42 protein-coding genes and 2 tRNA genes (1 of these 44 cut by a window edge) are annotated in these 50,828 nt (G+C 61.1%); 15 read left to right on the plus strand and 29 right to left on the minus strand.

Annotated features, from left to right (window positions below):
- The 10 genes from CRO59_RS24010 to rnr form a co-directional block, all read right to left on the minus strand.
- Nucleotides 1-784, minus strand: partial view of a circularly permuted type 2 ATP-grasp protein gene (locus CRO59_RS24010; RefSeq protein ID WP_097089875.1) — the start only. It extends 1,703 nt beyond the left edge of the window; 784 of the gene's 2,487 nt are visible here — the first part of the coding sequence; the start codon lies at nucleotides 782-784; its stop codon lies beyond the left edge, outside the window.
- A gap of 88 nt (nucleotides 785-872) precedes the next feature.
- Nucleotides 873-4,148 (minus strand): DUF2126 domain-containing protein, encoded by a 3,276-nt coding sequence (locus CRO59_RS24015; RefSeq protein WP_097089874.1) that lies wholly within the window; start codon nucleotides 4,146-4,148, stop codon nucleotides 873-875.
- Between the two features lie 363 nt (nucleotides 4,149-4,511).
- Complete coding sequence (locus CRO59_RS24020; RefSeq protein ID WP_007967456.1) at nucleotides 4,512-6,815, minus strand: YgiQ family radical SAM protein; 2,304 nt, start codon at nucleotides 6,813-6,815, stop codon at nucleotides 4,512-4,514.
- Between the two features lie 192 nt (nucleotides 6,816-7,007).
- Nucleotides 7,008-8,405, minus strand: coding sequence for a replicative DNA helicase (gene dnaB, locus CRO59_RS24025; RefSeq protein WP_003221138.1), 1,398 nt, complete (start codon nucleotides 8,403-8,405; stop codon nucleotides 7,008-7,010).
- A 120-nt stretch (nucleotides 8,406-8,525) separates the two neighbouring features.
- On the minus strand, nucleotides 8,526-8,972 hold the full coding sequence (rplI, locus tag CRO59_RS24030) for a 50S ribosomal protein L9 (RefSeq protein ID WP_003221136.1): 447 nt from the start codon (nucleotides 8,970-8,972) through the stop codon (nucleotides 8,526-8,528).
- A gap of 19 nt (nucleotides 8,973-8,991) precedes the next feature.
- Nucleotides 8,992-9,885, minus strand: a complete 894-nt coding sequence (locus CRO59_RS24035; RefSeq protein WP_097089873.1) for a hypothetical protein — start codon at nucleotides 9,883-9,885, stop codon at nucleotides 8,992-8,994.
- 36 nt (nucleotides 9,886-9,921) lie between these two features.
- Nucleotides 9,922-10,152 (minus strand): 30S ribosomal protein S18, encoded by a 231-nt coding sequence (rpsR, locus tag CRO59_RS24040; RefSeq protein ID WP_002551829.1) that lies wholly within the window; start codon nucleotides 10,150-10,152, stop codon nucleotides 9,922-9,924.
- 28 nt (nucleotides 10,153-10,180) lie between these two features.
- Nucleotides 10,181-10,603: a 30S ribosomal protein S6 gene (gene rpsF, locus CRO59_RS24045; protein WP_003221133.1), complete on the minus strand. Its 423-nt coding sequence runs from the start codon at nucleotides 10,601-10,603 to the stop codon at nucleotides 10,181-10,183.
- 313 nt (nucleotides 10,604-10,916) lie between these two features.
- Nucleotides 10,917-11,681 (minus strand): 23S rRNA (guanosine(2251)-2'-O)-methyltransferase RlmB, encoded by a 765-nt coding sequence (gene rlmB, locus CRO59_RS24050; protein WP_097089872.1) that lies wholly within the window; start codon nucleotides 11,679-11,681, stop codon nucleotides 10,917-10,919.
- Nucleotides 11,678-14,308: a ribonuclease R gene (gene rnr / locus CRO59_RS24055; RefSeq protein WP_097089871.1), complete on the minus strand. Its 2,631-nt coding sequence runs from the start codon at nucleotides 14,306-14,308 to the stop codon at nucleotides 11,678-11,680. The genes rlmB and rnr overlap by 4 nt, the downstream gene beginning before the upstream one ends.
- 225 nt (nucleotides 14,309-14,533) lie before the next feature.
- On the opposite strand from rnr, the gene CRO59_RS24060 reads away from it, so the two are divergent.
- The 4 genes from CRO59_RS24060 (at nucleotide 14,534) to CRO59_RS24075 (ending at nucleotide 17,666) form a co-directional block, all read left to right on the plus strand.
- Nucleotides 14,534-14,620 (plus strand) — tRNA-Leu (locus CRO59_RS24060).
- A 180-nt stretch (nucleotides 14,621-14,800) separates the two neighbouring features.
- Nucleotides 14,801-14,887: transfer RNA gene (locus tag CRO59_RS24065), tRNA-Leu, on the plus strand.
- A 203-nt stretch (nucleotides 14,888-15,090) separates the two neighbouring features.
- Nucleotides 15,091-16,101, plus strand: a complete 1,011-nt coding sequence (locus CRO59_RS24070) for an iron ABC transporter substrate-binding protein (RefSeq protein WP_003221127.1) — start codon at nucleotides 15,091-15,093, stop codon at nucleotides 16,099-16,101.
- On the plus strand, nucleotides 16,101-17,666 hold the full coding sequence (locus tag CRO59_RS24075) for an iron ABC transporter permease (protein WP_097089870.1): 1,566 nt from the start codon (nucleotides 16,101-16,103) through the stop codon (nucleotides 17,664-17,666). Before CRO59_RS24070 ends, CRO59_RS24075 begins: the two co-directional genes overlap by 1 nt.
- A 100-nt stretch (nucleotides 17,667-17,766) precedes the next feature.
- Here the strand turns inward: CRO59_RS24075 and CRO59_RS24080 are convergent, their stop codons facing one another.
- The 12 genes from CRO59_RS24080 to CRO59_RS24135 all read right to left on the minus strand — a co-directional run bounded on the left by CRO59_RS24080 (nucleotide 17,767) and on the right by CRO59_RS24135 (nucleotide 32,759).
- On the minus strand, nucleotides 17,767-19,701 hold the full coding sequence (locus CRO59_RS24080) for a methyl-accepting chemotaxis protein (protein ID WP_097089869.1): 1,935 nt from the start codon (nucleotides 19,699-19,701) through the stop codon (nucleotides 17,767-17,769).
- Nucleotides 19,702-19,840: 139 nt separating this feature from the next.
- The gene (locus tag CRO59_RS24085) at nucleotides 19,841-21,130 is read right to left on the minus strand and encodes an adenylosuccinate synthase (RefSeq protein WP_003221122.1); all 1,290 of its coding nucleotides are present in this window, start codon (nucleotides 21,128-21,130) and stop codon (nucleotides 19,841-19,843) included.
- A 54-nt stretch (nucleotides 21,131-21,184) separates the two neighbouring features.
- Entirely contained in the window at nucleotides 21,185-22,372 is a 1,188-nt protein-coding gene (locus CRO59_RS24090; protein WP_047600701.1) for an ATP phosphoribosyltransferase regulatory subunit, read from the minus strand.
- A 313-nt stretch (nucleotides 22,373-22,685) separates the two neighbouring features.
- Nucleotides 22,686-23,555 (minus strand): protease modulator HflC, encoded by an 870-nt coding sequence (gene hflC, locus CRO59_RS24095; protein WP_027611416.1) that lies wholly within the window; start codon nucleotides 23,553-23,555, stop codon nucleotides 22,686-22,688.
- Nucleotides 23,555-24,730, minus strand: coding sequence for an FtsH protease activity modulator HflK (hflK, locus tag CRO59_RS24100; RefSeq protein ID WP_007967435.1), 1,176 nt, complete (start codon nucleotides 24,728-24,730; stop codon nucleotides 23,555-23,557). Before hflK ends, hflC begins: the two co-directional genes overlap by 1 nt.
- A 96-nt stretch (nucleotides 24,731-24,826) precedes the next feature.
- Entirely contained in the window at nucleotides 24,827-26,128 is a 1,302-nt protein-coding gene (gene hflX, locus CRO59_RS24105; protein WP_097089868.1) for a ribosome rescue GTPase HflX, read from the minus strand.
- Between the two features lie 12 nt (nucleotides 26,129-26,140).
- Nucleotides 26,141-26,401 carry an RNA chaperone Hfq gene (gene hfq / locus CRO59_RS24110; RefSeq protein ID WP_003221112.1) on the minus strand — a complete coding sequence of 87 codons (261 nt, stop codon included), beginning with the start codon at nucleotides 26,399-26,401 and terminating at the stop codon, nucleotides 26,141-26,143.
- Between the two features lie 94 nt (nucleotides 26,402-26,495).
- The gene (gene miaA, locus CRO59_RS24115) at nucleotides 26,496-27,467 is read right to left on the minus strand and encodes a tRNA (adenosine(37)-N6)-dimethylallyltransferase MiaA (RefSeq protein WP_097089867.1); all 972 of its coding nucleotides are present in this window, start codon (nucleotides 27,465-27,467) and stop codon (nucleotides 26,496-26,498) included.
- Nucleotides 27,467-29,365 carry a DNA mismatch repair endonuclease MutL gene (gene mutL, locus CRO59_RS24120; RefSeq protein WP_177409047.1) on the minus strand — a complete coding sequence of 633 codons (1,899 nt, stop codon included), beginning with the start codon at nucleotides 29,363-29,365 and terminating at the stop codon, nucleotides 27,467-27,469. Before mutL ends, miaA begins: the two co-directional genes overlap by 1 nt.
- 5 nt (nucleotides 29,366-29,370) lie before the next feature.
- Nucleotides 29,371-30,750, minus strand: coding sequence for an N-acetylmuramoyl-L-alanine amidase (locus tag CRO59_RS24125; RefSeq protein WP_371917841.1), 1,380 nt, complete (start codon nucleotides 30,748-30,750; stop codon nucleotides 29,371-29,373).
- A gap of 51 nt (nucleotides 30,751-30,801) precedes the next feature.
- A complete protein-coding gene (gene tsaE, locus CRO59_RS24130) occupies nucleotides 30,802-31,272 on the minus strand; it encodes a tRNA (adenosine(37)-N6)-threonylcarbamoyltransferase complex ATPase subunit type 1 TsaE (RefSeq protein WP_027611413.1) in 471 nt (156 codons plus the stop codon).
- The gene (locus tag CRO59_RS24135) at nucleotides 31,260-32,759 is read right to left on the minus strand and encodes an NAD(P)H-hydrate dehydratase (RefSeq protein ID WP_097089864.1); all 1,500 of its coding nucleotides are present in this window, start codon (nucleotides 32,757-32,759) and stop codon (nucleotides 31,260-31,262) included. The genes tsaE and CRO59_RS24135 overlap by 13 nt, the downstream gene beginning before the upstream one ends.
- A gap of 63 nt (nucleotides 32,760-32,822) precedes the next feature.
- Here CRO59_RS24135 and queG point away from each other — a divergent pair, with 63 nt between their 5' ends.
- Nucleotides 32,823-33,893, plus strand: a complete 1,071-nt coding sequence (gene queG / locus CRO59_RS24140; protein WP_097089863.1) for a tRNA epoxyqueuosine(34) reductase QueG — start codon at nucleotides 32,823-32,825, stop codon at nucleotides 33,891-33,893.
- 2 nt (nucleotides 33,894-33,895) lie between these two features.
- On the opposite strand, the gene CRO59_RS24145 is transcribed toward queG, so the two are convergent.
- The 3 genes from CRO59_RS24145 to orn all read right to left on the minus strand — a co-directional run bounded on the left by CRO59_RS24145 (nucleotide 33,896) and on the right by orn (nucleotide 36,455).
- The gene (locus tag CRO59_RS24145) at nucleotides 33,896-34,942 is read right to left on the minus strand and encodes a Fic family protein (protein ID WP_027611410.1); all 1,047 of its coding nucleotides are present in this window, start codon (nucleotides 34,940-34,942) and stop codon (nucleotides 33,896-33,898) included.
- 154 nt (nucleotides 34,943-35,096) lie between these two features.
- Complete coding sequence (locus CRO59_RS24150) at nucleotides 35,097-35,708, minus strand: trimeric intracellular cation channel family protein (protein ID WP_003221099.1); 612 nt, start codon at nucleotides 35,706-35,708, stop codon at nucleotides 35,097-35,099.
- Between the two features lie 204 nt (nucleotides 35,709-35,912).
- Entirely contained in the window at nucleotides 35,913-36,455 is a 543-nt protein-coding gene (orn, locus tag CRO59_RS24155) for an oligoribonuclease (protein WP_003221098.1), read from the minus strand.
- A gap of 107 nt (nucleotides 36,456-36,562) precedes the next feature.
- On the opposite strand from orn, the gene rsgA reads away from it, so the two are divergent.
- From rsgA to CRO59_RS24175, 4 genes are all read left to right on the plus strand, one after another.
- Nucleotides 36,563-37,594 (plus strand): small ribosomal subunit biogenesis GTPase RsgA, encoded by a 1,032-nt coding sequence (gene rsgA / locus CRO59_RS24160; RefSeq protein WP_095138114.1) that lies wholly within the window; start codon nucleotides 36,563-36,565, stop codon nucleotides 37,592-37,594.
- Between the two features lie 212 nt (nucleotides 37,595-37,806).
- Nucleotides 37,807-38,214, plus strand: a complete 408-nt coding sequence (locus CRO59_RS24165) for a TIR domain-containing protein (protein ID WP_027611408.1) — start codon at nucleotides 37,807-37,809, stop codon at nucleotides 38,212-38,214.
- Between the two features lie 2 nt (nucleotides 38,215-38,216).
- Nucleotides 38,217-39,176: a caspase family protein gene (locus CRO59_RS24170; protein WP_027611407.1), complete on the plus strand. Its 960-nt coding sequence runs from the start codon at nucleotides 38,217-38,219 to the stop codon at nucleotides 39,174-39,176.
- A complete protein-coding gene (locus tag CRO59_RS24175; RefSeq protein WP_027611406.1) occupies nucleotides 39,176-39,661 on the plus strand; it encodes a toll/interleukin-1 receptor domain-containing protein in 486 nt (161 codons plus the stop codon). The genes CRO59_RS24170 and CRO59_RS24175 overlap by 1 nt, the downstream gene beginning before the upstream one ends.
- 52 nt (nucleotides 39,662-39,713) lie before the next feature.
- Here CRO59_RS24175 and motB read toward each other — a convergent pair whose 3' ends face one another.
- Together motB and motA are read right to left on the minus strand one after the other, a co-directional pair.
- On the minus strand, nucleotides 39,714-40,790 hold the full coding sequence (gene motB, locus CRO59_RS24180) for a flagellar motor protein MotB (RefSeq protein ID WP_097089862.1): 1,077 nt from the start codon (nucleotides 40,788-40,790) through the stop codon (nucleotides 39,714-39,716).
- A gap of 3 nt (nucleotides 40,791-40,793) precedes the next feature.
- Nucleotides 40,794-41,645 carry a flagellar motor stator protein MotA gene (motA, locus tag CRO59_RS24185; RefSeq protein WP_007952169.1) on the minus strand — a complete coding sequence of 284 codons (852 nt, stop codon included), beginning with the start codon at nucleotides 41,643-41,645 and terminating at the stop codon, nucleotides 40,794-40,796.
- A 166-nt stretch (nucleotides 41,646-41,811) separates the two neighbouring features.
- Between motA and CRO59_RS24190 the strand changes: the two genes are divergently transcribed.
- From CRO59_RS24190 to asd, 3 genes are read left to right on the plus strand one after another with little or no spacing between them, the layout of a single operon-like run.
- Nucleotides 41,812-43,350, plus strand: a complete 1,539-nt coding sequence (locus tag CRO59_RS24190; RefSeq protein ID WP_097089861.1) for an HDOD domain-containing protein — start codon at nucleotides 41,812-41,814, stop codon at nucleotides 43,348-43,350.
- Nucleotides 43,351-43,393: 43 nt separating this feature from the next.
- Complete coding sequence (rhdA, locus tag CRO59_RS24195; protein WP_096794757.1) at nucleotides 43,394-44,227, plus strand: thiosulfate sulfurtransferase; 834 nt, start codon at nucleotides 43,394-43,396, stop codon at nucleotides 44,225-44,227.
- Entirely contained in the window at nucleotides 44,227-45,087 is an 861-nt protein-coding gene (gene asd, locus CRO59_RS24200; protein ID WP_027611402.1) for an archaetidylserine decarboxylase, read from the plus strand. Before rhdA ends, asd begins: the two co-directional genes overlap by 1 nt.
- A gap of 60 nt (nucleotides 45,088-45,147) precedes the next feature.
- Here the strand turns inward: asd and CRO59_RS24205 are convergent, their stop codons facing one another.
- Nucleotides 45,148-45,549 carry a hypothetical protein gene (locus tag CRO59_RS24205; protein WP_027611401.1) on the minus strand — a complete coding sequence of 134 codons (402 nt, stop codon included), beginning with the start codon at nucleotides 45,547-45,549 and terminating at the stop codon, nucleotides 45,148-45,150.
- A gap of 221 nt (nucleotides 45,550-45,770) precedes the next feature.
- On the opposite strand from CRO59_RS24205, the gene CRO59_RS24210 reads away from it, so the two are divergent.
- On the plus strand, nucleotides 45,771-47,525 hold the full coding sequence (locus tag CRO59_RS24210; RefSeq protein WP_097089860.1) for a molecular chaperone: 1,755 nt from the start codon (nucleotides 45,771-45,773) through the stop codon (nucleotides 47,523-47,525).
- A gap of 118 nt (nucleotides 47,526-47,643) precedes the next feature.
- Here CRO59_RS24210 and serB read toward each other — a convergent pair whose 3' ends face one another.
- A complete protein-coding gene (gene serB, locus CRO59_RS24215; RefSeq protein WP_007967407.1) occupies nucleotides 47,644-48,858 on the minus strand; it encodes a phosphoserine phosphatase SerB in 1,215 nt (404 codons plus the stop codon).
- Between the two features lie 134 nt (nucleotides 48,859-48,992).
- Between serB and CRO59_RS24220 the strand changes: the two genes are divergently transcribed.
- The gene (locus CRO59_RS24220) at nucleotides 48,993-50,501 is read left to right on the plus strand and encodes an AhpA/YtjB family protein (protein WP_027611399.1); all 1,509 of its coding nucleotides are present in this window, start codon (nucleotides 48,993-48,995) and stop codon (nucleotides 50,499-50,501) included.
- Between the two features lie 117 nt (nucleotides 50,502-50,618).
- The coding region (locus CRO59_RS24225) for a helix-turn-helix domain-containing protein (protein WP_143503297.1) at nucleotides 50,619-50,828 on the plus strand (210 nt) is incomplete at its 3' end.

Genomic DNA, 50,828 nt, shown 5'->3' on the forward strand with positions numbered 1-50,828 from the left:
CGCGCACGGTGAGGTCGCCGCCCTCCACCAGCGGATAACCGAGCTGGCGTGCCAGGTAAAGGTGTTCGAAATAGCTTTCGTTGAAGCGCCCGGGCGTCAGCAGTACCACCAGCGGCGCATCGTCAGCACACGGTGCCTGACGCGCGAGGGTTTCCTGCAGGGTGCGGAAGAACCCAGCCAGATGCTGCACTTTCAGATCGCGGTACAACTCGGGAAAGGCGCGCGACACAATGGTGCGATTTTCCAACGCATACCCCGCGCCCGACGGCGCCTGAGTACGATCCGCCGTGACCCACCAGCGCCCGTCAGGCGTGCGCGCCAGATCCACGGCGTACAGATGCAGAAAGGCATCTTCCGGTGGCGCGATGCCCTGACACGGCCAGAGAAAATTGTTGTGGCCGAACACCAGCTCCGCCGGTAACAGCCCTTCGCTGATCAGCCGCTGTGACCCATACAGATCGGCCAGTACCGCATTGAGCAAGCGTGCTCGCTGGGCAATCCCCGCTGACAGTTGCTGCCACTCATCAGCAGCGATCACGTGCGGCAGCAGGTCCAGCTCCCACGGGCGGTCAGCGCCCTTGGGATCGGCATAGACGTTGTAGGTCACGCCGTTTTCCTGAATCTGCCGGGCCAGCAACGCCTGCCGCTGCACCAGTTGCGCCGGGGTGCTGCGCTGCAATTGATCGAACAGCCGCCGCCAGTGCGGGCGCACTTCCCCGCTGTCATTCAGCAGTTCGTGATAAGTGCCCGCGGTCAGCGGGTAGCGGTCTAGCAGGTCAGGCATGGAAAGCTCGGCAGACAGCAAGGAACGGTCAGACTAACGCAGGCACATGACGTGCGGATATACGAAAAATCCGCATGTCGTGCAGGACTTAGAAACGTCGTAAATCGAGCGTCATCGGCAACTCGTCGGAGATTGTCAGGTTCGGTATCGGAAGTTTCCCCGGCGTGTGTCCGATGCGGAAAAACCGCGCCATGCGCCGGCTCTCAGCTTCGTTGGCATTGACCGGTAACGTCTCGTAATTGCGCCCGCCCGGGTGCGCCACGTGGTACTGGCAACCGCCCAGAGAACGCTGCATCCAGGTGTCGAGCAGGTCGAACACCAGCGGCGCGTGCACCGGGATGGTCGGTTGCAGGCAGTTGGCCGGTTGCCAGGCCCGAAAGCGCACGCCGGCGACGAACTCACCGATGCGCCCGGTCGGTTGCAGCGGCAGCGGAATACCGTTACAGGTCAGCAGATAGCGCTGCGGCGGCAAGCCGCTGAGCTTGATCTGCAAACGCTCCAGCGACGAATCGACATAACGCACCGTGCCGCCCGCCGTACCCTCCTCGCCCAGCACATGCCAAGGTTCCAGCGCCTGGCGCAGCTCCATCTCGATGCCGCTGACCGCGTAATCGCCGACCTTGGGAAAACGGAACTCCAGATGCGCGGCAAACCATTCGGCGCGCAACGGATAACCGGCGTTGTTCAGTTCGACGATGACGTCGGCGAAATCCTGCTCGATAAAGTGCGGCAGCATGAAGCGGTCGTGCAGCTCGGTGCCCCAGCGCGCCAGTTTCGGCGGCGCATATGGCTCGCGCCAGAATCGCGCAACCAGCGCACGCAGCAACAACTGCTGAGCCAGGCTCATCCGCGCATGCGGCGGCATTTCGAAGGCGCGCAGCTCCAGCAGGCCCAGACGCCCGGTAGCGCCATCCGGCGAATACAGTTTGTCGATGCAGAACTCGGCGCGGTGAGTGTTGCCGGTGACGTCGATCAGCAAATTGCGCAGCAGTCGATCCACCAGCCACGGCGCGCACGCTTCGCCCGGTTCAGGCATCTGCGCGAAGGCGATTTCCAGTTCGTACAGGGCGTCGTTGCGCGCTTCATCGACCCGTGGCGCCTGCGAGGTCGGGCCGATGAACAAGCCGGAAAACAGGTAGGACAGTGACGGATGGTTGTGCCAGTAGCTGATCAGGCTGCGCAGCAGGTCCGGGCGACGCAGGAACGGTGAGTCCGCCGGGGTCGCGCCACCGAGGACGAAATGGTTGCCGCCGCCGGTGCCGGTATGGCGCCCGTCGATCATGAATTTTTCGGTGGTCAGGCGGGTTTGTCGCGCCTGTTCATAGAGAAACTCGGTGCGTTCGACCAGTTCGTCCCAGGTCGCCGATGGCTGCACGTTGACCTCGATCACGCCCGGATCCGGGGTGATGCGGAAGTTGCTCAGGCGCGGATCGCTCGGCGGCTCGTAACCTTCCAGCAGCACCGGGCAATGCAGCTCTTCGGCGGTGGCTTCGATGGCCGCCACCAGTTCCAGATAGTCCTCGACCCGCTCCAGCGGCGGCATGAACAGATACAGACGCCCTTCGCGGGCCTCGGCGCAGAAGGCGGTGCGGGTCAGCCAGTCGGCGGACTCGTCGATTTTCGGCGCACGTTCGGCGGCTGCGGCGGGTTCGGCATGACTGTTGAGCTGCGCGGTGTCCGGCAGCTCGGGAAAGTCCTGATTCGGATCGTTGGGATGAATGAACGGATACTCGGCGGCCTTCACCCACGGCTGCGAGCCGAGTGGCAAGCGATAACCCAACGGCGAATCCCCCTGCACCAGTCGGCAATGCTCGTCGCGCAGATACCAGCGCCCGCTCTGCCATTGATCACCCTTGGCGGTGCGGGCCAGCGGCAGCACCTGGCCGATCACTTTATCCAGGCCCTGCGCGAAAACCTTGCGCAGACGCGCACGCTCCAGCGGTTCTTCAAGACGCGAGTCTTCAGCGCTGACGTTGCTCGGCAATGCGCCCTCACGCCAGAGGTAATAAAAATTGTCTTCATAGGCTGGAAACACGAAACGTGCCGGCAGTTTCAGGCGTTCGGCAACACTCGCGAGAAAGCGTCCCGCCAGTTCGCCATCGGCGCCGTAGTCCTGCTGCTCATCGGCGATCAGCGCGCTGTTGTGCCAGATCGGCACGCCATCGCGGCGCCAATAGCAGTTGAGCGACCAGCGCGGCAATTGCTCGCCCGGGTACCACTTGCCCTGACCGAAATGCACCAGACCTTTCGGCGCATAGTGCTGGCGCATGCGCTGGAACAGTTCGGCGGAGAGGCGGCGCTTGTCCGGGCCCAGCGCGGCGGTGTTCCACTCGGCGCCGTCCGGGTCATCGATGGAGACGAAGGTCGGCTCGCCGCCCATGGTCAGGCGCACATCGCCTTCCAGCAAGTCGGCATCGATCTGCCGGCCCAGCGCCTGAATCGCCAGCCACTGCTCATCGGTGTAGGGCTTGGTCACCCGTGGCGCTTCCCAGATCCGCTCCACCGACATTTCGTGGCTGAACTGGCATTCGCACGGCTCGACCAGACCACTGATCGGCGCGGCTGAGGATGGATCGGGGCTGCAGGCCAGCGGGATATGCCCTTCGCCGGCGAACAATCCGGACGTAGCATCCAGACCGATCCAGCCGGCCCCCGGCAAGTACACCTCGCACCACGCGTGCAGGTCGGTGAAATCCACCTCGGTACCGGACGGACCGTCGAGGCTCTTCACGTCGGCGGTCAGTTGAATCAGATAACCGGAGACGAACCGCGCGGCCAGCCCGAGGTTGCGCAGCAGTTGCACCAGCAGCCACGCCGAGTCGCGGCAGGAGCCGGAGGCATGTTCGAGGGTGTGTTCCGGGGTTTGCACGCCCGGCTCCATGCGAATCAGGTAGCGAATGTCTTCGCTGAGACGCTGGTTGAGCATCACCAGGAAATCCACGGCGGGCAGCGGCGTGCGGTCGATCCCGTCCAGATAGGCTTTGAATGCAGGCGTCAGCGGCAGAGTTTCGAGGTACGGCGCCAATTCCTTGCGCTCATCGGCCGCGTAAGTGAAGGGGATTTTCTCGGCGTAGGGTTCGAGGAAGAAGTCGAACGGATTGAACACCGCCATCTCGGCCAGCAGATCGACTTCGATGCGCAACTCGTCGGTTTTCTCGGGGAATACCAGACGCGCGAGGTAGTTGCCCTGCGGGTCTTGCTGCCAGTTGATGAAATGCTGCTCGGGCGAGACCTTCAGCGCATACGAAAGAATCCGCGTGCGGCTGTGGGCGGCCGGACGCAGGCGTACGATCTGCGGGCCGAGTTCGACAGCGCGGTCGTAGCGGTAATGCGTGACGTGATGCAATGCGACATGAATCGACACGGCGTGCCTCCTGCGAGCCTAAGCGTATTCGAAAGCGCGCAAGACTTATGCCATGCAAGGGCTTGGGCGCTTTCCCGGAATGCTCAGGGCAGTACAGCACCAAAATCGGGCGATGCGGGGAAATGGTTCGAGGAAGTTGCGCCTAAATGTGGCGGGCAGTGATTGATGAGGTGATTGATCTGGCCCCATCGCTGGCAAGCCAGCTCCCACAAGGTTCCTCGGTGGCCACAGTTTTGTGAGCGACAGATAAACCTGTGGGAGCTGGCTTGCCAGCGATGAGGGCAGTGACTTCAGCAAATTTCCTGAGCCCTGAAATGCAAAACGCCAACCCGAAGGTTGGCGTTCTGTTGAAACAAAAAGCGATTAGCGCGGTACGACTGGCTTGCGAGCCGGTTTCGGCCCCTTGCCCTTGGCTGCTTCCTTGCGCTCCTTGGCCGCCTGCTGGTTGCGGGCGAATGCCGCAGCCTTGGCCTGTTCACGCTTGTCCCAAGGATTGCCACCGTCGCTGGCACGCGGCGGCAGGCCGTTGTGCTGGGTGAGAATCTTGGTGGTCTTCTCTTTCGCGACCTTGTGGCTGCCGGCCGGTGTCGAGTTCTTGCGACGGGCGCTCTGGTAGCTGTCGGTAGCCGGTTGATGCAGCGGAATCAACTGATCCTTGCCCGGACCGATCAGGTCACCACGTCCCATGCGAATCAACGCTTCGCGCAGCATCGGCCAGCCTTTCGGGTCGTGATAACGCAAGAACGCCTTGTGCAGACGACGCTGCTCTTCGCTCTTGACGATGGTCACGCCGTCGCTCTTGTAGGTGACCTTGCGCAGCGGGTTCTTGCCCGAGTGGTACATCGCGGTGGCGGTGGCCATCGGCGACGGATAGAACGCCTGCACCTGGTCGGCACGAAAACCGTTGCCCTTGAGCCACAGCGCCAGGTTCATCATGTCTTCGTCGGTGGTGCCCGGGTGCGCGGCGATGAAGTACGGGATCAGGTACTGCTCTTTGCCTGCTTCCTTGGTGTACTTCTCGAACATGCGCTTGAACTTGTCATAGCTGCCAATGCCCGGCTTCATCATCTGGTTGAGCGGACCTTCCTCGGTGTGTTCCGGGGCGATCTTCAGGTAGCCACCGACGTGGTGGGTCACCAGCTCTTTGACGTACTCCGGCGATTCGACCGCGAGGTCGTAACGCAGGCCGGAGGCGATGAGGATCTTCTTCACACCCGGCAAGGCACGGGCGCTGCGGTACAGCTGGATCAGCGACGAGTGGTCGGTGTTCAGGTTCGGGCAGATGCCCGGGAATACGCAGGACGGCTTGCGGCACGCGGATTCGATTTCCGGGCTCTTGCAGGCGATGCGGTACATGTTCGCGGTCGGGCCGCCGAGGTCGGAGATGACGCCGGTGAAGCCCGGGACCTTGTCGCGGATCTCTTCGATTTCGCGAATGATCGACTCTTCGGAACGGTTCTGGATGATCCGGCCTTCGTGCTCGGTGATCGAGCAGAAGGTGCAGCCGCCGAAGCAGCCACGCATGATGTTCACCGAGAAACGGATCATGTCGTAGGCCGGAATCTTCTCCTTGCCGTACGCCGGGTGCGGAACCCGGGCGTAAGGCATGCCGAACACGTAGTCCATTTCTTCAGTGGTCATCGGAATCGGCGGCGGGTTGAACCAGACATCGATCTCGCCATGTTTCTGCACCAGCGCGCGGGCGTTGCCCGGGTTGGTTTCCAGGTGCAGCACGCGGTTGGCGTGGGCGTACAGAACCGGGTCGTTACGCACCTTTTCCATCGACGGCAGGCGGATCACGGTCTTGTCGCGAGTCATGCGCGGGCTGGCCAGGATCTGTACGACCTTGGCTTCCTCGGGATCATCCACCGGGCCCTTCTCTTGCTCGATGGCGCAGGCCTGGGTGTCCTGGGTGTTGACGTACGGGTTGATGATCTTGTCGACCTTGCCCGGACGGTCGATGCGCGTGGAGTCGACTTCGTACCAGCCCTGCGGCGTGTCACGACGGATGAACGCGGTGCCGCGCACGTCGGTGATATCTTCAATCTTGTGCCCGTAGGACAGACGCTGGGCCACTTCGACGATGGCGCGCTCGGCGTTGCCGTACAGCAGAATGTCGGCGCTGGCGTCGATCAGGATCGAGTTGCGCACGCGATCCTGCCAGTAGTCGTAGTGGGCGATGCGGCGCAGGGAAGCTTCGATGCCGCCGAGGACGATCGGTACGTGTTTGTACGCTTCCTTGCAGCGCTGGCTGTAGACCAGGCTCGCGCGATCCGGACGTTTGCCCGCCATGCCACCCGGGGTGTAGGCGTCGTCGGAACGGATTTTCTTGTCCGCGGTGTAGCGGTTGATCATCGAGTCCATGTTGCCGGCCGCGACGCCGAAGAACAGGTTCGGCTCGCCGAGCTTCATGAAGTCGTCTTTGGACTGCCAGTTCGGCTGGGCGATGATCCCGACGCGGAAGCCCTGGGACTCCAGCAGCCGGCCGATGATCGCCATGCCGAACGACGGGTGATCGACGTAGGCATCACCGGTGACGATGATGATGTCGCAGGAATCCCAGCCGAGCTGATCCATCTCCTCCCTGCTCATCGGCAGGAATGGCGCTGGCCCGAAACATTCGGCCCAGTACTTTGGATAGTCAAATAACGGCTTGGCTGCTTGCATGTCGATAACCGGTGTTGGCTTTCATTGAATTTCGCGGGCGCGGAATATAGCACAAATTTTGACCAATTCCGACGGCTGTGGTCGGAAATTGCGCCACGCCCATTCGCGAGCAAGCCCGCTCCCACATTTGAATGCATTCCAAGTGTGGGAGCGGGCTTGCTCGCGAAGGCGTCAGTTCAAACGATGAAGCATTTACTCGTCGTCGTCGAAGTTGTAACTGCCCGGCGCAAGGTTTTCGAAGCGGGTGTACTTACCGATAAAGGCCAGGCGGATAAAGCCGATCGGGCCGTTCCGCTGCTTGCCGATGATGATTTCGGCGATGCCCTTGTGTTCGGTTTCCGGGTGATACACCTCGTCCCGGTACACGAACATGATGACGTCGGCGTCCTGCTCGATCGCTCCGGATTCCCGCAAGTCGGAGTTCACCGGACGCTTGTTGGGACGTTGTTCCAGGGAACGGTTGAGCTGCGACAGCGCCACCACCGGGCAGTTGAATTCCTTGGCCAGGGCTTTCAGGGATCGCGAGATCTCGGAAATCTCGTTGGTCCGGTTATCACCGCTGGAACCCGGAATCTGCATCAACTGCAGGTAGTCGATCATGATCAGGCCGATGTCGCCGTGCTCGCGCACCAGACGCCGGGTCCGCGCACGCATTTCCGACGGGCTGATGCCGGCGGTGTCATCGATGAACAGCTTGCGGTCGTTGAGCAGGTTGACCGCCGAGGTCAGGCGCGGCCAGTCGTCGTCTTCGAGCTGGCCGGAACGCACCTTGGTCTGGTCGATACGACCGAGGGACGAAAGCATACGCATGATCAGCGATTCGCCTGGCATCTCGAGGGAGTACACCAGCACCGCCTTGTCGCTGCGCAGTACGGCGTTTTCCACCAGGTTCATCGCGAAGGTGGTTTTACCCATCGACGGACGGCCGGCGACGATGATCAGGTCGGACGGCTGCAGACCGCTGGTCTTCTCGTCGAGGTCGGTATAGCCGGTGGACAGGCCGGTAATCGCGTCGGCAGTGTTGAACAGGGTGTCGATGCGATCGATGGCCTTGGTCAACAGTTCGTTGACCCCCACCGGGCCGCCGGTCTTCGGCCGCGCCTCGGCGATCTGGAAGATCTGCCGTTCGGCTTCGTCGAGGATCTCTTCGGCTGTACGGCCTTCAGGGTTGAAGGCGGCGTCAGCAATTTCGGTGCTGATACCGATCAACTGACGCAACGTCGCCCGCTGGCGAACGATCTGCGCATAGGCCTTGATGTTGGCGACGGACGGCGTGTTTTTCGCCAGCTCGCCGAGGTAACCGAGGCCGCCGACCTGGGACGTCTGACCTTCCTTGTCCAGTTGCTCTGCAAGGGTCACGACGTCGATCGGCATGTTCTGATCGGCCAGTTTGGCGATCGCACGGAAGATCAGACGGTGGTCATGTCGGTAGAAATCGCCGTCGGAGACTTGATCGAGCACGCGTTCCCAGGCGTTGTTGTCCAGCATCAGACCACCGAGTACGGCCTGTTCGGCCTCGATGGAATGCGGCGGCACCTTCAGGGCAGCGGTTTGCAGATCGTATTGCTCGGGAGCGGTGATTTCGTTCATGGCCACTTGGAGTCAGGTTTGAAAACGGGAGTACCAGAAAGACAAAGGGCACGACCTGTAAACAGGATCGTGCCCGATGTTACCGGCAAGCACCCGAGGGTGCCAGCCGACAAGTATTGCTTAAGCTGCTACCACGACAACGCGTACGGTGGCTTCAACTTCGGCGTGCAGGTGCACAGCCACGTCGAATTCACCCACGTTGCGGATGGTGCCGTTCGGCAGACGAACTTCGCTCTTCTGCACTTCAACGCCGGAGGCGGTCAGTGCGTCAGCGATGTCGTGAGTACCGATCGAACCGAACAGCTTGCCTTCGTCGCCAGCGGTGGCAGTGATGGTCACTTCCAGCTCGGCCAGTTGGGCAGCACGGCTTTCAGCCGATGCTTTACGGTCTGCGGCAGCTTTTTCCAGCTCGGCACGACGCTCTTCGAATGCAGCCAGGTTGGCAGCGGTCGCAGCGGTAGCTTTGCCGAAAGGCAGCAGGTAGTTACGGCCGTAACCGGCCTTAACGTTTACTTTGTCGCCCAGGTTGCCCAGGTTGGCGATTTTTTCCAGAAGGATCAGTTGCATGTGGAAATCCTCTTAACTTTTAACCTTCACCGTTCGCGTTATCGGTGTCTTTCGACACGTGACGACCGCGAAAATCAATCAGGCTGTCGACAATGGCCAGAACCACGAGCAACGGATAGAGCAGCTGCATGAACAACAGCAGCGTGACGTACAACCCCACCAGCCAGAAACCGGCCAGTCGCTTCTGCCCGACCAGCCCGTGAATCAGGGCGAGTCCGGCGAACACCAGCGGTACGCTGCACAACGGCGTCAACATGGCCATCTGTGCACCGAGATTCGGGCCCAGAAGCATCAACGCCAGCAGCAACATCGCCGGCCCCAGCGGGATCCGGATGACGCGAAACTCGCGACCAAAACCACCCGGGTTGTACAACAACGCTTGCCAATGCCGCCCGACAATCAGGCTCAGCACGCTGACGATCTGCAACAGAGCCGCAATCAGTCCGGTCAGGACTGGTGCAATCAGGGACGCGAAGCGCGCTTGCTCATCGACCGACAATTGCTTGTAGGTTTCACCAAGAAGCGCCGGCATGACCTTTATCAAGGCCTGCGCGAGCATCTCAATCTGGGCCGCAAACGCTGCCCCGAGCACCACTGAAAACACCACTCCAATCACTACGCTGACCAGCAGCGTGCGAACCCAGGACTCACTTGCGCGCAACACCAACGCAAGCCCCGAAGACCCCAGCAGCACCAGAAGTGCCCGTGGATCATCGGCATACAGCCACCAGACCAAAGCCGGCAGCAGCCCCAGAGACAGAACACCCAGGGCGTCCGTCAGTCCGCGCCGCAGGAGCACAAGGCTCCCGGCGGCAGCACCCAACCAATACAACAACGGCAATGTTGCACATCCGGCCACCACGAGAGTGGCCTGCATACGGCCTCGCATGATGAACTCAGCTAAGGCACGCATGCATTCAATCCTTTGCTACTTGTCGACTGCCCGGTCTCAGCGGCCGTGGCTGTCGGTGTAGGCCAGCAGGGCCAGGAAGCGGGCGCGCTTGATAGCGGTGGCCAGCTGACGCTGATAACGAGCTTTGGTACCGGTGATGCGGCTTGGAACGATTTTGCCGGTCTCGGATACGTAGGCTTTCAGAGTGTTGAGATCTTTGTAATCGATCTCTTTCACGTCTTCAGCGGTGAAGCGGCAGAATTTACGACGACGGAAGAAACGTGCCATTTGATAGGCTCCTTAAAAGGTCCGTGGATTACTCGTCAGCGTTATCGCTGTTGTCGCTGTCATCACCCTCAACGCCATCAGCGTCGGAGTGCTCAGGACGGTCGCGACGCTCACGGCGCTCACTGCGGTTTTCTTCAGCCTTGAGCATCTCGGACTGGCCGGTAACGGCTTCGTCGCGACGGATGACCAGGTTACGGATCACAGCATCGTTGTAGCGGAAGTTGTCTTCCAGCTCGGCCAGGGCCTTGCCAGTGCACTCAACGTTCAGCATCACGTAGTGAGCCTTGTGAACATTGTTGATTGCGTAGGCCAGTTGACGACGGCCCCAGTCTTCCAGACGGTGGATTTTGCCGCCGTCTTCTTCGATCAGCTTGGTGTAACGCTCAACCATGCCGCCGACTTGCTCGCTCTGGTCAGGGTGGACCAGAAAGATGATTTCGTAATGACGCATGAATGCTCCTTACGGGTTGTAGCCTGCCGCTCAAAAACGGTCAGACAAGGAGTGAATGACACTTATGGACTTGCTGGCGCGGGGCACATGCGTGCCTGCCGTCACAGCAAGGGGCGCAATTGTAGAGAAGGGACTGCGGAGGTGCAAGGCAATTGGTGATTATTTGAACAACCACCGATCTTCGACCTGACACAAAACACTGTGGGAGCGAGCCTGCTCGCGAATGCGATATATCAGGCAACATTATTGTCAGCTGACACACCCCTTTCGCGAGCAGGCTCGCTCCCACATTTGAACCGATTTCAGCTCAAGACTACTTCTTCGCGGCAGCTTTGGCCTTGGCGCCGCGTTGACGCTGCGCTTCGAACAGGCACACACCGGTGGCCACGGACACGTTGAGACTGCTGACGCTGCCGGCCATCGGCAGGTTCACCAGATAGTCGCAGTGCTCGCGAGTCAGGCGACGCATGCCTTTGCCTTCGGCGCCCATGATCAGGATGGTCGGGCCGGTCAGGTCCTGGTCATAAATGCTGACCTCGGCCTCACCCGCCGTGCCGACCACCCACAGACCGCGCTGCTGGAGCTTTTCCAGAGTGCGTGCCAGGTTGGTCACCGCCACCAGCGGAATCACTTCCGCCGCGCCGCAGGCCACTTTACGCACCACCGGCGTCAGGGTAGCCGACTTGTCCTTGGGCACAATCACCGCCAGCGCGCCGGCAGCATCCGCCGACCGCAGGCAGGCGCCGAGGTTGTGCGGGTCGGTCACGCCGTCGAGCACCAGCAACAGCGGTGCGCCTTCGGTACGGTCGAGCAACTCGTCGAGCATCGCCTCGCCCCAGACCTGGCTCGGACTGACGTCCGCAACCACGCCCTGGTGCACGCCTTCAACCCAGGCGTCCATTTCGCGGCGCTCGGCCTGGCCGACCTGCACACGATTTTCATTGGCCAGTTCGATCAGGGTCTGCACGCGCGGATCGTTGCGGCTTTCAGCCAGCCAGATCTGCTTGACGCGTTTCGGGTGGTGACGCAGCAACGCTTCTACTGCGTGAACGCCGTAGATTTTTTCCAACTGACTCATGACTTCGCCTTCGGTTTACGCGACCCGCCACTTTTGGCTGGAGCCGAACCCGCTTTTGGCGGGCCTTTACGGTGTTTGCTCGGTTTGGCTGGCTTGCCGCCGACGGCCTTCTCAGGCGCCGACCGTCCGGTCTTTCCCCCAGACGCCGCTTTACCACCGCTTTTGGCTTCGGCCAGCAAGGCCTTCTTCAATTCACGGCTTTTGCGCAGCTCGGCGTTTTTCGCCACGGCATCGCTCGGGCGATAGGCCTCGACGGCTTTTTCCTTGGCCGGACGACGGCTGGCGGTTTTCGCCGGAGCCTTGTCTTCCACAGCCTTGCTCGCAGGTACTGCGGTATCGGCGCCACGTTTCTTGCGACCGATCGGCGCGCTGATGGTTTTTTCTGCCATCTCGAAGTCGATCTTGCGCTCGTCGAGGTCGACGCGCATCACGCGCACTTCAACGGTATCGCCGAGACGGAAGCTGCGACCGGTGCGCTCGCCCGCCAAGCGGTGATGCACAGGGTCGAAGTGGTAGTAGTCGCCCGGCAGCGCGGTGACATGCACCAGGCCTTCGACGTAGATATCAGTCAGCTCGACGAACAGGCCAAAACCGGTCACGGCGGTGATAACGCCCGGGAACGATTCGCCCACACGATCTTTCATGAACTCGCACTTGAGCCAGTTCACCACGTCGCGGGTGGCTTCGTCGGCACGGCGCTCGCTCATCGAGCACTGCTCGCCGAGTTGCTCCAGCGCCGCTTCGTCGTACGGATAGATGCGCGCCTTCGGAATGGTCATCGCCCCGGCACGACGAACGTGCGGAGTGTCCTGTTTCGAATGGATCACGCTGCGGATGGCGCGGTGCGTGAGCAGGTCCGGGTAACGACGGATCGGCGAGGTGAAGTGGGTATAGGCTTCGTAATTCAGGCCGAAGTGGCCTTCGTTCTGGGCGCTGTACACCGCCTGGCTCAGGGAGCGCAGCATCACGGTCTGGATCAGATGGAAATCCGGACGATCCTTGATGCTCGCCAACAGGGCCTGATAGTCCTTTGGCGACGGGCCGTCCTTGCCTTTGTGCAGGGACAGGCCGAGCTCGCCGAGGAAGGCGCGCAGTTTTTCCAGACGCTCCGGTGGCGGGCCGTCGTGGACACGATACAGCGCTGGGATTTCGTGCTTCTTGAGGAATTCGGCGGTGGCCACGTTGGCCGCCAGCATGCATTCCTCGATCAGCTTGTGCGCATCGTTACGGGTGGTCGGACGGATTTCGGCAATCTTGCGCTCGGAACCGAAGATGATCCGGGTTTCCTGGGTTTCGAAATCGATCGCGCCACGCACGTGACGGGCAGCCAGCAACACTTTGTACAGCGCATAGAGCTGCTTGAGGTGCGGCACCACGTCTGTGTATTCGCCGCGAAGCTTGCGCGCTTCGGTGGCTTTCGGGGTTTCCAGCATCGCGCTGACCTTGTTGTAGGTCAGACGGGCGTGGGAATGGATCACCGCTTCATAGAAGCAGTAGTCGGTCATTTCGCCGGACTTGGAGATGGTCATCTCGCAAACCATGGCCAGACGATCGACGTGCGGGTTCAGCGAGCACAGGCCGTTGGACAGCTGTTCAGGCAACATCGGCACCACGCGCTCGGGGAAATACACCGAGTTGCCGCGCACCTGGGCCTCGTTGTCCAGTGCCGAACCGATCTTCACGTAGCTGGAGACGTCGGCAATCGCCACGTACAACTTCCAGCCGCCGGAGAACAGGCGCAACTTGCCCGGCTTGGCTTCGCAGTAGACCGCGTCGTCGAAGTCGCGGGCATCTTCGCCGTCGATGGTGACGAACGGCAGATGGCGCAGGTCGACACGCTTCTCTTTGTCTTTCTCTTCGACTTCCGGCTTGAGCTTGGCGGCTTCTTTGAGTACCGCTTCAGGCCAGACGTGCGGAATGTCGTAGGTACGCAGCGCGACATCGATTTCCATGCCCGGCGCCATGTAGTTGCCGACCACTTCGACCACATCGCCTTGCGGCTGGAAGCGCGGCGTCGGCCAGTGGGTGATCTTCACCTCGACGAACTGACCGATCTGCGCGTTGGCATTACGGCCTGGCGTAACCAGCACTTCCTGCTGGATCTTCGGGTTGTCGGCAACGACGAAACCGATACCGCCCTCTTCGAAGTAGCGACCGACGATCGTTTCGTGGGCACGGGACACCACTTCGACGATCACGCCTTCACGGCGACCACGACGGTCGAGACCCGAAACGCGGGCCAGCGCACGATCGCCATCGAATACCAGACGCATCTGCGCCGGGCTCATGAACAGGTCATCGCTGCCGTCGTCCGGCACCAGGAAGCCGAAACCGTCACGGTGACCGCTAATGCGGCCGAGGATCAGGTCGAGCTTGTCCACCGGCGCATAGGTGCCACGGCGGGTGTAGATCAATTGAGCGTCGCGCTCCATGGCGCGCAGGCGGCGGCGCAGGGCTTCGATCTGGTCTTCTGTGGTCAGACCAAACTCTTCGACCAGTTGCTCGCGGGCAGCAGGCGAACCCCGATCGGCGAGATGCGCCAGGATCAGTTCGCGGCTGGGAATAGGGTTTTCATATTTTTCCGCTTCACGAGCGGCCTCGGGATCGAGGGACTGCCAATCGGCCATTAGAGAGTTTTCACCTTGTCTATATGCGGGTTAGTTTGGCATAGGCGCCATCAAACGGGAAATTTCCGACTATATAAGGCCCTTCTGGAGCCTTGTATCGACGCCTGAAAGCCCTTTTGAACACCGCTGGTAAAAAAATTCATTTTTTTTGCTGACAGGGGTTTACAGTTAAAAAGGCGCTCCGTATAGTGCGCGCCATCGACGACGTACACACGTTGACGAGATGCCCAGGTGGTGAAATTGGTAGACACGCCAGCTTCAGGTGCTGGTGACCTTACGGTCGTGGAAGTTCGAGTCTTCTCCTGGGCACCAATTTCGAGTTTGAGACTAGATCAGTTTCAAGGCTCACACAAAACCCGCGAAAGCGGGTTTTTTGCATTCTAAGGAACGGGTTTGTTAAAACTGATTAATTAAAATTAAATCAGGGGTTTACAGATCAAAAAGCGCTCCGTATAGTGCGCCACATCAACAGCGGCAACGCTCGCGATGAATGCCCAGATGGTGAAATTGGTAGACACGCCAGCTTCAGGTGCTGGTGACCTTACGGTCGTGGAAGTTCGAGTCTTCTTCTGGGCACCAATTCAAACTCAAGGTTACGACGTTGAGTTTCCCAAAAAACCCGCGAAAGCGGGTTTTTGTGTTTCTGGCGTTTGAAAACCTGCAAGACCTTGTGGCGACCAGCCTCTAGCAAACACTCAACCGACCCGCAAGGCGCACTTGAGAAACAATATCGTTTATCATTGTTGCAAGTTTTTGCAATGCGACAGTGAGGAACCCTGCGAATGATGTTTCGAAATACCCTGCGCCGCGGCTTGACCTTCACCCTGCTCGGCCTGGCACTCGCCACTCCCCTCACCCAGGCAGCCGATGCGGTTTCCCTGACGCTCTACAACGGTCAACACAAGGAAGTCGGCGATGCGATCGCCAAGGCTTTCGAGGCCAAGACCGGCATTCACGTCAACGTACGCAAGGGCAGCAGCAACCAGCTCGCCAGCCAGGTCATCGAAGAAGGCGACCGTTCCCCCGCCGACGTGATCTACACCGAAGAATCTCCTCCGCTGAACAACCTCGGCGAGCAAGGCCTGCTGGCCAAGACTGACGACGCCACGCTGGCGGTGCTGCCCAAGCAATACGTCGCCGGCAACGGCACCTGGATCGGTGTCACCGCGCGGGTTCGCGTGGTTGCCTACAACCCGAAACTGGTCGATGAGAAAGACCTGCCGAAGTCGGTGATGGAATTCTCCGATCCGAAGTGGCAAGGCAAAGTCGGCTTCGTCCCGACCAGCGGCGCATTTCAGGAACAGGCCGTGGCGATCATCAAGATGCACGGTCGCGACGCCGCCGAAGAATGGCTGACCGGCCTGCGCGCTTTCGGCAAGACCTACAGCAACAACATGGTCGCGCTCAAAGCCGTGGAAAACGGCGAAGTCGCCACCGTGCTGGTGAACAACTACTACTGGTTCGCCCTGCAACGCGAAAAAGGCAAACTCGACTCGAAACTGCATTACTTCACCGGCGGCGACGTCGGCGGACTGATCACTGTATCTAGCGCTGCCGTGCTGAAATCCAGCAAACATCCAAAAGAAGCCCAGCAATTCCTTGCCTACATGGCCAGTGAGGAAGGCCAGCGCGTGATCACTCAGACCACCGCCGAATACCCGCTGCACAAAGGTATGGAATCGGATCGCGGGCTCAAGCCGTTCAGCGAACTGCAAGCGCCAAACGTGACCCCGGCCGATCTGGGCAACGCCGAAGAAGCCTTGGACCTGGAACGTGAAGTTGGCCTGAACTGATGGCCACATCGTTATCCGCCCCCGCCGCGCGCGGGGGTTTCGTACCACGACGCAAGCGGCCGTCAATCTGGCTGGTGCTGCCGGTCTTATTGCTGGTGGTCATGAGCCTGTTGCCTCTGGCCTATGTCGGCCTGAAAGCCTGGCAGGCCGGTTGGGCCGAAGCGCTGCACTTGTTGTGGCGCCCGTACGTTTTCGGTCTGCTGCGCAACACCCTGGCGTTGATGGTCGGCGTAACGCTGACTTGCGGCGTGATCGGCCTGTCACTGGCGTGGCTGCTGGAGCGCAGCAATCTGCCCGGACGACGCCTGTGGGGGGTGATTCTGTGCCTGCCGTTTGCGGTGCCGGCGTTTGTCAGCAGCTTCACCTGGGTGTCGTTGAGCGCGCAGTTCGAAGGCCTCGGCGGGGCGATTCTGGTGATGAGCCTGTCGAAGTATCCGCTGATCTTTCTGCCGGTCGCGGCGACCCTGCGCAACCTCGATCCGTCCCTTGAAGAATCCGCCCGCACCTTGGGACAGAATCGCTGGGGTGTGTTCTTCCGCGTCACCCTGCCGCTGCTCTGGCCGTCGCTGCTGGCCGGTTCGCTGCTGATTGCCCTGCACATGCTGGTCGAGTTCGGCGCGCTGTCGATCATCGGCCTGCAAACTTTCACCACCGCGATCTACCAGCAATTCGAACTGGAATTCAGCAACGCCAATGCAGCGATGCTTTCGGCGGTGCTGCTCGCGCTATGTCTGATGCTGTTGTGGCTGGAGCTGCGTGTACGCGGCAAGGGTCGCCATGTGCGCACCGGCCAGGGCGCAGCGCGTCAGGCCGAGCAAGTGCGGCTGGGGCCGTGGGCGGTTGCCGGTCAGTTGTATTGCCTGTTGCTGGCGATTGTCGGCAGCGGGATTCCGCTGGGCATGCTCGCGTACTGGCTGGCGGTGGGCTCATCGGCAGCCTTCCCGGTCGCGGCGATCACCGAAGCCCTGCTGTCTTCGCTGGCCTTGTCGCTCGGTGGCGCAGCGCTATGCCTGCTGTTGGCGGTGCCGGTCGGACTGCTGGTGGTGCGTTACAAGGGCCAACTGGCGATCTGGGCCGAACGCTTGCCGTATCTGCTCCACGCCTTACCGGGCCTGGTAATCGCGCTGACGCTGGTGTATTTCGCCCTGCACTACGTGCCGGCGCTGTACCAGACCTCGGCATTGCTGCTGATCGCTTATGCGCTGCTGTTCCTGCCATTGGCACAGGCGCCGATTCGCACGGCACTGAACAAGGCTGCGCCGCAGCTGGAAGAAGCGGCACGCACGTTGGGGGCATCGTCATTCACCGCGTTTTGCCGGGTGACCCTGCCGATCATCTTCCCGGCACTGGGTGCGGCGTTTGCGCTGGTGTTTCTGGATGCGATGAAGGAATTGACGGCGACGCTGCTGCTCAGTCCGACCGGGCTGAACACGCTGGCGACCGAGGTCTGGGCACATACGGCAAATGTCGAGTTCGCGGCGGCAGCGCCTTATGCGGCGTTGTTGATTGTGGTGTCGGGGTTGCCGGTGTATCTGCTGACGACGCGGATGTATCTGAGCCGCTGAAATCGCCTTCGCGAGCAAGCCCGCTCCCACAGCTTGACCGAGCCCCACCAGAGGAATGCGATCGAATGTGGGAGCGAGCCTGCTCGCGAAGGGGGAAACATCAGGCCCTGAACTGCCCCAGACTGGCCTTCAGCTGCGCCGCCAGCCCATCCAGTACCTTGCCACTGGCCGTGGTTTCCACCACCGCCTGCGCCGCTTTTTCGGCCTGGGCATGAATCGTTTCGACCCGTCCGCGCACTGCCTGCGCGCCCTGCGCCTGATGCGCCGCTGCCTGCGTCGCCAGACCGATTGCCGCGTGCACCTGCTCGACCGAGGCCTGCACTGACTGCTGCAACCGTGCGCTGTCGCGCAACACCAGCAAACCTTCGCTGGCCTGACGCCCCGCCTGACCAATCGCTTCTACCGCCTCACGCGCGCCCTGCTGCAACGCGACGATGTGCGCCTGAATGTCGCCGGTCGAGCTTTGCGTCTTGCTCGCCAAGGCGCGCACCTCGTCCGCGACCACGGCAAAACCGCGGCCGGTCTCACCGGCCCGCGCCGCTTCGATCGCCGCATTCAAGGCCAGCAAGTTGGTCTGCTCGGCTATGCCGTGAATCACCGTCAGCACCACTTCAATCTGTTCACTTTGTTGCGCCAGCCGCTCGATGACTTTCGCCCCGGTGTCGACCTGTCCTGCCAGCGCCTCGATCAGGCTGCCGACTTTCGCCGAGGTACGAGTGTTTTCATCGGTGGCCTGACGAATATCCACCACCTGCTTCAACGCCGCCTGCATGGCATGGCTTTCCGATTGCGCCTCGTCAGCCATTTGCGACAGCGCGCGCAGGCTTTCCGCCACTTCGTCACGCTGCATCCCGGCCGCTGCGTCGGCACCGGCATTGCGCAGGGTCATGGCGCCGATTTCCACACCGGTACGCTGGGCCACGTCGCCCGCCTCGCGCACGATCGGCTGCAACTTATCCACAAAGCGATTGACTGCCGAGGCCATGTCGCCGATCTCGTCCTTGCTGTTGATCTGCACGCGCTTGGTCAGGTCGCCCTCGCCTGCCGCCAGATCGTCCATCGCCGCGTTGAGCATCTTCAAGCGATTGACCACCCGGTGCCCCAGCACCACCGCCAGCAACAGCAGCACGCCGCAACCGACGAGTGCCAGGCCCATGCCGATGCGCCAGCGCAAGGTCGCGGCGGCTTCCTGCACGGTGCTGCTGGTATTGGCTTTCATCTCGGTCGCGGTGGATTGCGCCGACTGCAGACGCGCCTGCATTGCCGTCGCGCTATCGGCAGCGGCACCCTTGAGACTGTCGCCGACCAGTTGATCGCTGCTGGCGATCAGCGCCGAGAAGCGCTGGTCGAGCGCCGCCAGATCGGTGTCCACCGAAGCCGTCGATACGCCCATCAGCACCTTGCCGATTTCCACGCCGTTGGGATTGATCGAGGCCTCGAGGTAGTAGACCGACGGATCGTTTTTCGCCGCGTCCAGCACTTTATCCAGCGCGCGTTCGCCCTGGCCCTTTTCCAGCAAGGCCTTGTTGATCGGGTTTTCGCGGTTGAGATAACGCGTCAGGTGCTGTCCGGTGGCATCGTCGTAAACCACGAACAACACGTTGGGATTGCGCTGGGCGCGACGAGCAAATTCGGACAGGGTCGGCACGTCGCTGTCCCACATGGCGCGCGGCGCCACCGAGGCGAGCAACTGAGCCATGTCATTGGCCGAGTCCTTGAGATCTTTTTCCAGTGTCGTACGCAGTTGCGCCTGCTCTTCCTTCAGACGGGAAGACAGGCCGGCGGTCAGGCGCTGCCGGGTACTTGAGGAAAGGTTATCGAGGCTTGAGGTGACTTCACGCCCGGCCTGCTCCAGCTCGCCGGAGAGCTTTTGGCTGTCAGCGCCCAGACGAGCGCCGAGATCGGCTTCCAGCGCCGTGACCGTGCTTCGTGTCAGGGCGACTGCCACCAGCACTTGCACCAAAAGGGCGATACCAAGGGTAACGAACACGGGCCGCAACAAACGGCTTTGTAACAGTGAGAGAACGGCCGACACTGTGAATCCCTCTACTTCTGACGCCATTAATTTGATGGCACTCTTGTAGGAAGATTTACAGCAAAGGTCATGCCGTCCAACAGGCATAAACGACAAAGGCCCCGATTAAGGGGCCTTTGTTTTTTACATCAACGACTTATCAAGCGAACGGATGACGCAGAACGATGGTTTCGTTGCGATCCGGGCCCGTCGAAATAATGTCGATCGGCGCGCCGATCAACTCTTCAACGCGTTTGATGTAGGCACGAGCGTTAGCTGGCAGCTCTTCCAGGGTTTTGGCACCCACGGTCGATTCGGTCCAGCCCGGCACTTCTTCGTACACAGGCTGCAGGCCCACGTAGCTGTCAGCGTCGGTCGGCGCCACGGCATTGCCTTGCGCGTCCTTGTAGCCGGTGCAGATGTTGATGGTTTCCAGACCATCGAGTACGTCCAGCTTGGTCAGGCAGATGCCCGAGATGCTGTTCACATCGATAGCGCGACGCAGGATGACGGCGTCGAACCAGCCGCAACGACGGGCACGGCCGGTGGTAGCGCCGAACTCGTGACCTTGCTTGGCCAGATGCGCACCCACGTCGTCGAACAGCTCAGTCGGGAATGGACCCGAACCGACGCGAGTGGTGTAAGCCTTGGTGATGCCCAGGATGTAGTCGAGGAACATCGGGCCAACGCCCGAACCGGTCGCCACGCCACCGGCGGTGGTGTTGGAGCTGGTCACGTACGGGTAGGTACCGTGGTCGATGTCGAGCAACGAACCTTGGGCGCCTTCGAACATGATGTCTTTGCCGGCGCGACGCAGGTCGTGCAGCTCGGCAGTCACGTCGAGCATCAGCGGCTTGAGCAGCTCGGCGTATTCCTTGCACTCGGCCAGGGTCTTTTCGAACTCGATGGCCGGCTCTTTGTAGTAACCGACCAGCATGAAGTTGTGGTAATCCACCAGTTCACGCAGCTTGTCTTCGAAGCGCGGCATGTTGAGCAGGTCGCCCACGCGCAGGCCACGACGTGCAACCTTGTCTTCGTAAGCCGGGCCGATACCGCGACCGGTCGTACCGATCTTCAGCTCGCCACGGGCTTTTTCACGGGCCTGGTCCAGCGCCACGTGGAAGGACAGGATCAGAGGGCAGGACGGGCTGATACGCAGGCGCTCGCGCACCGGTACGCCTTTCTCTTCCAGCTTGGTGATCTCACGCAGCAGGGCGTCAGGTGCAACCACCACGCCGTTGCCGATCAGGCACTGCACGCCTTCGCGCAGCACGCCCGACGGGATCAGGTGCAAGACGGTTTTCTCGCCGTCGATCACCAGGGTGTGGCCAGCGTTGTGGCCACCTTGGTAGCGCACTACGGCGGCAGCATGTTCGGTCAGCAGATCAACGATCTTGCCTTTGCCCTCATCACCCCATTGGGTGCCCAGGACTACGACATTCTTACCCATAACACTTGTCCTCATTCGCGCAAACTTGGTGCCGGCGATGGCCGGCAGGAAAACTCAAGAAGCCAGTGGCGATACTTGCCAAAGCCCGTTCTGCTGAATCAATTGCCGGTCGCAGTCCGCATCACGGGCGGCGGCCAAAGGTTGTCCAGGCAATGCCTGAACGACACGCTGACCCTCACTGCGCAACTGGCAAACCTGCTGCCAGAGTGCCGCATCCGTACTGTCAGGCATCCAGATACCGCCAGACGGTAGCTCGATCTCAGCACGCCCCAGGGTCACCAGGGTTTTCAAATCGGTAGAGAAGCCGGTCGCCGGACGGGCACGACCGAAGTCGGCGCCGATATCGTCGTAACGACCGCCCTGAGCGATGGACTGGCCCACGCCCGGGACAAACACCGCGAACACCACACCGGTGTGGTAGTGGTAGCCGCGCAGCTCGCCCAGGTCGAAGTACAGCGGCAACTCCGGGAAACGCGTCGCCAGACGATCGGCGATCTCCAGCAAATCTTCCAGCGCCGCCAGCACCGGCGCCGGTGCATTGGCCAGACGCTCACGGGCCGCACTCAGTACCTCACGGCCGCCACACAGGTCGACCAATGCCCGCAGCATGCCGGACAGATCGGCCGGCAGGCCTTCGGTCAAGGTAATGACCTCGTCGATGGCCTTGCGTTGCAACGCATCAAACAACTGCTGCTCGACTTCACCGGACAGACCGGCGGCACGCGCCAGACCACGGTAGATGCCGACATGGCCAAGGTCCATGTGCACATCCGGCACATCGGCCAGTTGCAGCATGGCCAGCATCAGGCTGATCACTTCAACGTCGCTGCTCGGGCTGGCATCGCCGTACAGCTCGGCACCCAGTTGAATCGGACTGCGCGAGGACGACAGTGCACGCGGCTGGGCATGCAGCACGCTGCCGGCGTAGCACAAGCGGCTAGGGCCTTCGCGACGCAGGGTATGCGCATCGATGCGCGCCACTTGCGGCGTGATGTCGGCACGGAACCCCATCTGCCGACCCGACTGCGGGTCGATGACCTTGAAGGTACGCAGATCCAGGTCCTGGCCCGCACCGGTCAGCAGGGATTCCAGGTACTCGATATGGGGAGTCACGACAAACTCGTAACCCCAGCTCTGGAACAGATCCAACACCTGACGACGCGCGACTTCAATGCGCGCCGCTTCCGGTGGCAGTACTTCTTCGATGCCATCTGGCAGCAGCCAGCGGTCTACCGTTGCCATTACGCCATTCCCCTTTGATCCGGGCGGCCAGCCTGCGGGCGAGCCTTGAGTGAAGCAGAAAATGACCGATCCGTTCAAAACGCACGCGCATGAACGACGCGGCGAAAGGCCTGTTACCGGCTTCGCCCATCACTTTCCTCGAAAAACGCTCGGGCCATTCAACCCGATGCCTGCAACAAAAAACAGCAATCAAACGTGCAGACGCAAAAAAGCCGGGAATTTCCCGGCTGCCGCATCATACACACGTTTTCCCAAAGGATCACCCCGCCCGAAGTTTTAGCCGCCGGGCGGAATGATTCAGGTCAACGTCGTATCAAGGCTTGGACTTTTCCAAGTAACGGAAGAAGTCGCTGCTTGGGTCGAGAACCATGACGTCGGATTTGTTCGCGAAGCTTTCACGGTAGGCACGCAGGCTACGGTAGAAACCGTAGAACTCCTGATCCTGGCCGTAGGCCTTGGAGTAGATCGCAGCGGCCTGGGCATCGCCATCACCGCGAATCTCTTCGGACTCACGATAGGCTTCAGCCAGCAGCACGCGGCGTTGACGATCGGCGTCGGCACGGATGCCTTCGGCCAGCTCGTTACCCTTGGCGCGGTGCTCGCGAGCTTCACGCTCACGCTCGGTGCTCATACGTTCGAACACGCTGCGGTTCACTTCTTTCGGCAGATCGATGGCCTTGACCCGGACATCGACGACTTCGATACCCAGCTCTTTTTCCGCCATCTTGTTCAGCGACGCGGTGATGTCAGCCATCAGCGCATCACGCTCACCCGACACCACTTCGTGCAGGGTGCGCTTGCCGAACTGGTCACGCAGACCGGATTCCAGACGTCGGGACAGACGCTCGTCGGCGATCTGCTTGAGGCCGGAAGTCGCGGTGTAGAAGCGCTCGGCATCTTTCACCCGCCACTTGGCGTAGGCATCGACCATTACGGCTTTCTTTTCCAGGGTCAGGAAGCGCTGTGTCGGTGCATCCAGCGTCATCAGACGTGCGTCGAATTTACGCACCTGGTTAACGTAAGGCACTTTCACATGCAGGCCCGGCTGGACATCGGCCTGAACCACACGACCGAATTGCAGCAGCACCGCGCGCTCGGTCTGAGCCACGATATAGAAGCAGTTCCAGCCCACCAGCACCACGACAACGCCAACGATCAGGGCGATCAGCGATTTATTGCTCATCAGCGGGTCTCCCTTGTACGTGTCTGCGGCAGGTCAGTGACATGCGGCGCGACGTCCGTGTTGTTGCTGGCGGCGGCAGAACCGGTTACCGGTGCATTGCTGCCCGAACTGTTCTGGATCATTTTGTCCAACGGCAGGTAAAGCAGGTTGCTCTGGCCGTTTTTGTTGCCGGTCACGAGTACCTTGCTGGTATTGCTGAAGACTTCCTGCATGGTGTCCAGGTACAGACGCTGACGGGTGACTTCAGGGGCCTTGCGATACTCGGCGACCAGTTTGGTAAAGCGATCCGCCTCACCCTTGGCGCGCGAAACCGTTTCGTCGCGGTAACCGTTGGCATCCTCGAGGATACGCTGGGCCTGACCACGGGCTTCCGGCACGACACCGTTGGCGTAGGTTTCCGCCTGGTTGCGCGAACGCTGCTCGTCTTCACGGGCGCGGATCACGTCGTCGAAGGCTTCCTGCACTTCACGCGGTGCCGCTGCGCTCTGTACGTTGACCTGAGTGACGGTGATACCAGTGCGATAGGTATCGAGGAAACGTTGCAGACGCTCCTTGATTTCGCTGGCCATCAATTCACGACCTTCGGTCAGCACCTGGTCCATGGCGGTTGAACCCACCACGTGGCGCAGGGCGCTGTCGGTCGCATGCTGCAGGCTGATTTCCGGCTGATCGACGTTCAGCACGAAGTCCTGCAGGTTGCTGATCTTGTACTGCACGGTCAGCGGCACTTCGACGATGTTCTCGTCTTCGGTCAGCATCTGGCCCTGCTTGGTGTAGGCACGCTCACGCGTGACGTTTTCCATGTACTTCTTGTCGATCGGCGGGAAGTAGATGTTCAGGCCGGGGCCGACAGTCTCGTAGTACTTGCCGAAGCGCAGCACCACGGCTTGCTCCTGCTCGTCGACCACATAGACCGCGCTGTACAGCCAGACAGCCGCCAGCACGACGAGGCCGATGCCGAGCAGACCGCCGAAGCCGCCACCACTCCTGCCCGAACCACCGCCGTCATCACCACCGCGTTTTTTACCACCACCGAACAACCCGTTCAGGCTTTCCTGCAGCTTTCGGAAGGCCTCGTCGAGATCCGGTGGCCCCTTGCGGTCGCCGTTATTGCGGCGCTTGCCACCCCAAGGATCCTGATTATTCGAGTTGCCACCCGGCTCATTCCAAGCCATAGCGCTCTCCATCTGATAAAGCAAAGACGCACCCACGGCGCGCCGACCAATGCTACAGAATGCCTGCCGTTGCGGCACAACCGCTTTGCCAGGCTTTTATTGCAAAGTGTGTTGCTCGATGAATTCCATCGGCTGCAATCCTTCGCGGCTTACCAGTCGATTCAACTCGACACGGGGCAAACGAACGGCCAGCAGGCAGATGCCTTCTTCGTCATGCTCTTCTTTCTGTACCGCACCGAGTTCGAAGAACTGCGCACGCAGTCGAGCGAACCGTTGCGGCAAGCGCAATGTCCCCACAAACAAATCACTGCCCAGCAACTCGGCAATGGCTTGCTCAAGCAATTCCAGACCCGCGCCATCGCGCGCCGACAGCCAGACCCGCTGCGGTTTGCCATCGGCATCGCGCTGGATCTGTGGCTCAACGCCTTCAAGCAAATCGAGTTTGTTGTATACCTCGAGGATCGGCAAGTCCTGGGCTCCGATCTCGCCCAGTACCACCATCACCTGCTCGATCTGCAACATGCGATCCGGTTCGGCCGCATCGATCACGTGCAACAGCAGGTCGGAATTGCTCGACTCTTCGAGCGTAGACCGAAATGCCTCGACCAGCTTGTGCGGCAAGTGCCGAATGAACCCTACCGTGTCCGCCAGAACGATCGGCCCCAGGTCGTCCAGTTCCAGACGGCGCAGGGTCGGGTCGAGGGTGGCGAACAATTGGTCGGCCGCGTACACCTCGGACTTGGTCACGTTATTGAACAGCGTGGATTTGCCGGCGTTGGTATAGCCCACCAGAGACACGGTAGGGATATCCGCGCGGGAACGGCCGCGTCGCGATTGCTCGCGCTGGCTGCGCACTTTTTCCAGACGACCCTTGATCTGACGCAGACGAACCCGCAGCAGACGCCGGTCGGTTTCGAGCTGGGTTTCACCCGGGCCACGCATGCCGATACCGCCACCCTGACGCTCAAGGTGAGTCCAGCCGCGAACCAGGCGGGTGCTCATGTGATCAAGCTGGGCCAGTTCTACCTGGAGCTTGCCTTCATGGGTACGGGCGCGCTGAGCAAAGATATCGAGAATCAGGCCGGTACGGTCGATCACGCGACACTCGAAAACACGTTCGAGGTTACGTTCCTGACTGGGCGTGAGAATGTGATTGAAAATCACCAGATCAGCCTTTTCGGCATGGACCAGGTCGCGTAATTCCTCGACCTTGCCGCTGCCAATCAGGAATTTGGCGGTTGGCCGATGACGCGGTACGTTAAAAAACGCAACGGTCTCGGCGCCCGCCGAATTAGCCAATTCCTGAAACTCCTGCGGATCTTCGCGCGCCTCAGGGTCCTGACCTTCCAAGTGAACGAGGATGACTCGCTCACCACCACCGTGGCGCTCAAAGAACAAAGGAGGCTCCTATCAGGCGTTACCTGGCTCAGCGTCACCCGCATCGGATTCGGTTGCGCTAGGCAGACGAATTGGACGTACTGGCACGACTGTCGAGATAGCGTGTTTGTAAACCATCTGGCTGACGGTGTTTTTCAGCAGGATAACGAACTGGTCGAACGACTCGATCGTGCCTTGCAGTTTGATACCGTTGACCAGGTAGATGGAAACCCCAACTTTCTCTTTACGTAAAGTATTCAAGTAAGGGTCTTGTAGCGAATGCCCTTTTGACATGTGCCGCACTCCTTTAAGGATTCAATAATAAAAATAGGTAATTCAGATGGCTTTGGCCGCCACACCCCCAAGGATAGACGGCAATTGCAAGGACTCAGCTCAATATGGAGATGGTCCCAAGGTATTTCAAGGCGCGTGGCAGATTGTCGCAATCAAGACTGTCCAGCCAGTGCAGTTCTTCCCAGCTGCGCAGCCAAGTGAACTGGCGCTTGGCCAATTGACGCGTGGCAATGATGCCGCGTTCCTGCATTTCAGCTAACGACAGCTTGCCATCCAGGTAGTCCCAGACTTGGCGGTAGCCTACCGCACGTATAGACGGCAACCCGGAATGCAGGTCACTTCTTTTACGCAGGGCTACGACCTCGTCGATGAACCCCTGTTCCAGCATATTTGTGAATCTTTGTTTAATGCGCTCGTGCAGTACCTGACGATTTGCCGGAGCAATGGCCAAGTTCGCGACAGTATAGGGCAATTGTTGCCGTCCCGAAGCGGCTGCTTCAGTACTTTGCGCAGATTGTTGCTGACGCAGGGCAGTCATGCTCTGACCGCTGACCCGATAAACCTCCAGCGCCCGACTCAGGCGCTGCGGATCGTTCGGATGAATGCGTGCCGCCGACACCGGATCGATGATCGCCAGTTGATCGTGCAGGGCTTGCCAGCCAAGGCGTGCAGCCTCTTCTTCGATCTGCGCACGGATCTCGGGATCCGCCGCCGGCATGTCCGCCAGGCCATCAACCAACGCCTTGTAATAGAGCATGGTGCCGCCAACCAGCAGCGGAATTTTCCCGCGTGCGGTGATTTCAGCCATGGCTTGCAGGGCATCGCGGCGGAAATCCGCAGCCGAATAGGCCTCGGCCGGATCAAGAATGTCGATCAACCGGTGCGGAAACTCGGCCAGCAATTCTTTGGAAGGTTTGGCGGTGCCGATGTCCATGCCGCGATAGACCAGCGCCGAGTCGACACTGATCAGCTCGCACGGCAGCACCTTGGTCAGCTCGATGGCCAGGTCGGTCTTGCCCGCAGCGGTCGGGCCCATCAGGAAAATCGCTGGAGGGAGCTGGCTCATCAACGACCGCGCAGGAACAGTTTGTCCAGATCGTCCAGGCCCAGTTGGGTCCAGGTCGGTCGGCCATGGTTGCATTGACCGCTGCGCTCGGTGTTTTCCATGTCGCGCAGCAGGCCGTTCATTTCCGGCAGGGCCAGGCGCCGGTTGGCACGGATCGCGCCGTGGCAGGCCATGGTGCCGAGCAGTTCGTTCAGGTGCGCCTGAATCCGGTCGCTGGTGCCGTATTCCATCAGGTCCGACAACACGTCACCCACCAGACGATTGGCCTCGGCCTGCTTGAGCAACGCCGGAATCTGGCGGATCGCCAATGTTTCCGGGCCCAGACGCTGCAGCTCGAAACCCAGACGCTGGAACCATGCGGCATGTTCTTCAGCGCAATCGGCCTCTCGCTGACTGACCGCCAGCGACTCCGGCACCAACAGCGGCTGACCGCTGAGACCTTCGCTGGCCATGGCGATTTTCAGGCGTTCGTACATGATCCGCTCGTGCGCGGCATGCATGTCCACCAGCACCAGCCCCTGAGCGTTCTCGGAGAGAATGTAGATGCCCTTGAGTTGCGCCAGCGCGTAACCGAGCGGCGGAATGTCTTCCTGGCCGGCTGGCAGCGCGTTGGCATTCGCTTCCGGCAACGGTGCGAAAAACTCGCGGTAAGCGGCTTGAGCCTCGGCGGCTGGCACAGCCGACTGCGGACGCGGCGTGTACTGATACTGATAAGCGCCGCCAGCGCTGGCGCCCGACGAAGTATTGAACACCGGTTGCGCCTGCGGCTGTTCCAGCAGCGCGTTGGCCGCCAGACGCATTTCGCCCTGCGGGCCGAATTCACCGGCCTCGATACCGGTTGGACGCACCACGGCTGTGGTGACAGAGCCGGCCAGTTGATCTTCCGGACGCACATCGCCCAACGCGCGGTGCAATGTGCCGTAAAGGAAGTCATGCACCATGCGTCCGTCACGGAAGCGCACTTCGTGCTTGGTCGGGTGCACGTTGACGTCCACCGCCGCCGGATCGACTTCGAAAAACAGCGCGAAGGTCGGATGACGACCGTTGAACAGCACATCGCGATAAGCCTGACGCACCGCGTGGGCCACCAGTTTGTCGCGTACCGCACGGCCGTTTACGAAGAAATACTGCAAGTCCGCCTGGCTGCGGTTGAAGGTCGGCAACCCGACCCAGCCCCACAAGTGCAGGCCATTGCGCTCGATCTCGATCGGCAGCGCCTGTTCGAGGAAGCCCGAACCACAGATCGCCGCCACACGCCGAGCGCGGGCTGCATCATCGTGGGCCTCGTGCAGGCTGAGGATGGTCTTGCCGTTGTGGCGCAGATGGAAGGCCACGTCGAAACGCGCCAGCGCCAGTCGCTTGATCACTTCTTGCAGGTGATCGAATTCGGTTTTTTCGGTCTTGAGAAACTTGCGCCGCGCCGGGGTATTGAAGAACAGATCGCGCACTTCCACCGACGTACCGACCGGATGCGCCGCCGGCTGCACCCGAGGCGCCATGTCGCGACCTTCGGTTTCGACCTGCCAGGCCTGATCGGCGTCGCGGGTGCGCGAGGTCAGGGTCAGGCGCGCCACGGAGCTGATCGACGCCAGTGCTTCACCACGGAAGCCCAGGCTCATCACCTGCTCCAGATCTTCGAGATTGCGAATCTTGCTGGTGGCGTGACGCGCCAGCGCCAGCGGCAGGTCGTCGGCGGAAATGCCGCTGCCATCGTCACGCACCCGCAGCAGCTTGACGCCTCCTTGCTCGACATCGACATCGATGCGCTTGGCACCGGAGTCGAGACTGTTTTCCAGCAACTCCTTGATCACCGAAGCCGGGCGCTCGACCACCTCGCCGGCGGCGATCTGGTTCGCCAGCCGCGGGCTGAGCAGTTCGATGCGTGCGGCGTTCAACACCTGATTCATTCTTTGGACGCCAGTTCGGTGCCGGGAATGGTCAGGTGCTGGCCGATCTTCAGCTCATCGCTGCTGAGGTTGTTGGCACTGCGCAGCGTCGCGGGGGACACCTGATAACGCACGGCGATCATCGCCAGCGTCTCGCCCGGGCTCACGCGGTGATCGCGCGGGCCTTGGGCGATCTTGCCGGAGTCACGCAGCCAGGCGATGTAGGTGCCCGGTGGCGGATTCTGCTGGAAGAACTGGCGCACGCCGCTGCTGATCGAACGCGCCAGCGCCTGCTGGTGGCTTGAAGCCGAGAGCTTGTTCGCTTCGTTGGCGTTGGAGATGAATCCGGTTTCGACGAGGATCGACGGGATGTCCGGCGACTTCAACACCATGAACCCGGCCTGCTCCACGCGCTGCTTGTGCAACGGAGTCACGCGACCGATGTTGGTCAGGACTTTCTGGCCGACGTTGAGGCTGGAAGTCAGCGAAGCGGTCATCGACAGGTCAAGCAGTACGCCGGCGAGCATGCGGTCCTTGTCGTCGAGGCTGACATTGCCGGCACCACCGATCAGGTCGGAACGGTTTTCGCTGTCGGCCAGCCAACGGGCGGTCTCGGATGTCGCGCCGCGATCGGACAGGGCAAACACCGAGGCACCGAAGGCTGCCGCAGACGGCGCAGCGTCGGCATGGATCGAAACAAACAGGTCGGCGCCCTTCTTGCGGGCAATTTCGGTACGGCCGCGCAACGGGATGAAGTAGTCGCCGGTACGGGTCAGTTCGGCGCGGAAACCTTTCATGCCGTTGACCTGACGCTGCAGCTCGCGGGCGATCTGCAGCACCACGTCTTTCTCACGCTGGCCGCGCGAGCCGGACGCACCCGGGTCTTCGCCGCCGTGACCGGCGTCGATCACCACAATGATGTCGCGCTTGCCAGCCGGGGCCGGTGGCAACTTGATCGCCGGTTCAGACGATGTCACCGGCACTGCCGGCACGGTGGCGACCGATGGCGTCGGGGCTGGCGGCGGCGCGGCATCGGCCGGGTTGTCGAACAGGTCGACCACCAGACGGTTGCCATATTGCGCGTTCGGCGCCAGCGAGAAACTTTTCGGGGTGACGGCTTTTTTCAGGTCGATGACCACTCGCAGATCGGTCGGCGTGCGCTGGGCCGAGCGCATCGCGGTGATCGGCGTGTTAGCAGTCGAGACCTTTAACGGCGCCCCCAGGGTGGCGCCATTGATGTCGATCACCAGCCGATCCGGTGCGGTCAGGGTGAAGACGCTGTGCTGCACCGGACCGCTCAGGTCGAAGACCAGTCGCGTGTTGTCCGGCGCCCGCCACAGGCGCACGCTGTTGACCTTTGTCTCGGCCACAGCGTTGACGGTTACTGCCATCAACATCAGTCCAACGGCAGCCACCAACGCGCGAAAGCGCATACCTAACCCCATCATTTAATTGGATTCCAATGCCAAAGCGGCACACCAGGCCTCGCCACGCGAGCCCTGGGATAAAATTTTCAGCGAACGCCCGCTGTCTTGCGGGCTAATGGTAATGGTCAGGTCAGGCTTTGGCAAAAAGCCTGCACCTTTATCGGGCCACTCGATCAGGCACAGGGCATCGTCTTCGAAATAGTCGCGGATCCCGAGAAACTCCAGCTCCTCCGGATCGACCAGGCGATACAGGTCGAAGTGGAAGGCGCGCACATCACCGATCTCGTAGGGTTCGACCAAGGTGAAGGTCGGACTTTTTACCGCGCCGACATGCCCCAGCCCACGAATGATGCCCCGCGACAGGGTGGTTTTGCCCATGCCCAGATTGCCTTCCAGGAAAATCAGGCCGTGGCCCCGGGTAACGCGGGCGATCCGTGCGCCAAAGTCGCTCATGGCCTGTTCATCGGCCAGGTACAGGGTTACTTCAGACACGGTGCATGCTCCTCCAACAACTGACGAATGACTGGAATCAGATCACTGGCCGCCAGTCCACGGCCGAATTTACCTTGTTGCGCGCCGGCATTGGCGTGCAGCCAGACTGCCAGGCACGCGGCATCGAAGCCGTTCATGCCTTGGGCCAACAACGCGCCAGTCAAGCCGGCGAGTACGTCGCCCAGGCCGGCGGTGGCCATGGCCGGATGGCCTTGATGACACAGCGCCAGACGCCCATCGGGGTGGGCGATCAGGCTGCCGGCGCCTTTGAGCACGACGACGGCCGAGTATTTTTTGCTCAACGCCCGCGCGGCGGCCGGACGATCTGTCTGCACCTCGGCAGTGCTGATCCCTAACAGGCGCGCCGCCTCGCCCGGATGCGGGGTGATCACGCATTCCTTGGGCAGACTGACAAATCCGCTCGCCAGCAGATTCAATGCGTCGGCGTCCCACACCTGTGGCAGCGGCGCATTGGCGGCAGCGGACAACAGTGCCCGCCCCCAACTCGCCTGTCCGAGTCCCGGACCAACCACCAGCACCGAAACCTTTTCCAGCAGCCCCATCAACTGATTGGCCGACGACGTGCCGAGCACCATGACTTCCGGCATCCGCGTCAGCGCTGCCGGGACATGTTCCGCACGGGTTGCCAGCGACACCATGCCCGCGCCGCTGCGCAAGGCCGTTTCGGTACTGAGCAGAATCGCCCCGCCAAAACCCTGATCGCCACCGATCAGCAGCAAATGCCCGAAGCGCCCTTTGTGTGCCGCGGGCGCACGCGGGGCCAATCGTGGAAGATTAGCCGCCGAGAGACGCAGAGCGCTGACAGGAATGTCACGGTAGATGTCGGCGGCGGCTTGCAGATCGTTAAACACCAACGCCCCGACCTGATCCGCCGCATCCCCGGTGAACAGGCCGAGCTTCAAGCCGATGAAAGTCACGGTAAGGTCAGCGTGAACCGCAATGCCGAGGACATGTCCAGTATCGGCAGACAGCCCGGAAGGAATATCCACCGCCACCACCGGCAGGCCACTGGCATTGATCGCCTTGATCGCAGCGGCATACGGCTCACGGACATCGCCGGCCAGCCCGGTGCCGAGCAAGGCATCGACAATCACCCCGCGCAGCTCGCTTTGCGCAGCCCAGCTCTGCACGGCGACGCCATCGCTGATGGCCTGCGCATAAGCCTGCGCCGCGTCGCCCTGCAAGCGTTGCGGATCACCGACTGCGAGCACCCGCACCGCCCACCCGGCCCGGTGCGCCAGCGCGGCGATCAGAAAACCATCGCCGGCGTTGTTGCCATGCCCGGCAAGCACAGTCATTTCGCTCGCCGACGGCCATTGCCGCACCAATGCGCGCCAGGTCGCGTGCGCGGCGCGCTGCATCAATTCGAAGCCCGGCGTACCCGCAGCGATCAGCCGCGCATCGAGTGCTCGCACCTGTGCGGCGCCATACAGCGCGTCGGGTAATTGATCTTTCGTGTGCGGCATGCGTCTTCGGGCTCCGATGTCTGGCAGAATTATACGCACCTCAGCTCCGGTTTCTCTCGCCTCATGTCCGCCATCACCACAGATCTGCCCGCCCTCGCCCAATCGATCAAGGATTGGGGCCGCGAGCTGGGCTTCCAGCAAGTCGGCATCAGCGGTCTGGACCTGGCCGAGCATGAGCAGCACCTGGAGCGCTGGCTCGCCGCCGGCTACCACGGCGAAATGGATTACATGGGCGCCCACGGCAGTAAACGCTCGCATCCGGAGCAACTGGTTCCGGGTACGTTACGCGTGGTTTCGCTGCGCATGGACTACCTGCCCGGCGACACGCAAATGGCGCAAATGCTCGCGCAACCGGAGAAAGCCTATGTTTCGCGTTATGCCTTGGGCCGCGATTACCACAAATTGATCCGTAAACGTGTGCAGCAATTGGCTGACAGGATTCAATCCGAGATCGGCCCGTTCGGTTTTCGCGCCTTCGTCGACAGCGCCCCGGTGCTGGAAAAAGCCATCGCCGAGCAGGCCGGGCTGGGCTGGATCGGCAAAAATACCCTGGTGCTGAACCGCAAGGCCGGCAGCTATTTCTTCTTGAGCGAACTGTTTGTCGATCTGCCGCTGCCGGTGGACGAACCGCACAGCAGCGAACATTGCGGGCGCTGCACGGCGTGCCTGGACATCTGCCCGACCAACGCCTTCGTCGGCCCCTATGTGCTGGACGCCCGGCGCTGCATCTCGTACCTGACCATCGAGCTGAAAAACGCCATCCCCGAAGACCTGCGCCCACTGATCGGCAACCGCGTATTCGGCTGCGACGACTGCCAGATCGTCTGCCCGTGGAACCGCTTCGCCAAGCCATCCGGGGAAAGCGATTTCAAGCCACGGCACAACCTGGACAACGCCGAACTGGCGGAGCTGTTCATGTGGGACGAGGACAAATTCCTCAGCAGCACCGAAGGCTCACCGCTGCGCCGTGCCGGTTACGAGCGCTGGCTACGCAATCTGGCGGTCGGGCTGGGCAACGCGCCATCGAGCATTCCGGTGCTGGAAGCCTTGAAGGCGCGCCGTGACTACCCATCAGAGCTGGTGCGTGAACATGTTGAGTGGGCGCTGAAACAGCACGCTGAACGCCGTAATTGAGGCTATGCCGGCTTTCTCCACTTGGCTGTGCGCCCCTTACCTGTCGGCTCAATCAGCCCTTCTGCTTTCAGTGATCGTAAAACCAGGCGCACTGTATCGCGACTGACTCCCGGACAGGACTCTTCAATTTCCGAGATGGAAAAAGGGAGGACTCGCTTCAAGGCTTCGTCTCTGATTCGGTCGCTTTTACCACCTCGACGCTTCTCAATCGTACCCACTCGCTCTTCGAACTCTTTGTACGCTCTAAGCAATGCCCCCCAAAAATAATCCATCCATGGCCGAACATCATGCGTGCCCTCGTGCCATCCCTGAGAACTCAGTTCGAGTGTTGCGTAATAGCCCTCCTTTGACTCCTCGAATATCCGTTCAAGACTGATAAATCGCCCGACTCGGTAATCAAATTGATAGAGCAGCAGCAATGTCAGCAGACGAGCGACGCGACCATTTCCGTCAGAGAAGGGGTGTATGCAAAGGAAGTCGAGGACCGTAAGCGGCACTAAAACCAAAGGGTCAGCCAGATTCAATGCCAGCGCCCGGTGGTAATGCCCCAGGGTTTCAGTCACCGCAATAGGGGTCATATGAGCAGGAACAGGTTGGAAGCGAATCCGCGATGAACCATCGGCATGACGCTCGATGATGTCGTTGTTCATCGCCTTCCATTCACCACCATCCTGAGGTAGATAGCGGTAAAGAAGGCTGTGTAATTGTCTAAGTACACCTTCGGAAAATGGCATCCCATCGGCAGATTCATGGATGAGTGACAGTGCGTCCCGATAGCCAGCAATTTCCTGTTCGGATCGGCTCTTGGGATCAGTGTTTTTGCTCATCAGTGACTTCAGCCGCGCTGGCGCGACAGTTACACCCTCCAGTCGGTTAGATGACTCCGTGGATTCGATTACGGCTATCTGCGTAAGCCCTTGGAGGACCTGCGGCGATTGAGCAACGAACAGTTGTTGCTTACCCCGAAACTCTCCCAATGCACGAAGCGTCGCAATCTGAAGACCGTCGAAGCGCAAGGCGTCAAGAAATTCCGGGGTGAGTGAGTGCATGATTCAGGCAGCCGTCTAAATGAGGTAAAAAGACTTAAATAGGGTATTTCATGACAAAATACCCCTTTTAGGCTTTATTTTTTACCCTATTTAGAGGCGCAGCATCTATTCAACATTCCCGACAGAATATTTCCACGCGCCCGCCAGCGTGACGTCAAGGTGCGTCGTTATAAACGAACTTGGGCATTTCCCAGTGGAAACGAATGGCCAGCAACCGCAACAGAAAACCGCCGAACAGGGTAATCAGAATCGCCTGCTCGCTCGGCACATTCAGGTACAGGCAGAGCATGTAGCACCACGCGGCGGCGAACGAGACGCTGGCGTACAGTTCGCGGCGGAAGATCAGCGGGATGTCGTTGCAGAAGATGTCGCGCAGGATGCCGCCGAAGACGCCGGTGATCACACCGCTGACCGAAGCCACCAGCATGCCGTGGCCCATTTCCAGCGCGGTCATGCAGCCGATCAGGGTAAACGCCACCAGACCGACCGCATCGAGCACCAGAAACAGTGAGCGCAGATGACGCATCCAGCGTGCGGTGAATACAGTGAGCATCGCGGCGGCCGAAGTCAGCACCAGGTATTCCGGGTGCTTGACCCACGTCAGCGGATAATGCCCGAGTAACACATCGCGCACCGAACCGCCGCCCAATGCCGTGACGCAGGCGATCAACACCACCCCGAACCAGTCCATGCCGCGCCGCCCGGCAGACAGCGCGCCGGTCATGGCTTCAGCGGTAATGGCGATCAGATAGAGCATCAGCAACATGGCGGCGGTCCTGGCAGGAAGGCGCGCAGTCTAGCCATTTCAGCGCCGCACCAGAAGGGGGCGCGCTCCGGGATGCATTTCTGACTTGAATCTTACGGGACTCTGACGCCCTCTTCGCGAGCAAGCCCGCTCCCACAGGGGGAACGCATTCCAAATGGTGGGAGCGGGCTTGCTCGCGAAGACGTCAGGGCAGACACCCCTCAATCAGAACTTGATGAAATGCTTGCGGTAGTGCTGCAGCTCGGCGATCGACTCGCGGATGTCGTCCAGCGCCAGGTGAGTGCTGCCCTTCTTGAAGCTGTCGCGCACGTCCGGTGCCCAGCGTGCGGCCAGCTCTTTGAGCGTCGACACGTCGAGGTTGCGGTAGTGAAAGTAGCTTTCCAGCGCCTTCATGTGGGTATAAAGGAAGCGGCGATCCTGGCAGATGCTGTTGCCGCAGATCGGCGACTTGCCTTTCGGTACCCATTTTTCCAGGAAAGCGATGGTTTCGGCCTCCGCCTCGGCCATGCTGATACGGCTGTCACGCACGCGCTGGGTCAGGCCCGAGTTGCCGTGGGTGCGGGTGTTCCACTCGTCCATGCGGGCGAGCACTTCGTCACTGTGGTGAATGGCGATCACCGGGCCTTCGGCCAGGGTGTTCAGGTCACTGTCGGTGACGATGGTGGCCATTTCGATGATGACGTCGTTTTCCGGATCCAGACCGGTCATTTCCAGGTCGATCCAGATCAGGTTCTGCGGGTTTTGCATATTCGGGCTCCTAGGCAATGCTGCGCAGTTTAGCCTAGGCCGGTGCCCGGGCGTGCTAAACTCGCGGCCGTTTTACCTAATCGCTGCATTCTTCAGACGGAACACCCATGGCCAAACGCCAACTCAATCGTCGTCAAAACTGGCGCATCGAAAAGATTCAGGGCGAGCGCGCCGCCCGCGCCGCCAAACGCGAGTCCTCGGCGGTCGAAGCCCTCGAGGGCGGCGACCTCGGCCCCGAGCAACACGGCCTGGTGATCGCCCACTTCGGTGTGCAGGTCGAAGTCGAGGCTGTGGACGGCGAACAGGCCGGCCAGGTTTTCCGTTGCCACTTGCGCGCCAACCTGCCGGCGCTGGTGACCGGTGATCGGGTGGTCTGGCGCGCCGGCAACCAGGGCATCGGGGTGATCGTCGCGCAATTGCCGCGCAACACCGAACTCTGCCGCCCGGACAGCCGTGGCCAGCTCAAGCCGGTCGCCGCCAACGTCGACATGATCGTCATCGTCTTCGCACCCCTGCCCGAGCCGCATGCCAACCTGATCGACCGCTACCTGGTCGCCGCCGAACACGCCGGCATCCGCCCGTTGCTGTTGCTGAACAAGTTCGACCTGATCGACGAGCAGAACGCCCCGGCACTCAACGCCCTGCTGGCGGTGTACCGCACGCTGGGTTATCCGGTGCTGGAAGTCTCGGCGCATCACGGCAATGGCATGGAACAGCTGCAGAAGCAGCTCGACGGGCGCATCAGCGTGTTCGTCGGCCAGTCCGGCGTCGGCAAGTCGTCGCTGGTCAACAGCCTGCTGCCGGAAGTCGAGACCCGCGTCGGCCCGTTGTCGGAGCTGTCCGGTCAGGGCACGCACACCACGACCACCGCACGCCTGTTCCACTTCCCGGGCGGCGGCGAGTTGATCGACTCCCCGGGTATCCGTGAGTTCGGTCTGGGCCACGTCAGCCGCGCCGACGTCGAAGCCGGTTTCATCGAGTTCAACGACCTGCTCGGCACCTGCCGCTTCCGCGACTGCAAGCACGATCGCGAACCCGGTTGCGCACTGCTCAAGGCCCTGGAAGACGGCCGCGTGCAGCAGCAGCGGATGAACAGCTACCGCTCGATCATCGCCAGCCTGCCGGAAAACGGCTACTAAACATCTGCACCGGCAGCCTCTCGCCCGAGGGCTGCCGGATGTCGGACCGCGCCTGACAAATCCTCGATTCCGTTAAACGTCAGACTCTTCTGACAGACTCGTTCGCACCTGTTTGCAGGACATTTCTCTTTCACCGCCCAGCCCTTGTAGGCTCGCGTCAGATGCCTAGATTGGGGTCCTCCTTCGCACCTTCGCGACCTTCGAGGAACCCCATGCAGACCTACCATTTGTTCATCAGCCATTCGTGGAACTACGCCCACGCTCACGACAATCTGGTACGCCTGCTCGGCGCCAGACCGGATTTCAGTTTCAAGAATTTTTCCGTGCCGCCGCACAACCCGATCATGGGCGCGCAGACCGACAAGCAACTCGAAGAAGCCATCGAGAACAAGATTCGCCCGTGCTCGGCGGTGCTGATCATGGCCGGGATGTATTCGACTTACAGCAAGTGGATCAACAAGGAAATCGAGATCGCCAAGCGCATGGGCAAAGTGATCATCGCGATCAAGCCGTTCGGCGCCGAGCGTATTTCCAGCGTCGTGCGTGAGGCGGCGCACGCCGAGTGCGCGTGGAACACCAACAGCATCATTGGTGCGATCCGTCAGCACACGGCGGTGTAACCATGCGCAAGGGATTGTTTATCGGCATCAACCACTACGACCACGTCTCGCCCTTGAGCGGCTGTAACAACGACGCCATGGCCATGGCGTCGGTGCTGGAGCGTCATGCCAACGGGCGACCGAACTTCAGCAGCAAAGTGCTGACTTCAGCCGAAGAAAAACTCACGCTCAGCCACATGAAACAGCAGATCCAGAGCCTGTTCTCAGGCGACTGTGACGTGGCACTGCTGTACTTCGCCGGCCATGGTCAGTTCGACACCAGCATCGACGAAGGACTCCTGATTCCCCAGGACTATCAGCCTGGCGGAGACGGGATCCGCATCAGCGACATTCTGGAGTGGGCGGACAAGGCCCCGCACATCAAGAACAAAATCATCATTCTCGATTGCTGCCAGGCCGGCGCAGCAGGCGCCATGCGCAATCTGCGTGGCGGCAGCAGTGTGATCGGCGAAGGCGTGACCATTCTCACGGCCTGCAAAAAAGAACAGTACGCCCTGGAAAGTCGCGGTCATGGCGTCTTCACGGATCTGTTGCTGCAAGCGCTGCACGGTGGCGCTGCCAACGTACTCGGCAAGGTCACCCCCGGTAGCGTTTACTCGTTTGTCGACAATGCGCTGGGCGCCTGGGAACAGCGTCCGGTATTCAAGACCAATGTCTCGCAGTTCGTACCGCTGCGCGAGGTCGCGCCGCTGATTGCCGAGGAAACCCTGCGCAAACTCAAGGACTGGTTCCCGGAGCCGAGCTTCGTTTTCAGACTCGATCCCAGCTACGAGCCCACCGAAGCGCTGTTCGACCCCGAGCACGGCGACATTTTCAAGCAACTGCAAATGTGCAATCGCCACAGCCTGATCGAACCGGTGGATGCCGAGCACATGTACTACGCCGCCATTAACTCCACTGGCTGCCGCCTCACGGCGCTCGGCGCCTATTACCGTGAACTCGCCCTCAAAGGACACTTCTGATGCCCGTATTCATCAGCTACCGCCACATGGATCGCCCGCAGGCCATGGCGATCAATGCGCAATTGATGCAGGCCAATATCAAAACCTACCTCGACGTGCTCGACCCGGAGTCGCAGACCACCGACGACATCACCGGGGTGATCACCCGCAACATCACCGAATGCACGCACCTGCTCGCGGTGGTTTCAGAGAAAACCGCTCTGTCGTGGTGGGTGCCGTTCGAAATCGGCGAAGCGACGATCAGCAACCGCCGGATCTGCTCGTTCCGCACCGGGCCGGCAAAGCTGCCGGAGTATCTGGACAAGTGGCCGAAGCTGAGCACGGCCAGTGATCTGAATTTCTTCATCGATGCCTATCGTGAAGAAGTATCGAGCAAGCGCTCGATGACGCTGGATTCGAGCAACGAATCCTTCAGCGGCACCTATAAGCGCAACGCCGATCTTTTCCATGAACAACTGAAGAACCGGATTCGGCGCGGTTTCTGAGGCCAATCGACAGCCACAAAAAAGCCGACATCACTGTCGGCTTTTTTGTCGCTCACTGCTTCGGCGCAGGGGCCGGTGCAGCGGCTGGCGGAGCTGTTGGCGCTGGCGCCGCAGTCCCCGGCGCGGCCGGTTTCGGTGCGGCGTCGTCGAACAGGTTCAAACGTTCGCGCAACTCGTGCGCCGGCACCGGTTGCTGATCTGCCGGCAGCGCGTTCGGATCGACCGGCGTCGCCGGAGCGGCGCCGTTCTGACCTTCGGCGGCTGGCTTGGCCGCGTCGGCACCTTGCGAACCTTCGATGGCAGCCTGGGCCTTTTTGGTCAGGACCACGATGTCGATACGGCGGTTGACCGGGTTGAACGGGTTTTCCTTGTCGAACAGCGCCGACGAGGCATAACCGACCACGCGTGCCACCTGCGAATCCGGATAGCTGCCTGCCACCAGCGCACGCCGCGCGGCGTTGGCACGGTTGGCCGAGAGTTCCCAGTTGCCGAAATCGCCGGTGCCGGTGTACGGCTTGGCGTCGGTGTGGCCGCTGATGCTGATCTTGTTCGGCACCGCCTTGATGGTGTCGGCCATGGCCAGCAGGATGTCTTCGAAGTACGGCTTCAGACGTGCCGAGCCCGAGTCGAACATCGGCCGGTTTTCCGCGTCCATGATCTGAATGCGCAAGCCGTTCGGGGTGATCTCGAACAGGATCTGATCCTTGAACTTCTGCAGTTGCGGGTTCTCGTCGACCTTGTTCTGCAGTTCTTGCAGCAACAGCTCCAGGCGTTCTTTCTCGACCTGCTCGGCCATGCCTTCGACCTGCTCGGTGTCGACCGTGACCTTGTCCGGTTGCGGCTGCGACTTCACCTCAGGGTTGAGGGTGTTTTCCGGCGCCAGGGTCGGCGTGCCGCCCAGATCGATGATGTACGGCGTGCCGCTTTCAGAGAAGCCGACCGGATCCTTGAAGTAACCGGCGATGGCGATCTTCTGCTCTGGTGTTGCAGTGGACAGCAGCCACAACACCAGGAAGAACGCCATCATCGCCGTGGCGAAGTCGGCGAAGGCGATTTTCCACGCCCCGCCGTGGTGCCCACCGGCTATGCGCTTGACGCGCTTGATGATTATCGGCTGATTATTTTCCATGGCTTAGCGACCGCGAACGGCTTGTTCCAGCTCGGCAAAGCTTGGACGGTGCGCCGGGTACAGAACCTTGCGCCCGAACTCCACGGCCAACGATGGCGGCATGCCGGAAGCCGACGCCACCAGCGAGGCCTTGATGGCTTCGTAGACGTTCAGTTCTTCCTTGGCATCGTGCGCCAGGGAATGCGCCAACGGCCCGAAGAAGCCGTAGGCCGCGAGAATACCGAAGAAGGTACCGACCAGTGCCGCACCCACGTGCAGACCGATGGATTTCTGATCGCCTTCACCCAGGGACGCCATGGTCACCACGATACCCAGTACCGCCGCAACGATACCGAAACCGGGCATGGCGTCGGCGATGCCGTTCACCGCATGGGACGGGTGCTCGAGATCTTCCTTGAGGCTGTAGAGTTCCATGTCGAACAGGCCTTCCAGCTCATGCGGTGCCATGTTGCCGGAGGACATGATGCGCAGGTAATCGCAGATGAACGCGGTCATGCGTTCGTCTTTGAGCACGGCCGGGTACTTGGCGAAGATCGGGCTCGCGGCAGCGTCTTCGATGTCGCCTTCGATGGCCATCATGCCTTCGCGGCGGCTCTTGTTGAGGATCTCGTAGATCAGGCCGAGCACTTCCAAATAGAACGTGTGGCTGAAGCGCGAACTGAACATGCTCAGGGATTTCTTGAGCACGTGCATCGTCATGTAACCGGGGTTGGCCTGGAGGAATGCACCGAGGGCCGCACCACCGATGATCATCACCTCGAAGGGCTGGATCAGGGCGGCAATTTTGCCGTGGGAGAGCACGTATCCGCCGAGCACGCTCGCGAATACGACGATGATGCCGATAATTTTAGCCATAGGTAGAAAGTACTTATTTAAGTCGGGTTCAAGGTCATATTCGGAAGTTAAAAAATCTCTTCTTCTACTTATCGGCAAAACTGCGCCAGACTATAGCCAGTTCAGGCGAAAAGCCAATTTAGCCCATGCCGGGCGCGTCTACAGTCAGTGAAGATCTCGTCCAGACATGGCTAATGAAACGAACGTCCCACACGCAAAACCGACCACGCTCGAGGGCTGGGTCAAACTGCTCGATGGCGTGCGCCTGCCCGTGCCGCAAGAGGCGCACGACAAGGTTTGCCGGGCGATCCGTGACAACCGCAGCTCGCTGCGCGATATCGCCGACCTGATGCAGGACAGCCCGGCGCTGGCCTTGAGCATCATCCGTGAGGCAAATCGTCACACCCACGGCACCATGGCCGCTCCGGCGGAAAATCTCGAGGTGGCGATCAACCGTCTGGGTCTGGCGCGTACCGAAGAATTGCTCGCACGTCTGCCCGTCGAACCGCAGATGCAGATCCCCAAGGCCTTGCGCCAACTGCAGATGATCAGCCAGCACGCAACACAACAGGCCAACGGTTTTTTTGCCAGTCGCCTCGCACGACTGTGGCAGGACATTCACTGGGGCAGCCTGTTGTTTCTGTCGCCGTTATGGCCGCTGGCGCTGACGTTTCCCGAATTGCTCGAAGAGTGGGAGCTGCGGGTTATCCACAAGGGCGAATCGGCGCGCACGGTCGAGAAGCAACTGTTTGGTGTGCGCCTGCTGAAGATCGCCGAGGCGCTGGTACAGGTCTGGCACCTGCCGATCTGGGTGCAGCAGGGTTATAAACTGCTGCTCAGCGAACAGCGCGAACTGGTGAAAGTACTGCGCATCGCCCGCGATAGCGAACATCCGTTGCGCCAGCAGAATCGCCTCGACGACGATCCGACCCTGCGCCGCTGGCTCAACCAGCCGGCCAACACCGTGTTGCTGGCCAACGGCCTGGCGCTGTCGGCACAACAGGCCTGGGACAGTCCGCACAGCGAGCGCTGGCAGTACCTGACCAGCCTTTATCTGCAAATCTCGATGGACGAAGTGCAGCAGCAGTTGCACCAGCAAGCCGCCAACAGTGCGCGCCAGCATGCCATGCCCGATCTGTGGCACCCGGCCGTTTCATTATTATGGCCATGGGGCACCCATCGCTTGCCGGCCGGGATGCTGCCGGCGGCGGCGCCGAATGCCGAGGATCTGACTCAATGGCGCCGGCAATGCGCCGAACTGCTGGCCGAGCCGAGCCGCTTCACCAATGCCATGAGCCTGACCGTCGCCGCCCGTGATGCGCTGGTCGCCAGCGGCATGCGCCGGGTGATGATTCTGATGGCCGACCGCACGCAATCGAATCTGCGGGTCAACCAGACCTTCGGTTTGCCGAAGGAAGCCGCCGCGCTGAATTTTGTCGTCAGTCAGAGCAAAGTCTTGCAGCGCCTGCTCGCACAACAGGCACAGGTGCGGATCACCCCCGAGAACAACGCACAATTTTCCGCATTGTTGCCGCCGGGCCTGCGTGCGCTGTTCCGTGGCGAGCATCTGTTCCTGCGTTCGCTGGTCAATAACGGCCGGGTGATCATGATCGTCGTCGCCGACCAGGGCGGTGGGCCGTTCGCCGACATCAGCGTGCAAGCCTTTGGCAAAACCGCACAGTGCATCGAAAAGGCCCTGCACAGCTTTAGCAGCCGTGGCCGATGAGGCTGCGCTACAATCCCCCCCCTTTGTGCTCTGGAGACCTCACATGTCTGACTTCTCTGGCTTGCCGCTCGTCATCGAACCGAGCGACCTGCTCCCTCGGCTGGATGCCAGCGAACTGATTCTGGTGGACCTGACCAGTGCCGCCCGCTATGCCGAGGGCCATCTGCCCGGCGCACGCTTTGTCGACCCCAAGCGCACCCAGCTCGGCCAGCCGCCGGCGCCGGGGCTGCTGCCGGCAAAAGCCGATCTGGAGGCGTTGTTCGGTGAGTTGGGCCATCGTCCAGACGCAGTCTACGTGGTCTATGACGACGAGGGCGGTGGCTGGGCCGGGCGCTTCATTTGGCTGCTCGACGTGATCGGTCACGACAAATACCACTACCTCGACGGCGGTCTGCCGGCGTGGCTGGAAGCCGGCATGCCGATGTCGATCCAGGTGCCGCCTGCGGTCGGCGGCCCGGTGGCGCTGACCCTGCACGACGAGCCGACGGCAACCCGCGAATACCTGCAAAGCCGTCTCGGCGCCGCCGATCTGGCGATCTGGGACGCACGCGGGCCGCTGGAATATTCCGGTGAGAAAGTGCTGGCCGCCAAGGGTGGACACATCCCCGGCGCGGTGAACTTCGAATGGACCGCCGGCATGGATAAGGCGCGTCAGCTGCGGATTCGCACGGACATGCCGCAGATCCTCGAAGACCTCGGGATCACCAAGGACAAAGAAATCATTACCCACTGCCAGACCCATCACCGGTCGGGCTTCACTTATCTGGTGGCCAAGTCCCTCGGTTATCCGCGGGTCAAGGGCTACGCCGGTTCCTGGGGCGAATGGGGCAACCACCCTGATACGCCTGTCGAGATTCAAGGTTCTAAGGACAACTAATGAAAGAGCGTCTGTTTATCCTCAGCCAGTACCTGCTGCCTCATCACCTGCTGTCGCGCCTGGCCGGTTGCGTCGCCGAGTGCCGCGTGCGCTGGTTCAAGAATGCCTTCACCCAGTGGTTCGCCAAGCGTTATCAGGTGGACATGTCGCAAGCGCTGGTCGAAGACCTGACCGCCTACGAGCATTTCAACGCGTTCTTCACCCGTGCCCTGAAAGACGGCGCGCGGCCACTGGACCAGACTCCGGGCGCGATCCTCAGCCCGGCCGACGGTGCGGTCAGCCAGCTCGGCCCGATCGAACACGGTCGCGTGTTCCAGGCCAAGGGCCACAGCTTCAGCGTGCTGGAACTGCTGGGCGGTGACACGGCGAATGCCGCGCCGTTCATGGGCGGCGACTTCGCCACCATTTACCTGTCGCCGAAGGATTATCACCGCGTGCACATGCCGCTGGCCGGCACCCTGCGCGAGATGGTCTACATCCCGGGCCGGATCTTCTCGGTCAACCAGACCACTGCGGAAAACGTTCCGGAGCTGTTCGCCCGCAACGAGCGTGTGGCGTGCATTTTCGACACCGAACGCGGGCCGATGGCCGTGGTGCTGGTCGGCGCAATGATCGTCGCTTCGATCGAAACCGTGTGGGCCGGTCTGGTCACCCCACCGAAGCGCGAACTGAAAACCTTCCGCTACGACGAAGCCGCCCGTGCGCCGATTCATCTGGAAAAAGGTGCGGAACTGGGGCGCTTCAAGCTGGGTTCGACGGCGATCGTGCTGTTTGGCCCGGATCAAGTGAAATGGGCTGAAGAACTGGTGGCGGGTTCGCCAGTGCAAATGGGCCAGGCTCTGGCCCTGCCGACGGCCTGAGCCGGCTGATCCGCCCTTTCACACGTCTGTGAAGGGGCGGACACGACCTGGGAGGCGCCGTTACTCTATCTGCCCACGGAAGCCGATCGGCCCTTCGTTGGCGTAGGTATTGGTGCCACTGAGGTTTTTCCCTCCATCGCTGGAAGTGACGCTCAACGCGACAACGTTCTGATTGTCCCGGCCACCGATCACCCACTTGCCGCCCGGATGCCATGGGGCGTCATTGCCACCCCACTGGTTCTCGACGTTGTATTGATTCTGACCGGTGCGCTGCGCCTTGAAGCCAATCGGGCCTTCGCCGGCGTAAGTCATGGTGCCGGTGAAGCTTTTGCCGCCATCGCCCGACTTGATCTCGATGGCGACGACTTGCTGGTTGTCCCGCCCGCCCAGCACCCAGGTTCCACCCGGATGCCACGGTGCCGAACTACCGCCCCATTGATTTGCCACTGCATATTTAGACATGAACCTCATCTCCTTGAAGTTTCGGGAGACCTGCCCGAGGTTGACGGACAGGCCGTGCAACCGTGCGTTTCCGATCGCACGTCTGAGAGACTAGTAGGGCTTGTTGAATGGCATCCGGCCAGTAGACCAGCGGTCAAAAAGCCTGACGCCATCCGGCGAAACAGACCACAGCTGCTAGAGTTCTTGGTGTTGCCAATTTCGCCGCTGGAGCCAGTCACGGCATGAGTGAGTCACGCCCCCAACCCTCCCTGCGCGCCCCGATCCCGACGCAAACGCGCCTGTCGTTCTGTGAAGCCACCCCGCGCGACCTCAAGCGCTGGATCGCCGGCCTGCCCAAGGCCAACATCGGCGAAACCGCCCGCCAGTTGTACCAAGGCCTGGGCGAACTTAACCAATTGCTCACCCCTAGTGACAATCGCCTGCAACTCCTCGAACTGCTGCGCCCTGAGGTTTACTTCGTCTGCCAGCATCTGGAGCGGCATTTCCTGCATCAGGCGATCATGCTCGATGACCGTTCGCGCAAGATCAGCAACCTGTGTCAGGCGCTGCAAAGTCATCTGGCTATCGGCTACAAGCAGATCGTTCTGCGCATTGTCCCCAAGTATCACAAGGATCGTGCGGCGCTGGTCAGTCAGGCCCTGCAACGGGCCGCGCATGCGCTCAAGGGGCAACTGCTGCGGGCGACGCAGCTGTACAGCCCGCCGCCGGAACATCTGTGGTTCGAGCTGCATCAGTTGTATCGCTGCGCTTGCGCCTTGCAGTTGCAACAGCGTCGGGTGCATGACGATCTGGCGAGTTTGAGCAGCGAACTGAGCCTGGAACAGACCTACATCGCCGCCCTGCTGCTGGGCAGCGCCCGTTGCAATCAACTGCGCCAGAACCAGATCGCCCGGCTGGCCGAAGTGCTGGAACCGTGGAGTGCCTTGCTCAAATTGCATCCCGGCAGTCCGCAGGATGGATTGTTCGCCATCAGTGCCGAACTGGATGCCGGGCCGCGCTACCGCAGCATGTTTCGCAAAGAACAACAGGGCGCACTGCTGGGCTTCGATCCGCAACCGCTGGTGAACGTGATCGAAGCGCATTTACTGCAGCAGGAGACGTCGACGCCGTTGCCGATCCCGGCAGGACTGAGCCTCGATACCCTGCAACATGTGCACGCCAGTTGGGGCCAGGCCGCCGAGCGCAGTTTTCAGCGCACCGCCGGTCAAGGCAGCCTGACCGTGTGCGTCGGCATGAGCGCCCTGCACTTTTACCTGGGCGGCGAACGCAGCTTCAGCGAACTGCTGAAACATCCCGGTGCTCGCGCGGCCAACTTCAGTCGCGTGGTGGTCCAGGGCGAAAAGGACAGCTGGAGCCAGGCCTTCGACGCCGCACCGCAGGGCGCAACTGAAGAGTTGCTGCCCTACGAGGAAATCCAGTACGACCATCTGGGCGAAGACGAGAACAACACCGACAGCCCTCCGCACTACCCGACCTACAGCTTGCCGGTGATCAACCACAGTCCCGGCGGCTATTGTCTGGCGTGGCCGAGCGAAGTACCCGCCGAATTGCAGGCCGGGGAAATGCTCGGGATTCAGGACAGTACGAATCAGGGCTGGAGCATTGCGGTGGTGCGCTGGATTCGTCAGGTGCGCGGCAGCGGGCCGCAAATGGGCATAGAACTGGTGGCGCCACACGCCGAACCTTGCGGTTTGCAATTGGTGCGCTCGCGAGATGATCACAGTCAGTATTTGCGCGGTCTGCTGCTACCGGAGATCAGCGCCATCGACTTGCCCGCGACCTTGCTCGCCCCGCGCCTGCCGTTTCAGGAAGGCAATAAAGTGCTGATCAACACCCACGGCGAGGAACACCGCGCCGGGCTGGATCGACGGGTGGCGAGTACGCACAGTTTCAATCAGTTTGCCTATCGCTCGCTGGAGGCCGCGCAGAATGGCGGGGGCGAGGAGGATTTTGATTCGTTGTGGAAATCGCTTTAAGTACCCGCCGATGGATCGGCGGCGCTACCTTCGCGAGCAAGCCCGCTCCCACACTGGAATGCATTTCAACTGTGGGAGCGAGCCTGCTCGCGAAGAGGCCAGTCAGACGATAGAGATGTCAGAGCTGCCCGTCGCGATCGCGAAAGCCCAGCAGATACAGCACGCCATCCAGCCCAAGGGTGGAAATCGCCTGCTTCGCCGACTGTTTGACCAGCGGCTTGGCGCGGAACGCCACACCCAGCCCGGCAATCGCCAGCATTGGCAGGTCATTTGCGCCGTCGCCCACGGCGATGGTCTGCTCCAGACGCAAGCCTTCCTTGTGCGCCAGCTCCTTCAGCAGATCCGCTTTACGCTGCGCATCGACGATCGGCTCGATGGCCACGCCGGTGCACTTGCCGTCGACCACTTCCAGTTCGTTGGCGAACACGTAGTCGATACCGAGTTTGGCCTGCAGCTGTTTGGCGAAGTAAGTGAAGCCGCCGGACAGGATCGCGGTCTTGTAGCCCAGACGCTTGAGTTCGGCGAACAGAGTTTCGGCGCCTTCGGTGAGGCGCAGCGAAGCGCCGATCGAGTCCAGCACGCTGACATCCAGGCCTTTGAGCAACGCCAGGCGCTCTTTGAAGCTGGCGCGGAAGTCCAGTTCGCCGGCCATCGCGCGCTCGGTGATGGCCGAGACTTGCTCGCCGACACCGGCGGCCTTGGCCAGTTCGTCGATGACTTCGGCTTCGATCAGCGTGGAGTCCATGTCGAACACCGCCAGACGCCGGTTGCGGCGGAACAGCGAATCTTCCTGGAAGGCGATGTCGACGTTCAGCTCCTGCGCAACGCTGAGGAATTCGGCACGCAGCGCCTGCGGATCAGCCGCTTCACCACGCACGGAGAACTCGATGCAGCCCTTGCCCTTGTCCGCCGGAGTGTCCAGCGGCATGCGACCCGACAGACGGTCGATATGGTCGATGTTCAGGCCATATTTGGCGGTGATCGAGCTGACCGCCTGCAATTGGCCGGCGGTCACTTTGCGGGTCAACAGGGTGACGATGTGGCGTTTCTTGCCCTGATTGCCCACCCATTGCTGGTAATCCTCTTCGGACACCGGGGTGAAGCGCACCTGCTGGTCGAGCTCGTAGCCCTTGAACAGGATGTCCTTGAGCACGGCTTTGCCTTGCTCGGAGTCGGGAATCTCGACCAGGATGCCGAACGACAGGGTGTCGTGGATCACCGCCTGACCAATGTCGAGAATGTTCACACCACCCTGGGCCAGAACGCCGGTAATGGCCGCAGTCAGACCCGGACGGTCGACTCCCGTGATGTTAATCAGGACGATTTCGCGCAACGCGCACCCCCGCAACTGGAAAAAAACCGCATTCTACCCACTTTCAGTGACCATCGGGCACCGCGAGCGCTTTGCCGGTCTAGGGCCTGTCGCTATACTGCGCGTCAACTTCACGGACAAAAGAGCCGAGCTCAGTGAACCGGCCCACGCCAGTTAAAACCGATAACTTCTTCCTGCTGATCTTCCGTGCACTGCGCCATCGCCGTGTACCGATTGCATTGCGCATTGCCAGCCATAACGTGATCCTGGTCGCTCTGGCCCTGGTGATCTATGCCGGGGTGATGGGCTTGCAGTTCAAGCAGGCCATGCACGAGCAGGCCGATGCGCTGGGCGAAAGCCTGACCACGCAGACCGCCACCTCTGCCACTGAACTGTTGGTGTCCAACGACATCCTCAGCCTCAACGTGCTGCTCAACAACCTGACCAAGAACAAGCTGGTGGCACACGCCGCTATCTATAGCGTGGACAACCGCATCCTCGCCGAATCCGGTCAGCGCCCCAAGCACAGCCTGCTGGGCGAAGCCGAGGGCATGTACGAGAGCAAGATCACCTTCCAGGACGTGACTGCCGGGCAACTGCGCATCAGCCTGGACATGGATCAGTTCCAGCAGCCGATGACCATCAGCCTGCAAAGCATGGGCATTCTCAGTGCGATCCTGCTGGCCTTGTCGCTGGCCCTGAGTCTGCGCATGGGGCGCTATCTATCGACGCCGTTGCTGCAATTGCGCGTCTGGCTGCGGCGCATCGACGAACACACGCCGGGCATAGATCGTCAGGACGAAATCGGCGATCTGGCGCGTCAGCTGCACGCCAACTACGCTCCGGAGCCTGCGCCTGAACCTGAGCCGGAACCCGAGTTCGAGGAAGAGGATGAGCCAGAGTTCGAAGTGCGCAACCTGCGTGACCCGAGCTTTGACGAAACCCGCCCGATGGCCGCGCAAAAACCGGCGCCGCGCCACGTGGTCAGCACCGTTGAAGACGATGATGACGACGAAGACCCGTTTGCCGATCTGCGCGACGAGTCGCTGACCGAAGCTGTTCCGGCGCCGCGTAAAGCGACACCAAGCGTGCCGCAGCACAGCGCGGTGCTGGCGATCCAGCTGGGTTCGCAAGAGCAACTGCGGCGCCTGCCGCGTGCCCGTCTGGAAGAGTTGCTGGAGCGCTATCGCGATTGTCTCGATCAGGCCGCTTCGTTGTATCAGGGCGAAATCGAAACCCTGAACGATGGCAGCACACTGATGCTGTTCCACACCGAAGACAGCGGTGACGACTACCTGACCAACGCCATCTGCTGCGGCGAGTTGCTGCGGGCGCTGGGCCATCAGTTGCAGATCGAAGTCGCCGACAGCGGCATCACCCTGCAATTGCAACTGGGCCTGACCCTGGGCGACGAGTTGTTCGGCCTGAGCCAGATCGACCTGCTGCTGACCGATTCGGCTCAGGATGCCCTGGCCCTGTCGCAACACAGTCGCAACCTGCTGCTGGTCGAGCGCAAGATCGGAGACGATGCGCTGATTCGTCAGCGTGCGCGGATCCGCCCGATCGCCAGCCCTGAGGGGGCCTGCTGTGTCGAGCGGTTGATGGAGCCTTATCCGTCGATGCTTGAGCGACAACTGGCGCGGATGCATGAACGTCGGGCGTAAGCCTTAGGCCAGATGCACAGAAGCCCGCAGACAAGTGATTGTCTGCGGGCTTTTTTGTTGCCTGTGTCGCGTCCTGAATAAGGTTTACACCTTCTGACCAATCTTCAGGAGGATTCAATGGATACCGGAAAAAGGCGGAGCCAGCGCGATTACACGCTAGCTTTTAAATTGTCAGTTGTAGATCAAGTCGAAAAAGGCGAGTTGAGTTATAAAGAGGCTCAACGGCGCTTTGGCATTCAAGGCCGGTCCACGGTACTGGTTTGGTTACGCAAGCATGGCCGACAGGACTGGAGCCAAGGCGCCTCAATCCGAGCGCCGCGGAGCAGG

The sequence above is a fragment of the Pseudomonas sp. LAMO17WK12:I5 genome, from assembly GCF_900215165.1.
Classification (GTDB): Bacteria; Pseudomonadota; Gammaproteobacteria; order Pseudomonadales; family Pseudomonadaceae; genus Aquipseudomonas; species Aquipseudomonas putida_A.

Coding starts and splice junctions, on each gene's coding strand:
- CRO59_RS24090 (WP_047600701.1), bottom strand. CDS start 22,372: ATGGCAACGGTAGACCGCTGGCTGCTGCCAGATGGCATCGAAGAAGTA.
- rlmB (WP_097089872.1), bottom strand. CDS start 11,681: ATGAGTCAGTTGGAAAAAATCTACGGCGTTCACGCAGTAGAAGCGTTG.
- CRO59_RS24145 (WP_027611410.1), bottom strand. CDS start 34,942: ATGCACTCACTCACCCCGGAATTTCTTGACGCCTTGCGCTTCGACGGT.
- rpsR (WP_002551829.1), bottom strand. CDS start 10,152: ATGGCACGTTTCTTCCGTCGTCGTAAATTCTGCCGCTTCACCGCTGAA.
- CRO59_RS24070 (WP_003221127.1), top strand. CDS start 15,091: ATGATGTTTCGAAATACCCTGCGCCGCGGCTTGACCTTCACCCTGCTC.
- CRO59_RS24075 (WP_097089870.1), top strand. CDS start 16,101: ATGGCCACATCGTTATCCGCCCCCGCCGCGCGCGGGGGTTTCGTACCA.
- hfq (WP_003221112.1), bottom strand. CDS start 26,401: ATGTCAAAAGGGCATTCGCTACAAGACCCTTACTTGAATACTTTACGT.
- CRO59_RS24125 (WP_371917841.1), bottom strand. CDS start 30,750: ATGTTGATGGCAGTAACCGTCAACGCTGTGGCCGAGACAAAGGTCAAC.
- motA (WP_007952169.1), bottom strand. CDS start 41,645: ATGGCTAAAATTATCGGCATCATCGTCGTATTCGCGAGCGTGCTCGGC.
- CRO59_RS24205 (WP_027611401.1), bottom strand. CDS start 45,549: ATGTCTAAATATGCAGTGGCAAATCAATGGGGCGGTAGTTCGGCACCG.
- asd (WP_027611402.1), top strand. CDS start 44,227: ATGAAAGAGCGTCTGTTTATCCTCAGCCAGTACCTGCTGCCTCATCAC.
- hflK (WP_007967435.1), bottom strand. CDS start 24,730: ATGGCTTGGAATGAGCCGGGTGGCAACTCGAATAATCAGGATCCTTGG.
- hflC (WP_027611416.1), bottom strand. CDS start 23,555: ATGAGCAATAAATCGCTGATCGCCCTGATCGTTGGCGTTGTCGTGGTG.
- CRO59_RS24210 (WP_097089860.1), top strand. CDS start 45,771: ATGAGTGAGTCACGCCCCCAACCCTCCCTGCGCGCCCCGATCCCGACG.
- CRO59_RS24150 (WP_003221099.1), bottom strand. CDS start 35,708: ATGTTGCTGATGCTCTATCTGATCGCCATTACCGCTGAAGCCATGACC.
- CRO59_RS24165 (WP_027611408.1), top strand. CDS start 37,807: ATGCAGACCTACCATTTGTTCATCAGCCATTCGTGGAACTACGCCCAC.
- CRO59_RS24035 (WP_097089873.1), bottom strand. CDS start 9,885: ATGCGTGCCTTAGCTGAGTTCATCATGCGAGGCCGTATGCAGGCCACT.
- queG (WP_097089863.1), top strand. CDS start 32,823: ATGTCCGCCATCACCACAGATCTGCCCGCCCTCGCCCAATCGATCAAG.
- rhdA (WP_096794757.1), top strand. CDS start 43,394: ATGTCTGACTTCTCTGGCTTGCCGCTCGTCATCGAACCGAGCGACCTG.
- motB (WP_097089862.1), bottom strand. CDS start 40,790: ATGGAAAATAATCAGCCGATAATCATCAAGCGCGTCAAGCGCATAGCC.
- CRO59_RS24085 (WP_003221122.1), bottom strand. CDS start 21,130: ATGGGTAAGAATGTCGTAGTCCTGGGCACCCAATGGGGTGATGAGGGC.
- rpsF (WP_003221133.1), bottom strand. CDS start 10,603: ATGCGTCATTACGAAATCATCTTTCTGGTCCACCCTGACCAGAGCGAG.
- dnaB (WP_003221138.1), bottom strand. CDS start 8,405: ATGAACGAAATCACCGCTCCCGAGCAATACGATCTGCAAACCGCTGCC.
- CRO59_RS24135 (WP_097089864.1), bottom strand. CDS start 32,759: ATGCCGCACACGAAAGATCAATTACCCGACGCGCTGTATGGCGCCGCA.
- CRO59_RS24175 (WP_027611406.1), top strand. CDS start 39,176: ATGCCCGTATTCATCAGCTACCGCCACATGGATCGCCCGCAGGCCATG.
- CRO59_RS24170 (WP_027611407.1), top strand. CDS start 38,217: ATGCGCAAGGGATTGTTTATCGGCATCAACCACTACGACCACGTCTCG.
- orn (WP_003221098.1), bottom strand. CDS start 36,455: ATGCAAAACCCGCAGAACCTGATCTGGATCGACCTGGAAATGACCGGT.
- miaA (WP_097089867.1), bottom strand. CDS start 27,467: ATGAGCCAGCTCCCTCCAGCGATTTTCCTGATGGGCCCGACCGCTGCG.
- rnr (WP_097089871.1), bottom strand. CDS start 14,308: ATGGCCGATTGGCAGTCCCTCGATCCCGAGGCCGCTCGTGAAGCGGAA.
- CRO59_RS24190 (WP_097089861.1), top strand. CDS start 41,812: ATGGCTAATGAAACGAACGTCCCACACGCAAAACCGACCACGCTCGAG.
- rsgA (WP_095138114.1), top strand. CDS start 36,563: ATGGCCAAACGCCAACTCAATCGTCGTCAAAACTGGCGCATCGAAAAG.
- rplI (WP_003221136.1), bottom strand. CDS start 8,972: ATGCAACTGATCCTTCTGGAAAAAATCGCCAACCTGGGCAACCTGGGC.
- CRO59_RS24020 (WP_007967456.1), bottom strand. CDS start 6,815: ATGCAAGCAGCCAAGCCGTTATTTGACTATCCAAAGTACTGGGCCGAA.